The 56,142-nt window shown below is 65.6% G+C and carries 54 protein-coding genes (1 of these 54 only partly in view); 42 read left to right on the forward strand and 12 right to left on the reverse strand.

Annotated elements, in window-relative coordinates; all coding sequences use genetic code 11:
* Positions 1-217: 217 nt before the first annotated feature.
* The 3 genes from AC07O3_RS31525 (at position 218) to AC07O3_RS31535 (ending at position 2,249) form a co-directional block, all read left to right on the forward strand.
* Positions 218-472, forward strand: coding sequence for a hypothetical protein (locus AC07O3_RS31525; protein ID WP_495341211.1), 255 nt, complete (start codon positions 218-220; stop codon positions 470-472).
* Between the two features lie 188 nt (positions 473-660).
* Positions 661-1,662 (forward strand): patatin-like phospholipase family protein, encoded by a 1,002-nt coding sequence (locus tag AC07O3_RS31530; protein ID WP_097200157.1) that lies wholly within the window; start codon positions 661-663, stop codon positions 1,660-1,662.
* 44 nt (positions 1,663-1,706) lie between these two features.
* Entirely contained in the window at positions 1,707-2,249 is a 543-nt protein-coding gene (locus AC07O3_RS31535) for a ricin-type beta-trefoil lectin domain protein (RefSeq protein ID WP_495341212.1), read from the forward strand.
* A gap of 19 nt (positions 2,250-2,268) precedes the next feature.
* Here AC07O3_RS31535 and dkgB read toward each other — a convergent pair whose 3' ends face one another.
* The 3 genes from dkgB to AC07O3_RS31550 form a co-directional block, all read right to left on the reverse strand.
* Positions 2,269-3,087 (reverse strand): 2,5-didehydrogluconate reductase DkgB, encoded by an 819-nt coding sequence (gene dkgB / locus AC07O3_RS31540; protein WP_495341213.1) that lies wholly within the window; start codon positions 3,085-3,087, stop codon positions 2,269-2,271.
* A 39-nt stretch (positions 3,088-3,126) separates the two neighbouring features.
* Positions 3,127-4,329 carry an MFS transporter gene (locus tag AC07O3_RS31545; RefSeq protein ID WP_093173104.1) on the reverse strand — a complete coding sequence of 401 codons (1,203 nt, stop codon included), beginning with the start codon at positions 4,327-4,329 and terminating at the stop codon, positions 3,127-3,129.
* Between the two features lie 249 nt (positions 4,330-4,578).
* Entirely contained in the window at positions 4,579-6,129 is a 1,551-nt protein-coding gene (locus AC07O3_RS31550; RefSeq protein ID WP_495341214.1) for an ATP-dependent nuclease, read from the reverse strand.
* A gap of 488 nt (positions 6,130-6,617) precedes the next feature.
* Between AC07O3_RS31550 and AC07O3_RS31555 the strand changes: the two genes are divergently transcribed.
* The 3 genes from AC07O3_RS31555 (at position 6,618) to AC07O3_RS31565 (ending at position 8,424) form a co-directional block, all read left to right on the forward strand.
* Positions 6,618-6,944 (forward strand): hypothetical protein, encoded by a 327-nt coding sequence (locus tag AC07O3_RS31555; protein ID WP_495341215.1) that lies wholly within the window; start codon positions 6,618-6,620, stop codon positions 6,942-6,944.
* A 102-nt stretch (positions 6,945-7,046) separates the two neighbouring features.
* A complete protein-coding gene (locus tag AC07O3_RS31560; RefSeq protein WP_495341216.1) occupies positions 7,047-7,982 on the forward strand; it encodes an AraC family transcriptional regulator in 936 nt (311 codons plus the stop codon).
* A 151-nt stretch (positions 7,983-8,133) separates the two neighbouring features.
* Positions 8,134-8,424, forward strand: coding sequence for a putative quinol monooxygenase (locus AC07O3_RS31565; RefSeq protein WP_495341217.1), 291 nt, complete (start codon positions 8,134-8,136; stop codon positions 8,422-8,424).
* 301 nt (positions 8,425-8,725) lie between these two features.
* Here AC07O3_RS31565 and AC07O3_RS31570 read toward each other — a convergent pair whose 3' ends face one another.
* From AC07O3_RS31570 to AC07O3_RS31590, 5 genes are read right to left on the reverse strand one after another with little or no spacing between them, the layout of a single operon-like run.
* A complete protein-coding gene (locus AC07O3_RS31570) occupies positions 8,726-9,127 on the reverse strand; it encodes a hypothetical protein (RefSeq protein ID WP_495341218.1) in 402 nt (133 codons plus the stop codon).
* 4 nt (positions 9,128-9,131) lie between these two features.
* Positions 9,132-9,596 carry a hypothetical protein gene (locus AC07O3_RS31575; protein ID WP_495341219.1) on the reverse strand — a complete coding sequence of 155 codons (465 nt, stop codon included), beginning with the start codon at positions 9,594-9,596 and terminating at the stop codon, positions 9,132-9,134.
* Positions 9,593-10,075 carry an OmpA family protein gene (locus AC07O3_RS31580; protein ID WP_093173092.1) on the reverse strand — a complete coding sequence of 161 codons (483 nt, stop codon included), beginning with the start codon at positions 10,073-10,075 and terminating at the stop codon, positions 9,593-9,595. The genes AC07O3_RS31575 and AC07O3_RS31580 overlap by 4 nt, the downstream gene beginning before the upstream one ends.
* Positions 10,072-10,548, reverse strand: a complete 477-nt coding sequence (locus AC07O3_RS31585) for a hypothetical protein (RefSeq protein ID WP_093173090.1) — start codon at positions 10,546-10,548, stop codon at positions 10,072-10,074. The genes AC07O3_RS31580 and AC07O3_RS31585 overlap by 4 nt, the downstream gene beginning before the upstream one ends.
* Complete coding sequence (locus AC07O3_RS31590; protein WP_495341220.1) at positions 10,545-11,564, reverse strand: M35 family metalloendopeptidase; 1,020 nt, start codon at positions 11,562-11,564, stop codon at positions 10,545-10,547. Before AC07O3_RS31590 ends, AC07O3_RS31585 begins: the two co-directional genes overlap by 4 nt.
* A gap of 233 nt (positions 11,565-11,797) precedes the next feature.
* Here AC07O3_RS31590 and AC07O3_RS31595 point away from each other — a divergent pair, with 233 nt between their 5' ends.
* The 4 genes from AC07O3_RS31595 to AC07O3_RS31610 all read left to right on the forward strand — a co-directional run bounded on the left by AC07O3_RS31595 (position 11,798) and on the right by AC07O3_RS31610 (position 15,976).
* Positions 11,798-12,367 carry a DUF3455 domain-containing protein gene (locus AC07O3_RS31595; RefSeq protein ID WP_495341221.1) on the forward strand — a complete coding sequence of 190 codons (570 nt, stop codon included), beginning with the start codon at positions 11,798-11,800 and terminating at the stop codon, positions 12,365-12,367.
* Between the two features lie 100 nt (positions 12,368-12,467).
* The gene (locus AC07O3_RS31600; RefSeq protein WP_495341261.1) at positions 12,468-12,992 is read left to right on the forward strand and encodes a sigma-70 family RNA polymerase sigma factor; all 525 of its coding nucleotides are present in this window, start codon (positions 12,468-12,470) and stop codon (positions 12,990-12,992) included.
* Positions 12,989-13,705 (forward strand): anti-sigma factor, encoded by a 717-nt coding sequence (locus tag AC07O3_RS31605; RefSeq protein WP_495341222.1) that lies wholly within the window; start codon positions 12,989-12,991, stop codon positions 13,703-13,705. Before AC07O3_RS31600 ends, AC07O3_RS31605 begins: the two co-directional genes overlap by 4 nt.
* Before the next feature lie 132 nt (positions 13,706-13,837).
* On the forward strand, positions 13,838-15,976 hold the full coding sequence (locus AC07O3_RS31610; RefSeq protein ID WP_495341223.1) for an alpha/beta hydrolase domain-containing protein: 2,139 nt from the start codon (positions 13,838-13,840) through the stop codon (positions 15,974-15,976).
* Here the strand turns inward: AC07O3_RS31610 and AC07O3_RS31615 are convergent.
* Together AC07O3_RS31615 and AC07O3_RS31620 are read right to left on the reverse strand one after the other, a co-directional pair.
* Positions 15,939-16,877 carry a LysR family transcriptional regulator gene (locus AC07O3_RS31615; protein WP_093078584.1) on the reverse strand — a complete coding sequence of 313 codons (939 nt, stop codon included), beginning with the start codon at positions 16,875-16,877 and terminating at the stop codon, positions 15,939-15,941. The two genes, AC07O3_RS31610 and AC07O3_RS31615, sit on opposite strands and share 38 nt — an antisense overlap.
* Before the next feature lie 27 nt (positions 16,878-16,904).
* Entirely contained in the window at positions 16,905-18,107 is a 1,203-nt protein-coding gene (locus tag AC07O3_RS31620; protein WP_495341224.1) for an MFS transporter, read from the reverse strand.
* A gap of 96 nt (positions 18,108-18,203) precedes the next feature.
* Between AC07O3_RS31620 and AC07O3_RS31625 the strand changes: the two genes are divergently transcribed.
* Entirely contained in the window at positions 18,204-18,833 is a 630-nt protein-coding gene (locus AC07O3_RS31625) for a 2-hydroxychromene-2-carboxylate isomerase (protein ID WP_495341225.1), read from the forward strand.
* Positions 18,834-18,842: 9 nt separating this feature from the next.
* Here the strand turns inward: AC07O3_RS31625 and AC07O3_RS31630 are convergent, their stop codons facing one another.
* A complete protein-coding gene (locus tag AC07O3_RS31630; RefSeq protein WP_093056309.1) occupies positions 18,843-19,760 on the reverse strand; it encodes a LysR family transcriptional regulator in 918 nt (305 codons plus the stop codon).
* Positions 19,761-19,956: 196 nt separating this feature from the next.
* Here AC07O3_RS31630 and AC07O3_RS31635 point away from each other — a divergent pair, with 196 nt between their 5' ends.
* The 12 genes from AC07O3_RS31635 (at position 19,957) to AC07O3_RS31690 (ending at position 31,471) form a co-directional block, all read left to right on the forward strand.
* On the forward strand, positions 19,957-20,610 hold the full coding sequence (locus AC07O3_RS31635; protein WP_093056307.1) for a hydrolase: 654 nt from the start codon (positions 19,957-19,959) through the stop codon (positions 20,608-20,610).
* 26 nt (positions 20,611-20,636) lie between these two features.
* Entirely contained in the window at positions 20,637-20,930 is a 294-nt protein-coding gene (locus AC07O3_RS31640; protein WP_489017366.1) for a DUF1427 family protein, read from the forward strand.
* Between the two features lie 95 nt (positions 20,931-21,025).
* Positions 21,026-22,921 (forward strand): amidohydrolase, encoded by a 1,896-nt coding sequence (locus AC07O3_RS31645; RefSeq protein ID WP_495341262.1) that lies wholly within the window; start codon positions 21,026-21,028, stop codon positions 22,919-22,921.
* Positions 22,922-22,926: 5 nt separating this feature from the next.
* Entirely contained in the window at positions 22,927-23,325 is a 399-nt protein-coding gene (locus tag AC07O3_RS31650) for a DoxX family protein (RefSeq protein WP_495341263.1), read from the forward strand.
* Entirely contained in the window at positions 23,318-24,919 is a 1,602-nt protein-coding gene (locus tag AC07O3_RS31655; RefSeq protein ID WP_495341226.1) for an MFS transporter, read from the forward strand. Before AC07O3_RS31650 ends, AC07O3_RS31655 begins: the two co-directional genes overlap by 8 nt.
* Positions 24,920-24,971: 52 nt before the next feature.
* Positions 24,972-25,793, forward strand: coding sequence for an alpha/beta fold hydrolase (locus AC07O3_RS31660; protein ID WP_093056301.1), 822 nt, complete (start codon positions 24,972-24,974; stop codon positions 25,791-25,793).
* Between the two features lie 72 nt (positions 25,794-25,865).
* Complete coding sequence (gene dapF / locus AC07O3_RS31665; RefSeq protein ID WP_093078595.1) at positions 25,866-26,741, forward strand: diaminopimelate epimerase; 876 nt, start codon at positions 25,866-25,868, stop codon at positions 26,739-26,741.
* The gene (locus tag AC07O3_RS31670; RefSeq protein ID WP_495341227.1) at positions 26,738-27,442 is read left to right on the forward strand and encodes a DUF484 family protein; all 705 of its coding nucleotides are present in this window, start codon (positions 26,738-26,740) and stop codon (positions 27,440-27,442) included. Before dapF ends, AC07O3_RS31670 begins: the two co-directional genes overlap by 4 nt.
* Positions 27,439-28,074, forward strand: coding sequence for a YdcF family protein (locus tag AC07O3_RS31675; RefSeq protein WP_495341228.1), 636 nt, complete (start codon positions 27,439-27,441; stop codon positions 28,072-28,074). The genes AC07O3_RS31670 and AC07O3_RS31675 overlap by 4 nt, the downstream gene beginning before the upstream one ends.
* Positions 28,058-29,074, forward strand: coding sequence for a tyrosine recombinase XerC (locus AC07O3_RS31680; RefSeq protein WP_495341229.1), 1,017 nt, complete (start codon positions 28,058-28,060; stop codon positions 29,072-29,074). Before AC07O3_RS31675 ends, AC07O3_RS31680 begins: the two co-directional genes overlap by 17 nt.
* 10 nt (positions 29,075-29,084) lie before the next feature.
* On the forward strand, positions 29,085-30,299 hold the full coding sequence (locus AC07O3_RS31685) for a class I SAM-dependent rRNA methyltransferase (RefSeq protein ID WP_495341230.1): 1,215 nt from the start codon (positions 29,085-29,087) through the stop codon (positions 30,297-30,299).
* A 119-nt stretch (positions 30,300-30,418) separates the two neighbouring features.
* Complete coding sequence (locus AC07O3_RS31690; protein ID WP_093056291.1) at positions 30,419-31,471, forward strand: CobW family GTP-binding protein; 1,053 nt, start codon at positions 30,419-30,421, stop codon at positions 31,469-31,471.
* 77 nt (positions 31,472-31,548) lie between these two features.
* On the opposite strand, the gene AC07O3_RS31695 is transcribed toward AC07O3_RS31690, so the two are convergent.
* On the reverse strand, positions 31,549-33,066 hold the full coding sequence (locus AC07O3_RS31695; RefSeq protein ID WP_426391497.1) for a YdgA family protein: 1,518 nt from the start codon (positions 33,064-33,066) through the stop codon (positions 31,549-31,551).
* A gap of 383 nt (positions 33,067-33,449) precedes the next feature.
* Between AC07O3_RS31695 and dksA the strand changes: the two genes are divergently transcribed.
* The 19 genes from dksA to ftsZ all read left to right on the forward strand — a co-directional run.
* Entirely contained in the window at positions 33,450-34,424 is a 975-nt protein-coding gene (dksA, locus tag AC07O3_RS31700) for an RNA polymerase-binding protein DksA (RefSeq protein ID WP_256216869.1), read from the forward strand.
* Between the two features lie 49 nt (positions 34,425-34,473).
* Positions 34,474-36,156, forward strand: coding sequence for an STAS domain-containing protein (locus tag AC07O3_RS31705; RefSeq protein ID WP_495341231.1), 1,683 nt, complete (start codon positions 34,474-34,476; stop codon positions 36,154-36,156).
* Positions 36,157-36,212: 56 nt separating this feature from the next.
* Positions 36,213-36,758, forward strand: coding sequence for an ATP-dependent protease subunit HslV (gene hslV / locus AC07O3_RS31710; protein ID WP_042578379.1), 546 nt, complete (start codon positions 36,213-36,215; stop codon positions 36,756-36,758).
* A gap of 2 nt (positions 36,759-36,760) precedes the next feature.
* On the forward strand, positions 36,761-38,083 hold the full coding sequence (hslU, locus tag AC07O3_RS31715) for an ATP-dependent protease ATPase subunit HslU (protein ID WP_097200139.1): 1,323 nt from the start codon (positions 36,761-36,763) through the stop codon (positions 38,081-38,083).
* A gap of 271 nt (positions 38,084-38,354) precedes the next feature.
* Positions 38,355-38,783 carry a division/cell wall cluster transcriptional repressor MraZ gene (gene mraZ, locus AC07O3_RS31720; RefSeq protein WP_081270207.1) on the forward strand — a complete coding sequence of 143 codons (429 nt, stop codon included), beginning with the start codon at positions 38,355-38,357 and terminating at the stop codon, positions 38,781-38,783.
* An 8-nt stretch (positions 38,784-38,791) separates the two neighbouring features.
* The gene (gene rsmH / locus AC07O3_RS31725; RefSeq protein ID WP_495341232.1) at positions 38,792-39,715 is read left to right on the forward strand and encodes a 16S rRNA (cytosine(1402)-N(4))-methyltransferase RsmH; all 924 of its coding nucleotides are present in this window, start codon (positions 38,792-38,794) and stop codon (positions 39,713-39,715) included.
* Between the two features lie 2 nt (positions 39,716-39,717).
* Positions 39,718-40,074 (forward strand): cell division protein FtsL, encoded by a 357-nt coding sequence (ftsL, locus tag AC07O3_RS31730; RefSeq protein WP_440533483.1) that lies wholly within the window; start codon positions 39,718-39,720, stop codon positions 40,072-40,074.
* Positions 40,071-41,825 (forward strand): peptidoglycan D,D-transpeptidase FtsI family protein, encoded by a 1,755-nt coding sequence (locus tag AC07O3_RS31735; protein ID WP_093056277.1) that lies wholly within the window; start codon positions 40,071-40,073, stop codon positions 41,823-41,825. The genes ftsL and AC07O3_RS31735 overlap by 4 nt, the downstream gene beginning before the upstream one ends.
* 2 nt (positions 41,826-41,827) lie before the next feature.
* Entirely contained in the window at positions 41,828-43,387 is a 1,560-nt protein-coding gene (locus AC07O3_RS31740) for a UDP-N-acetylmuramoyl-L-alanyl-D-glutamate--2,6-diaminopimelate ligase (RefSeq protein ID WP_495341233.1), read from the forward strand.
* Positions 43,384-44,820, forward strand: a complete 1,437-nt coding sequence (locus tag AC07O3_RS31745) for a UDP-N-acetylmuramoyl-tripeptide--D-alanyl-D-alanine ligase (protein WP_307616375.1) — start codon at positions 43,384-43,386, stop codon at positions 44,818-44,820. Before AC07O3_RS31740 ends, AC07O3_RS31745 begins: the two co-directional genes overlap by 4 nt.
* Positions 44,821-44,835: 15 nt before the next feature.
* On the forward strand, positions 44,836-46,014 hold the full coding sequence (gene mraY, locus AC07O3_RS31750) for a phospho-N-acetylmuramoyl-pentapeptide-transferase (RefSeq protein ID WP_093056272.1): 1,179 nt from the start codon (positions 44,836-44,838) through the stop codon (positions 46,012-46,014).
* A gap of 7 nt (positions 46,015-46,021) precedes the next feature.
* Positions 46,022-48,121, forward strand: a complete 2,100-nt coding sequence (gene murD / locus AC07O3_RS31755; protein WP_495341234.1) for a UDP-N-acetylmuramoyl-L-alanine--D-glutamate ligase — start codon at positions 46,022-46,024, stop codon at positions 48,119-48,121.
* Positions 48,118-49,416 (forward strand): putative lipid II flippase FtsW, encoded by a 1,299-nt coding sequence (gene ftsW, locus AC07O3_RS31760; RefSeq protein WP_093056268.1) that lies wholly within the window; start codon positions 48,118-48,120, stop codon positions 49,414-49,416. Before murD ends, ftsW begins: the two co-directional genes overlap by 4 nt.
* Positions 49,413-50,474, forward strand: coding sequence for an undecaprenyldiphospho-muramoylpentapeptide beta-N-acetylglucosaminyltransferase (murG, locus tag AC07O3_RS31765; protein WP_495341235.1), 1,062 nt, complete (start codon positions 49,413-49,415; stop codon positions 50,472-50,474). The genes ftsW and murG overlap by 4 nt, the downstream gene beginning before the upstream one ends.
* Positions 50,471-51,949 (forward strand): UDP-N-acetylmuramate--L-alanine ligase, encoded by a 1,479-nt coding sequence (murC, locus tag AC07O3_RS31770; protein ID WP_093056264.1) that lies wholly within the window; start codon positions 50,471-50,473, stop codon positions 51,947-51,949. Before murG ends, murC begins: the two co-directional genes overlap by 4 nt.
* Positions 51,946-52,917, forward strand: a complete 972-nt coding sequence (locus AC07O3_RS31775; RefSeq protein ID WP_495341236.1) for a D-alanine--D-alanine ligase — start codon at positions 51,946-51,948, stop codon at positions 52,915-52,917. Before murC ends, AC07O3_RS31775 begins: the two co-directional genes overlap by 4 nt.
* Positions 52,918-52,919: 2 nt before the next feature.
* A complete protein-coding gene (locus AC07O3_RS31780) occupies positions 52,920-53,708 on the forward strand; it encodes a cell division protein FtsQ/DivIB (RefSeq protein ID WP_093078611.1) in 789 nt (262 codons plus the stop codon).
* A gap of 30 nt (positions 53,709-53,738) precedes the next feature.
* On the forward strand, positions 53,739-54,968 hold the full coding sequence (gene ftsA, locus AC07O3_RS31785) for a cell division protein FtsA (protein ID WP_007832444.1): 1,230 nt from the start codon (positions 53,739-53,741) through the stop codon (positions 54,966-54,968).
* A gap of 170 nt (positions 54,969-55,138) precedes the next feature.
* Positions 55,139-56,142, forward strand: partial view of a cell division protein FtsZ gene (gene ftsZ / locus AC07O3_RS31790; protein WP_093056258.1) — the 5' portion only. 211 nt of this gene lie beyond the right edge of the window; the window shows 1,004 of its 1,215 coding nt (coding positions 1-1,004); the start codon lies at positions 55,139-55,141; the stop codon falls past the right edge of the window.

A 56,142-nucleotide genomic window follows, 5' to 3' on the forward strand; every position in this document is an offset into this window, starting at 1 on the left:
TGGCTCATCGCTCGTGCTCCTTTGCAGGGTTCAGTCCTTCATGCAAGAAACGTGCTCTTGTTCAGACCTTCCCTAGCGTTCTTCAAGAGTTCACCTGCGCTGGCTACTCGAGCGCCGCCAGCGCGCGATTCACGACGATGTTGTTACTCCCCACCGCAAGCCAGCGTGAATAGAGTTGCCTCATGGCGCGATACGAAGCGCGCTATGAGGAGTCGGCATGAGCAGCGTCAGGAACACCGCGACAACGCAACCCTCCGCACTGGTTGCACAGGCGCTCGCCATCTATCGAAGCATCGCCGCGTGCCACGCGCACATCGCAAACAACAGCAGCAGTAACGCCTACGCACTCACCGCAGCGCTGATGCTGCCCTGCTACCAATCCAGCTTACGCGAACTGGCACTTGCGCTGACCCTTGAAGAGGAGCGCGAACTTAGGTACGCGCTCGACGAATTTCGCAACTCAGCTGCATGAAGACGAGTACCTTCGCGCAACTTCTGTCCCACTGTGGTGCGTTCCGAATCGTTGCGCGGCCTTCGGAATTACGCTGATGGATTGAACGGGATTTCACTCGTAGCGACAAACACAACCAGCGCCCAGACTCCGCTTCCCCGGCCGGGAATTTATTTCATGGAAGTCATTTCTCTTGAAAGGAGTTGGCAATGGCGGAAAAGCAGAAATTCACCATCCTCTCGTTTGTCGGCGGCGGCATACGAGGGCTGATGCCGGTATCGGTCCTGAACAAGCTGTACGCGAAGTTCCCTCAGATCATCGACAACACCGACCTCATTGCGGGATGCTCGACGGGCTCGATCATCACCAGTGAGCTATTGGCGGGAAAGACGCCGCAAGACATCATCAATCTCTTCACCTCCCAGAACGGGGAGATCGGGTTCTACCAAAAGATGAACACCGATCCGACGGAGCCCGCGTATTCGATCGATGAGGTCTACGCCTCGCAGCTTGCGCTGCATGGCGACGCGAAGGTCCAGGATATCTACCTGAAGAAAGCGCTCTTCGTGACCTTCAATGTCGGCGGGCTCGAAGTGAAGAACTCCGTGCAGACGGCCATACCGTGGCAGCCGGTCATGTACACGAACATGATCCCCGACCATGGCGACGTGACCATCGCCAAGGCGGCCACGTCGAGCGGCGCGATGCCCGGGCAGCTGGGCTCGCTCGACGGCAACGTCGACGGCTGCTTCTTCAACCACGACCCCACGGTCGCGGCAATCGCCCTGGCGGTGAAGGCGGGCCATGCACTAGAGGACATTACCGCCATCACCTTCGGCACTGGCTACATGCCCGACTGGGTTGCCAGCGATACCCACGGCTGGGGTGCGGACCAGTGGATGAACGGCGATGCGAATCCCTTCAACAATTCGCCGCCGTTCCTCATGAACCAGTTGAAGTCGTCGCCGGTGCTCGACATGAGCCTGAACGGCACTTCGACCGAACTCATGCCGATGCTCGCCAAGATGCTGCTGGGCGATCGCTACATCAACATCAACCCGACGCTGCCCTTCTTCATTCCGGAGAACACGGTCTACCCGCAGGCCCTGCAGCTGCTGCAGGACAAGGGCGCGAACGCGGACACCGCGGACGCCGAAGCCCTGCTGCAGCTGTACTGGGTCGAACACGCGCTCGGCTCGGTGCGGACCTGAGCATCACCTGCAAGCAAACGCATTCCAGGAAAGGAGAAACGACAATGTCGATCACCGCAACAGGTGCTGCAGCGCCAGCACCCGCTATCCCCGTGGAGAACTTGGACCTCGGGCCCTACAACATCCAGTACCTGCCAGGCGACCACTACGTGCTGGACGTGAGCGGCAACAACCCCGCCAAGGGCGCAGGGGTCATCGGGTACACGCTCAAGCTGCCGCAGGTCGGCAACCAGCAATGGTTGTTCGTTCCCGCACCCCAGGCACCGGGCTGGTGGTACCTGCAGACAAAGATGGGCACCGGGTTCGTCTTGACGTTGCAGCCCGACTCCCCGGTCATGCCCACGCCCGTCGTGATGATGCCCGTCGGCCTGTCCGATGCCGACAGGCAACTCTGGAGCCTGCTGTCCACCGAGGAGCCCGGCTACTGGTACATCCAGTGCAAGTCCGGGGCGAGCAATTCGAATGCGCCGCTGGTCATCGGGCTCGCCGACAACAAGGTGGAAGCCAGCGCCGTGGCCGGCCCCATCAGCTTCACCGGGTTCCGGGCGCAGGCCTGGGGGTTCAAGCCCGTGGGCAGCGCGGGTTGAGAGGAAGAGCGTTGGGAGCTCAGTCCCAGGCCGGCGACAGACCGGCCGGGTCTGTCAGGCGCTCATTGCGGTCGAGCACCGCAATCTGCGCCATTTCTTCATCCGTCAGCCTCAACTGCAGAGCCTTCAGGTTGCCTTCAAGGTTCGCACGCTTGGTGGACGACGGAATCACCGCATAGCCCAGCTGCATCGCCCACGCCAGCACCACCTGCGCCGTGGTCGCGCCGTGCGCCTTGGCAATCGCTTCGACAACCGGGTCGCCCAGCACCTTGCCGTAAGCCAGCGTCATGTAAGAAGTGATGTGAATGCCCTGGCTCTTCGCGAACTCGGCCACCTTGCGGTTCTGCAGGTAGGGGTGCAGCTCGATCTGGTTGGTTGCGATCTGCTCCGCGCCCACGGCCGCAATGGCTTCCTTCATCAGCGCGATGTTGAGGTTAGACACGCCAATGCGCTTCGTGAGCCCCTGCGCCTTGGCCTCGGCCAGCGCGCCCATGAACTCGGCCACCGGCACCGCGTTGCCGGGCGAGGGCCAGTGGATGAGCGTGAGGTCGACATGGTCGGTGCGCAGCTTGGCGAGACTGTCCTTCAGGCTGGGCACCAGCTTGTCTTTGGCGTAGTTGTCGGTCCAGATCTTGGTGGTGATGAACAGGCTGCTGCGAGCCACGCCGCTTTCGGCAATGGCCTGGCCCACCTCGGCTTCGTTGCCGTAGATCTGCGCCGTGTCGATGGTGCGGTAGCCCACGTCGAGGCCGTTCTTCACCGAGTCGATGACCACCTGGCCCTTCAGGCGGAAGGTGCCGAGGCCGAAGGCGGGAATGGTGTTGTTGCTCGTGTTCATGATGTGTGTTGTCCTTGTGTGTTGAAAAAAAGAGCGGGTTCAGTGACCGACCGGCACCGGCCCCGAAGCGCGAACCGGAATGCCGGCACGCCGATCAAGCGAGCCGCTCCACTGCGTGAGCGCCAGCGACACCAGCACGACCAGTGCGCCAATCCACGGCGTGTGCATCAGCCCAAGGTGCGTCACGATCAGCCCACCGGCCCAGGCCGCGCCGGCAATGCCCAGGTTGAAAGCCGCGATGTTCAGGCCCGAGGCCACGTCTACCGCTTGCGGCGTGAAGCGTTCGGCCTGCTTCACCACGTACACCTGCAGCCCCGGCACGTTGCCGAAAGCCACCGCGCCCCACATCAGCACCGCCAGCAGGGCCAGCCACTTGTGCGGCGCCGCGAAGTTGAACACCAGCAGCACTGCAGCCAGCAGCGCGAAGATGATCTTCAGCGCCGGAATCGGGCCCATGCGGTCGGCCAGCTTGCCGCCCCAGATGTTGCCCACCGCCACCGAGATGCCGTACACCAGCATCACCCAGCCCACCGCGCCGGCGCTGAAGCCAGACACGTCGGTGAGGATCGGCGCGAGAAACGTGAACGGAATGAACGAGCCGCCATAGCCGATGGCCGTCTTCGCATACACCAGCAACAGGCGCGGTTCGGCCAGCACCTTGGCCTGCTGCGCCAGCGAGGCCGGCGGCGTGTGGCGGATGTTGCTAGGCACAAAAATCCAGCTGCCGATGAACGCGATAACGCCCAGCGCCGACACGGCCAGGAAAGTTTCGCGCCAGCCGAAGTGCTGCCCGATGAACGTGCCCAGCGGCACGCCCGTGACCAGCGCCACCGTGAGGCCCGTGAACATGATCGCGATGGCGCTCGCCGCCTTTTCCTTCGGCACCAGGCCGGTGGCAATCGTCGAGCCGATGGAGAAGAACACCCCGTGCGCCAGCCCCGTGAGCACGCGGGCGGCAATCAGCGATTCATAGCTCGGCGCCTTCCACGCCAGCAAGTTGCCGACCGTGAACAGCGCCATCAGCCCGAGCAGCAGCGCCTTGCGCGGCAGCTTGCCCGTGAGGGCGGTGAGCACCGGCGCGCCGATGGCGACGCCCAGTGCGTAGAGGCTGACCAGCAGGCCGGCGGAGGGAAGGCCGATGCCGAGGTCGGCGGCCACAGTGGGAATGAGGCCAACGATGACGAACTCGGTCGTCCCGATGGCGAAGGCGCTGAGGGTCAGCGCGAGCAAGGCGATTGGCATGAGAGCACTCCTTCTTGGATGTAGAGGAGTGTCTTGCGGTTACCTTTGCGGATAAATGGGGGTTGGGGCAGAAGATAGTTGCCTACAAAGCAAGCATCATCTAGTTGCGTGGCCAGCAAATGTAGTCAAAGCCGTCATTGAGCAGTATTGCTGCACTCATTTAAGTGGGTGAATTTAAGTGTGCTTTAAGCTGAGTGGGGACAAGAATTTTGGTTTTTATTTTGATGTCAGATTAACTTTGAATTTTCTCTATGCGGCGAGTATGGTTGCAATTTTGTTTTGAATTTCACCTAACTCCTCCGAAATGATGGTTGTTGAAAAATGCTGTAGGCAGAGTTCTTGGTCAAGTCCTAAATGTTTGGATAGCTCATAAAACTCATTATGTTTGCCAGCCTGCATTGCATACTCAATTGCTGCGGCAAGTTCTTCAGGCTCGCTTCCAAAAACAGCGGCTAGATGCGGAAGTACTTCATTTGCCTTTTGCAGTAACCACAGTTCCGGCCAAGTGTCCCCCGGAAGATGACATATGTGTTGATTGAACCATTCAGGGAAATCTGTTTTTGGATTTTCCGCCATATTTTTGGCATGAGCCAAATTGTCCGCTGTTTTTGAGCGCTGATCGCCATCAAAAACCGCTAAAACAGGCTTCTTTTCATTTCGTACATAAGCTGCCGCCAATTGTCGCGCTAGTGCTGTCGCTGAACCAATTACGGTGAAGGTTGCTCGGACACGGAGAGATGAAGGTAATTTGGACATGAGTATCGATTTTGCCACCTCATCTTCCAAATAAATTTCCAGTTCTGTGCCGCTTGGGCCTCCCATTTTGTTAAATGCAAAATCAGAAGAAATCCCTTGCATCACTTTTGTTTTTCCGCCCACATTTTCTACAAAAAAACGAGCGTCTGGAGGTAGGCAGTCAAATATCTCTCTTGAGTGAGTCGTGCAAATGATCTGAGTATGCGTTTCCATGCATACATCTTTTAGCTTTTCTATGAATTTTTTCTGCGCATCGGAGTGAAGTCCTAGCTCAATTTCATCCATCACAAGCAGTGCTCCATCTCCGGTTGAATAGATGGTTGAAAAAATCTCGAAGAGTGCATTTTCACCTGCCCCCATATTAAAGCCAGAATATGTATGATCTTTTGTTTTTACGATTGGGAGTGTGTATTTTGAATATTCAAGATACCTGAAGTCTATATAGTTTTTCCCCAAAATGTATCCGACGGCCTCTCGGACTTTATCCTCCCAACCTTTGGGCTTCGCATCCTTAAAAACTTTTGAATAAGATCGGGACTGGCTTCTTTCGCTGTGAGGAACGATGCGTTCAATCCCTAAAAAGACTACAGTCCTTCTGGCGCGAGTATCGTAGTCATTCCATTTCCCACCTTTTTTCTTTTTCCGAATTTGATTGCCCAGTCCAACTCCTTCTGGAAGACGAGTCGTTTTCCTCCATTTATTGGAGGCTATTGCGTATCTGATTTCGATATCTTTGTGAGACACCTCTTCGGAGTTCTGAATGAAAAAATCAGAAAACGTGTAGTAGGCATTTCTTCTTTTGGGGAGCTTGAAGCCAGTGTCGTAATTGTGGAACGCGCAACACGCCAATGCAAGGATGGTGGATTTTCCCGCGCCATTACGGCCCGCGATTGCGGTAATAGGGTATTCGAAGGTGATGCTCAGAGCATTTAGTCCTCGAAATTCGCCTTTGGCTAGGGTAATTTGTTTTAAAGCTTCTCGGGTCATGTCCGCAGCAAACCATGTCCGAAGCTTTTTATCTTTTGCGCTCTCGCGGTATTTCATGATTCCCTTGGCCGCTTTGAAGTTAGAACGAAGGCCTTGATGTGATCATTTTTTACAAGATGACACAAGAGTGAAGTCCATTGGGTAGCGGGCCCTTTGTGATTTGCTTGCCCCGATGGCTTCAGAGCGGGCTGAGCGCCGCGCGGCAAGGTCATTGGTTTCCTTAGCCGAAAGCACAGGGGGTGTTGGGGCCAAGGTATGGTCCCGAGTGGCTATCAGCGAGCCTTCATCGATATACTGTCCCGTCACGCAAAAAAGCGTGATCGGGTTTGGAAGCCCGTAGAAACTCTGCGACGAAAGCCGCAGTCACCGCACATGGTCTGCGGCTTTTTCGTTCGCGCGCCAGTTTTTGGCGGCTCGAACGGGAGGGCGCGAGCCCTGCCGGTTTCTCGCAAGGGTTTCCCGGTCTTCCAACCTGTTCGAGCTGCCGCCCCCGTTTGGAAGCGGATGCGGCGGTTGTAGCAAACCGAAATTCTTGGAGGCCTCTCATGGCTGGCACTGCTTCTGCACCGGCGCGATCTCGCGTTCACTCTGTTTCCCCCGATCCCGCATTCCCCAACCTCGACGATCTCGCCCTCCAAGCCTGCGACGACGCCGACACCCTCAACGACGTGATGCGCGCCTACAGCGCACTAAAGAAGCTCGTCGACACCAGTGCCCTGAACGACAGCGAGGTGCTCACCCCCAGCCGCACCGAACTGAGCGCCTTGCTGGGCGTGCTCAACGACGCGCTGCTGGTCCGCATCGATACCGTCAACGGCGCCACCAGCGCAGTGCGCGAAGCGCTGCGACAGAAAATCGGCAGCGCCCAATAGCGCCAACCGCGCACCCCGGCAACGGGCACGCGCCGGTCGACCGGCAACGCTGCGCATCGCGCTTGTTTTCTTCTTTCTCTTCTTCTCCCCACAACAAAACCGATGCCAGCTTCGCCCGTCGCCGACAACAAGCCCGAGGCCATTCCCACCGCCGCCTGGGCCCGTCTGCGCGACATGGTCGCGGCGCGAACCCCTGCGGACGGCCGCACCGATGCGCTGTATCCGGGGCTGCGCTGCTACCGGTTCTCGCGCCCGGTGCGTTACGAGAAAACCCAGCGCCTCACGCCGGGCGTGGTGGTGGTCTTGCAGGGCCGCAAGACCGCGCACCTCGGCGACCGTCGTTCGCTCGACTACGGCGCCACGCAGTGCCTGGTGCTCGGGGCCGAGGTCGCGTGCCTCGGCACGGTCGTCGGGGCGAGCGCCGAGCATCCGTACCTCGCTATTCATCTCGACCTGCCGCCCGACATGCTGGTCAAGTCTTTTGTCGCGCTGGCAGAAAGCGGCACCTTGGCCGAGCCCGCCCGCGTGACCGAGAACTTCACGGCTGCGGTGGGGCCGGAGGTGGTCGAGGCCTTTGCCCGCCTGCTGCTGGCGGCCGACGACCCGGTGGATCGCCGCACGCTTGCGCCGCTGGCGGTTGAAGAAATCGTGCTGCGGCTGCTGCGCTCGGAGGCCGCGGCCGCCATCCGCAGCGCGGGCGCCGTTACCAAGGCCGGTGCACGCATACAGACGGCCATCGCCTTCATGCGCCGCCATCTGGGCCGGCCACTGTCGGTGGCCGAGATTGCCAGCCACGTGCACATGAGTCCTTCGCACTTCGCGCACAGTTTTCGCGAAGTGGCCGGGGTTACGCCGATGCGCTGCATTCGCGACCTGCGCCTGGAAGAGGCGCGCATGCTGATGCTGGGCGCGGGGCTGCGGCCCGGCGATGCGGCCGCGAAGGTGGGGTTCGAGAGCGCGGCGCATTTCAATCGCGCGTTTCGCAGGCGCTTCGAGGCAACGCCTGCCGAGTACGTGCGGCGCGTTCAGTCAGGCTGACTGACCGACTGACTGACTCACCGACGTGGGGGCGGCTGCGTCTTTCGCAGCCATGGTCAATTTCTTCGCAGCTTTGCGCCTTGGCGCGGGGGAGGGCGCTGGCTAACCTGCCGTCTGCCTTTTTCTTAAAGCAAACGACAAAGAAATTCTCATGAACCCGATCAACGTCATCATCACTTTCGAAGCCAAGCCCGAGCGCGCATCCGCGTTCGCCGAACTCATGCAGCAGGTCAAGCAGTCGCTGCCATCGGCGGATGGGTGCCGTGGCGTGCAGTTGTTCGGGCACGGCGACAACGACTGCGTGTTCACGCTGGTCGAGTCGTGGGAGTCACGGAGCAAGCATCAGGCGCATATCGCGGGGGTGGTGTCGTCTGGTGCTTGGGACATGATGGCGGCTGAGCTGGCTGGGGCGCCTGTCAGTAGCTATTGCAACGAGCTTTGATGCGGCACGCTGGGGCGGGAGCGATCGATCAGGCAGTCGGTGCGCCTGCCTCCCTCAGCAGCCATTGTTGGTGGCGCAGTTGATACGGGGGAAGGGGTGAGAGCGCGTTTCAAACAGCTCATGGGGCTTTGTCGGGGCGCGCTCACGCCGACGGCGTGCTCTGCTCCGCGAATGTCCCCCGTCCTTCGGACTCCTCCTTTATTTCGCTGCGCAGAGCACACCATCGACGTGATCGTTCAGCTCAGCCGTTGAACCTCCCGCACAACGACTGCGCCCATGTGCGAATGGCACCTCGGTAGCTTCAGTCCCTCAACATCAGGATAGAGATGGAGCGCAGCGAAATCGTTGCTCTCTCCGAATGGGCTCTTTGGAGAGCGGTATGCCCGGGAGTACGTCTCCACGGGAAGGTCGGTGCGCAGCAACACACGCAGCGCGTTACCGTGTTGGCCGCACGCAGTTCAGCCAACGCCTTTGCCTCTCTGGGAACGGCGCCAGAAGCGCCGGTTTCTACCCCCGCGCCCGTGTACTTGGGAAAGGCTGCATAGGAACGGTTCAGCCACTCCGAGAGCTTGACGATCTGCGATCGATCCAGTTCCGCCGCGCCGCTTTCAAAGCTGATCTGAGTCGCCACGATGTAGCTGCATGCCGTTGCTTGCCCCGCAGCGAGGGTCGTGGCCAAAGCCCAGATGATTCGTCGGTGCATCGGCTTACTGCTGCCTGGGCGGCGCGGCAGGTCCTTCAGACCATTTGCAGCATGAGACTGTTTTGGCACACGCGGGTTGAACGGTTGCGTTCAGAACATCCAGACGCTCCGGGTGCCCTATCGCCTGGCTTTCGAATTCATCGATATGCCCCTGCACTTCGACGGAGGCCGTGGTGCTCAAGGTTCTCAACAGATCGGCGATCTCGGCAAGCCGGAGGTTCGCCTTCTTCAGCGAAGCGGCATCGCCCTTGATGGCGCCGGCATAGATGTCGGCGCGGTAGATGCCGCCGGTCGCCCTTTTTGGGTTCTGCTGCTCGACAAACCAGTTCGTCAGCGAGACGACCTGCGGCGATTCGAGATGCGTGCTTGCGGGGGCGAACTGAACGTCGTGTTCGAGGCTGCCAAAGGAACAGGCGATGGCCCATGCGGGAGTGAGGGCCCAGGTGAGGGCAAGGAGTCGGCCTTTCATTGCGTCGGCGCCTTCGGCTTGTAGAGCGGGTCCCCTAGCTGGCAAGAACATTCATGTGGGCAAGCCGGTAAAAAACCGAGGTCCACTCTGACGCCTTGGCTCTTCTCCCGCTGCTTCAAATATGCGGAAACGGGCGCTTCGACGTAGCTTCGTTCCGGGAGCTCAATCTTCGCTGGAGCGATCTGCAGATTTTCCTGAAGCACGCGAGCAATGTTGCGTGCACGATCCATCCCCAGACGATTGGGGGCCTGCTCGCCGGGCTCCGTGGAAGCGCTGACATAGAAAGCTTGATGGTTCGGATACCGTTGGCGAAGATCGATCATCCAGTTCGCCAGCCTGGAAACTTGCGATGCGGGAACTGCCGAAGAGTCACGTTCGAAATACACCCCCCTGACCTTGATCGGGCTGCAGGCCAGCGCAGTCGGCAGCCCGGTGATCAGAATCAGTGAAAGCAGGCCGTTGAATCTGAGCTTCGTCATTGCGAAGCCTGTGGTTTGTAAAGAGGGTCGCCCTTTTGACATGGACACTCGTGCGGGCAGGCCGGAAGAAACTCAATATCGACGCGTTTCACCAAGTCACTTCCCTTGGGAGCTGGCGCGGCGGCGATATACCCTTTGGTGGGGAGCTTGATTCGTTGCACATCGAACTGCAAATCCTCCGTGAGGACCTTTGCAACATTTCTGGTGCGCTCCAATCCCAGGTTGCTTGCATCGTTCTCGCCAAACGCTGCCTGCGTGGTCATGAAGATGGCTTCCCGGTTTGGATACCTCACGCGAAGCATGGAGGTCCAGTTTGCAAGCTTGAGAACCTCTTTGGCCGGAACTTCTGCAGAGTTCCAGTCGAACACGATACCAATACTCTTGATCGGGCTGCATGCCAACACTGCCGGTGTGAACAGCACGGCAAGAGATGCCGTGAAGTGCCGGAGAAAAGAGCGCCGGTTGTTCTTCATTTCGATGCATCCTTGTCAACGTTGAGAACATAGGCGGCAATGCTGTCCGCATTGACCCGAAGTGCGGCCAGATTCTCCGTGCTGACATGATCCCTTGAGTTTGTCGTACCGTACCAAGTGTCGTTCGAGCTGAAGGTATCGTCGAAGTGCGTCACTTCGTGGATCAGAGTCAAAAGCCTGGAGTCACCGTCTAAGACCTTGTTTGTTCCGAAGATGACCCTGTTGTCATACTGGAACTCGCAGAACGGCAATGCAATCGCAATGGTATGGGTTGCGGTATCCGGCTTGCATACCGCCGCGACAGTACCCACTCCGTCGTTCAGAACACAGGTCGCCAGCTTGCCGCCTGCCGTGAACCGAACAAAATTCTTCGCTTTCAGGCCCTGAAGTACGCGAACGCATTCAGTCAAGCCTTTGCGCAAGTGTTCACGCGTGCTCTGATCGGCAATGCCAAACCATGTCAACACGCGAGCCTGAGCCTCTTCATCCCAACGCTCCAATTCGGGTAGACGCTGTTTTGTGATGTAGTCGACTGCCATATCTCGCAATTTCATCATCAAGGTAGCGAAGGCCTTGTTGGTCATTTTTGGGCAGATGTTTTCTGTTTGTTCGGCCTCGGGTGGATGTGTGACGTTGTCGTCCACCGTCTTCTTGAAGGCAGCCATCTCGGGACTGGAGGCTATGGCCGTTATCGAAGTCAACGGGGACAAGCCAGTTGCATGCGCGGCGTCATCGTCATAAACCGCCGATTGCTGCAGCATCGACAGCAGCGGTTGCGGCACCGGGCAGTGGCATACCACCACATCCCCCTCCAACGCTACCTCCGATATGAACTGCGGGCGCCGTGGCCCTCCCGCCTTAGCAATGATGCCGACGCTGTTGCACCCCTCGCAGTAGGCCCTGCCGCCGATCAATGCGGCGCGGCGGCCGAACATATCGAGCATCGGGCCGTCGTAGGGCAGCACCCGCCCACCAGGAGCCGGCGGATCGCCGACCACAAGAACCTTTCGATCCATTCAATACACCCAGAGTTGATGACCCAAGAGGTGTACGTGGCCGAGCGAGTAAGCACTGTTGTCTATCGTTAAACGCCCGTTCGTATTTCACGGTGCGACGCACATTCGATTCAGGGCTCGTTGATCGCAAGAAAAATCTTTTGCCCTCCCCTGCATCCAAACCCACCCCTGGCGTGTAGACCCTTCAGCAGCGAGGAGCTGCTGCTGCCCATCTACAACCCAGGAGTATTTCCATGCACACCTCCCGTCCCACCCGCTCGCTCGCCGTTCTCGGCGCCGTCTCCGCCGCTGCCGCCGTACTCACCGCATGCGGTTCGATGTCTTCGGGCCCCGCCTTCAACCAGTCCAGCCTGCCGCCAACCATCCAGGTGCCGGCCGGCAACAAGGTCGCCATGGAAACCATCGGCAAGGGCGACATCACGTATGAATGCCGCGACAAGGCCAACACCCCCGGCCAGACCGAATGGGTGTTCGTCGGCCCCGACGCCAAGCTGTGGGACCGCGGCGGCAAGCAGGTCGGCAAGTACTACGGCCCGCCGGCCACCTGGGAGTCGAACGACGGCTCCAAGCTCACGGCCACTCAGCTGGCTGTCGCACCCTCGGGGCCGACCAGCCTGCCGTTCCAGCTCGTGAAGGCCAATCCGGCCGTGGGCTCGGGCGCGATGACTGGCGTGACCTACATCCAGCGCGTGGCGCTGCAGGGCGGCGTGGCTCCGGCTGCCGTGCCGTGCACGCCGGCCACCAAGGGCCAGAAGCAGGTCGTGCAGTACCAGGCCGACTACATCTTCTGGAAGGCGTCCTGATCGGCGGGTGATTCAGCGGTGGAGCCCTCGGCTCCACTACCATCGGCCGGTGCAAAACCCGCCGCCCACCGCCGCGCCCTTCGACTACGACGCCGCCCTCATGGCTTGCGCACGCGGCGATCGCCAGGCTTTGCAGCAGCTGTACGAGCGCGAGAGCCGCTACCTGATGGGCGTGGCGCTGCGCATCGTGCGCCAGCGCCAGCAGGCTGAAGACGTGCTGCACGATGCCTTCATCAGCATCTGGCAGCGCGCGGAGAGTTTCAATCCGGCGCGCGGCGAAGGTCGTGGGTGGGTCTACAGCGTGGTGCGCAATGCGGCGCTGAACATGGTGCGCAGCGGCGCACGCCAGGTGGACGTGAGCGAAGACGCCGCCGAAGCCATCGACGACCAGGCCGCGCTGGCGGCATATGCCTCGGCTGGCGATCCATTCGAATTGCGCGCCGATCTGGGCAGGCTCGACAACTGCCTGCAAGGGCTGGAGCCGGCGCGGCGCGATTGCATCCTCTATGCGTATGTCGAAGGCTGCTCGCATGGCGAGATCGCCGAGCGGCTGCAAACGCCGTTGGGCACGGTGAAGGCCTGGATCCAGCGCGGCATGCGCGCGCTGCGGGAGTGCATGGCATGAGCGGCAGCAACAACCCGGCCGATGACGACATCGACGCACTGGCGGGCGAGTACGTGCTGGGCACGCTGTCGGCTGGCGCGCGTGCGGCGGTCGAAGCGCGCATTCGTAGCGAGCCGGCCTTGCGCGAAGCCGTGCAGGGTTGGGAGGCGCGGCTGTTGCCACTGACCGCGCTTGCGCCGCCAGCGGACCCGTCGCCCGCGCTATGGGCGCGCATCGAGCAGAGCCTTGGCAACGTTGCAGAGCCGAAGCCTGCGCGTCCGTCGGCGTTCTCAAGCTGGTGGAACAACCTTCAGCTCTGGCGTGGCCTGGCCGCTGGCGGGTTCGCTGCCGCTGCACTGATGGTTGCGGTACTCGTCACTCGCCCGTTGCCTCAGCCGCAGTACATGGTGGTGCTGGTCGCCCCGCAGGACAAGTCGCCGGGCTGGGTGATCCAGACCACCTCGTCGCGCCAGCTGAGCCTGGTGCCGCTGGGCACGTTCGAGGTGCCGCCGCAGAAAGCGCTTCAGTTCTGGACCAAGGCCGATCAGTGGCGCGGACCGGTGTCGCTGGGGCTGGTCAAGCAGGGGCAGACGCTGCGCATTCCCATCGACAAGCTGCCGCCGCTGGAGCCGAACCAGCTGTTCGAGCTCACGCTGGAGCCCGAGAACGGCTCGCCCATCGACCGGCCGACGGGGCCGATCCAGTTCATCGGGCGTGCGGTCAAGGTGATGTAGCAGCGCTCGCTGCGCCTGTCCTTAACCATCGGTTAAGACCGGCTAAACAAGACGCGAATTGTCGGCGTGCCTCCGAATCGTGAGGATGCAAGGCGCCGACACGTTCGGAGCAGCATAAAAACAGGAGACAGCATGCACCCCAGAAACCTGAGCGGGCGCCGGTTACGCCTGCATTGGCTCACGGCGGCCGCGGCGGCCGTGGCGGCGATCGTGGCTGCCGCACCGGCCGAGGCTCGTGTCACCCGCATCGTGATCGACGATGTCTCGGCGCTCACGGGGCAGTCGATTCCGTACGAGCAGATCCGCGGTCGCGCCTTCGGCGAGCTCGACCCGAACGATCCGCACAACAGCATCGTTACCGACATCAAGCTGGGGGCGGACGCCGATGGCAAGGTGCGCTACGAAACCTCGTTCAATCTGGTGAAGCCGGTCGACATGAACCGCGCCAGCGGCTTTCTCTGGCATGACGTACCCAATCGCGGCGGCGCCGGAACCATCGTCGTCGAAGAGCGCGAACTGGGCGACATTGGCCTGCGCAGCGGCTGGCAGGCGGACAACGCCGGCAACACAGGCGTTCCTGTCAACCGCGCCTCGGGCACCAATCATTGGGTGGCGGCGCCCATCGCGAAGGTGGGTGGCGTGGCCGTCTCAGGCAATGTGCTCGCGCGAATCGTCAATCAGAGCGGCCCGGACTCCAAGCCGCTGATGGTGCAGACGAACCCTGTGCCATATCTCCCGGCCACGCTGGACACGACCAAGGCGACGCTGAAGACGCACACGAAGGAGACTGTCGACGGCGTTGTTACCGAGGGGCCTGACATCGCCCCGGACGACTGGGCATTCGCGAAATGCGACGCCGGCAACCCGTTTCCCGGTACGCCGATCGACAACAACCCCGCCAACGCACCTGGCAACCTGCCGGTGCATATCTGCTTGCGCAACGGCTTCGATCCCAAGCTGCTGTACCAGGTGGTGTATCCGGCACAGAACGCCTACGTCCTGGGCGTGGGGATGGCGGCATTCCGCGACGTTGGCACCTTCTTCCGCTACGAAGCCGCCGACGACTCCGGCACGCGCAATCCGGTTGCAGGCTTCGTCAAGGGCACGGCCGTGCGGGGTGTGTCGCAGTCCGGAAACATGGTGCGGCAGTTCATCTTCATGGGCCTGAACCAGGACGAACGCAACCGCATGGTCTATGACGGAGCCTGGCCGATCATCGCGGGCCGCCGGGTGGCCGCGAACTCGCGCTGGGCCCAGCCGGACGGGGTGCTGGAGCTTTACCAGCAGGGCAGCGAAGGCCCGCAGTGGTGGGCGGACTGGCCAGACCCGGTGCGCAAGCAGCCCACCGGCAGCATCTTCTCGCGTTGCGACAAGAACAGCACCTGCCCGAAGGTGATCGAGCATTTCGGGTCGGCCGAGGTGTACGCGCTGAAGCTGACGCCGGAATGGATCGGCACGGCCGGCGACGCGGACATTCCGTTGCCCCGCAACGTTCGCCGCTACTACGTGCCGAGCAGCAGCCATGGCGGCGGATCTGGTGGCTTCGCGCACATGCCGCCGGAGACTGCCACCAGCCCCATCTGCCCCGGCAACAGCTTTGGCCGCGGCACGCTGGCGGCGAACCCGGTGCCGCACACGGAGATCACCAACGTGCTGCGCATGGCCATGCGCGACTGGGTGTTGAAGGGCACACCGCCGCCGCAGAGCCGATGGCCCACGCTGGCGGGCAAGACGCTGGTTGACGCGAACAGGGCCGCAATGGGCTTTCCGGGCGCCGTGCCCGGCGTTCCGGACTCGATCTTCCAGCGGGAGAACTTTGCGTTTCCGGTGTTCGACTACGACTGGGGCCCGCAATTCGATCACGCGGAAGCTTCTGGCGTGCCTACCAACGTGCCGCCGGTCATCAGGAAGGTCATTCCGATGAAGGTGCCGAAGGCCGATGCCGACGGCAACGAGATCGGGGGTGTGCCCACCGTGCTCGTGATGGCGCCGCTGGGCACCTACCTGGGCTTCAACATCACCGCCGGGGGTTTCCATCAGGGGCAGGTGTGCAACTACGTGGGCGGTTATGTGCCGTTCGCGCGAACGCGTGCCGAGCGCATCGCCCGCGGCGACCCGCGCCTGTCGCTCGAGGAGCGCTACGGCAGCCACGAGGGCTACGAGGCTGCGGTTCGCGCCGCAGCCGGCAAGGCGTTTGCCGAGGGCTTTCTTCTGCCTGCCGATCGTGACCGGCTCATCCGGCAGGCGTCCGAGAGCGCTGTGCTTCGCTGAACGCGGCCGTGCCTTCGATCATCTCCACGAGGGCGGCTGCCGGTACGGACAGTTCCGAGCGGCTGCGCATGGCCAGCAGCAGCACGCGCTCCATCTCGATGCCTTCGAGGCCAACCTGCACGAGGCCGAGGGCCTGGGCATAGAGGGCGGCGGCCGCGCGCGGCAGGATCGCCAGACCCAGCCCCGATGCGACCATGCGGCACATCGAATCGAAGCTGCGTACCTGCACCCGGATGCGGGGCGTGCGCTGTACCGCGTCGGCCGCCGCCATTACCTTGCGCGTGAGCGACGCGCTTCGTGCCAGCGTGACGAGGTCGTGGTCGAACACGTCCTCGATGGAGGCGTTCTGCCGGCCCTCCAGTGCATGGCCTGCCGGCACGAGCAGGACCAGCTGGTCGATATTGCAGACGATGGTCTCCAGGCCTTCACGCGGAACGTTGTCGCCGATGACGGCAAGCTCCGCCGTGCCTTTAAGCACGGCGCGGATACCGTCCTCGCTCAATGCGTCTTCCATGTCGATCACGACATGGGGATAGCGGCGGGCATACGCTGCCAGCACGCTCGGCAGGAAGCCTCCGAAGGCTGAAGGATTGGCGCACAACCGCAGGTGGCCAGTGGCACCCGATTGAAGATCGTCGACGGCCTGCACGAGTTGCTCCAGCCGCGCGATTACCTCGATGGCGTGCCGGTGCAGGGTCTGTCCCTCCGGCGTGGCGGTCACGCCGCGCTGCCCCCGCTGAAGCAGGGCGACGCCGCAATGTCGTTCGAGGTCGGTGATGCGCTTGCTCACCGCCGGGAGCGAAACGCCGAATCGATCCGCGCCCGCCGTCAGGCTCCCTGCATCGACGACTGCGACGAAAAGGCGCAGGGAGATGAGATCGAAACGGTTCAGGTTGAGCATGGCGGTTGGATTTGACCACCGTTGCCATCAAGGCTCTGCAGCAGCAGCGGCGTTCCTGCTGGCCACAACGGCGGCAACGATGCCGATGGCCCCCACCAGCAGGCACACCGAAAAGATCACCCCACGCGTCTGCGTCGCATCGGCAAACGCACCGACGATCAACCCCGCAAGCGGCTGCGTCAGGTTGTTCAGCAGCACGATCACTCCGGTGGTCTTGCCGTAGTCCTTCGCAGGAATGATCCGCTGCCGGTGGATGCGGATGTAGATGCTGAACATCTTGTCGAACCCGATCACCAGCAGGAAGCCGGCCGCATAGCCCCAGTGATTGGTGCTTGCGGCCGTGAGCAGGCCGCCGGCCAGTATCAGCAGGTAGGCGGTGATGCCCATGTGCTTCAGCGCGATCGATCCCCGGATGATCGCCAGCAGGATCACGATGGTGGCCACGGCCCCCAGTGTCTGCAGCCCGGCGTAGTAGGTGGCGGAGCGCTGGTGCAGCCCCGTGACCATCGCGGCGGAAGAGGCCAGCGTGGTGCCGAGCATCAGGTTCACGCCTGCTGTCAGCATGGTCAGTCGCAGCAGGCCCGGCAGGCGCAGCACATGGTCGAGTGCGGTGGCGATGAGTTTCAGCAGATGCTGCCCCGGCTCGCCCTGCGGCTCGTGCAGCTCGACGGGGTTGCCGCGCCGCCACCAGGCAGTGGCTACGTCGGCCAGCAGGAACAGCGCCGCCGCAGCGCACACTGCCGCCTGCCACGGCCACACGGCAATCAGCGCAGCCGCCAGCAGGGGGCCCAGCACCATGCCGGTCTGGTCGGCGGTCTGCGCATAGGCCAGCACCTTGTCGAAGCCCAGGCCGCGGGTTCCACTGGCGATCTGCGGGAGCATCACCTCGCGGGCCATCATTCCCTGCGTGGTGAGCACGCCGCACACGGCCGAGAGCCCCACGAGCCACCAGATGCCGCCCATGGCTTCGTTGGCCAGCACGCCGAGCACGCAGGCCAGTGCGCGAAAGATCTGGCTGCCGCGCAGCAGCTTCAGCGGCGACACCCGGTCGCACAGCGCGCCGCAAACGGGAAACGAGAGAAAGCGCGGCAGCGTCTCGGCCGCGAAGGCGTAGCCCGACCAAGCCACGTCCTGCGTCACCTGGAACACCACGAGCGGCACCAGGAACAACAGGAGCTGGTCGGCCAGCCTGGAGACGAACAGCGATAAGAGGAAGGCCGGGAACTTCATCGTGCCGTCATCGTGGCGGCTTGGCCTGCGCAAACCCCAAGGGGAGAAGGGTGGGGAGCGCGGTGGCGTCGGGCATGCGCTGAAGATAATCGAAACATGATCGCGCTCGACTGCTACTACAGCCTCTCTTCTCCCTGGGCCTACCTCGGCGGCCCGCAACTGCAAGACATCGTGCGCCGCCACCACGTGCGGCTCACGCTCAAACCCTACGACTTCCAGGCCGTGGTGCCGCAGACAGGCGGCATTCCGCTGAAGACCCGCCCCGAGCCGCGCCGCACCTACCACGCGCTGGAGCTCGCCCGCTGGAGCGACTACCTCGGCATGCCGCTGAACCTGGCGCCCGCGCACTACCCCAAGGGCGCGCCGAGCGACCCCAACTGGAACAAGTACCCGGGCTGGATGGTGATCGCCGCGCAGCTGCAGGGGCTCGACGCGCAGCCGCTGTCGCATGCGTTGCTGCGCGCGCTGTGGGCCGAGGAGCGCGACACCTCGCAGGCCGAGGTGCGCATCGCGGTGGCCGACGAGACCGGCTACGACGGCGCCTCGCTGCAGGCACTGGAGCAGGCGGCCGAGACGCTGGCGGCGTACCGGGTCTACAGCGCTGAGGCGGTGGAGGCGGGCGTGTTCGGGGCGCCGACTTTCATCCTGAACGGCGAGCGGTTCTGGGGGCAGGACCGGCTGGCGTTCCTCGATCGGGCGCTGGACAAGCTGCGCGCGGCGGGCTGACGCTCCCGCTCACTGCCATCCGGCCGAGCGCGGCAGCAGCGCCGGCACCAGCGTGCGGTTCATCCGCTCGCGCCACCAGCGCAGCGCCTGTCCTTGCGCGCCGGTCTTCCAGGCCAGCCAGAAGGCCTCGGGTGGGCGCGGTTCCTCGGTGGGCAACTCGACCAGCGTGCCGCGCTTCAGCTCGCCCACGATGCAGGCGCGCGGCAAAAAGCCGTGGCCCAGGCCGGCCACCTGGCAGGCGATCTTCGCGGGCATCGATGGCACGGTGATGCGCGGCTGGCCGGCCAGCAGGCCGACGGTGCGCTCCGACAGCGTGCGCGCGCTGTCGCCCACCACGATGGCGTTGCACTCCAGCAGGTCGCCGCGCTGCAGCGGCCGGCCGAGCCGCGTGAGCGGGTGCGAAGGCGCGACGCAGAAGGCGAAGTCGAGGCTGCCTACGGTCACCGCCTGGTAGCCGCCGCCGGCGGGGCCTTCGCCCGCGGCGATGACGATGTCGGCGCGGCCCTCGCGCAGCGCCTCCCAGCTGCCGGTGAGCGCCTCGCAGCCGATGCGCAGCCGCGTGCCGCAGCGCAGGTCTTCGAAGGCACGGATGTCGTCGATGAGCGCCTGCGTGGGAATCAGCGAGTCGTGCACGAGGCGCAGCTCCGACTCGTAGCCGGTGGCTATCAGCCGCATGCGCGATTCGAGATCGCTCGCGGCGCTGAGTAGCCAGCGGCCCTCCTTGAGCATTTCTTCGCCGGCGGCGGTGAGGGTCACGCGCGGGCCGTTGCGCTCGAACAGCAGCATGCCCAGTTGCTCCTCCAGCTTGCCGACGGCGTACGAGATGGTGGAGGGCACCTTGTTCAGGCGAGTGGCGGCGGCGGCGAAGGAGCCGTGGCGGGCGATGGCGTCGACGACCTCGATGGCTTCCAGGCTGAGTTTGAGCACGCTGCGGTTCCTTGAAGAAGAAAAAAGGGTGAGAAAGGGATGAAAAAGAATGATCGAAAACTTCGATCATTGCCTGTGAAAAGTTTCGTCGATGACAGTTGATGTGGACCCGATGATTCAGCCCATGCCAAGGAGATTCCCTCCGAAAGCAATTGTGAATTCAATCGAATATCCACTCAACCGCAAGGAGCTTCACATGTCCATCAAGGCCACCCCCACCGCCGGCGCCAAGCTGCTCACCCCCACCGACCACACGCTGGTCATGATCGATTTCCAGTCGCAGATGGCCTTTGCCACGCACTCGATCGACGCCGTGAACCTGCGCAACAACGCCGCGCTGGTGGCGCAGGCGGCGGCCGGCTTCGGCGTGTCGACCATTCTCACGACGGTGGCCGAGAAGAGCTTCTCGGGCCCGATGTTCAGCGAGATCACCGACGCCTTCCCCGGCCAGAAGATGCTCGACCGCACCTCGATGAACACCTGGGAAGACGCCGCCGTGATCGAGCGCGTGAACCAGATCGGCAAGCCGCGCATCGTGCTGGCGGGCCTGTGGACCAGCGTGTGCATCGTCGGGCCGGCACTGTCGGCGCTCGACCAGGGCTTCGAGGTGTACGTGATTGCCGACGCCTGCGGCGACGTGTCGGCCGAGGCGCACAACCGCGCGATGGAACGTATGGTGCAGGCCGGCGCGCAGCCGATGACCTCGCTGCAATACCTGCTCGAGCTGCAGCGCGACTGGGCCCGTGGCGACACCTACGAGCTGACCACCGGCATCGCGAAAAAGGTTGGCGGCGCCTACGGCCTTGGCGTGACTTACGCCAAGACCATGTTCGGCGCACACGAAGGTTGATCGACAACGCCGAGGCGAACGAAATCATGAAGCCCTATGTCCTGTCGCTCGCGCTCGGCCTGCTGGTCGGCGTGATCTACGCACTGTTCCAGGTGCGCTCGCCGGCGCCGCCGGTCATCGCCCTGGTGGGGCTTCTCGGGATCCTGCTCGGCGAGCAGATCCCGCCGCTCATCAAGAGCGTGATCAAGCCTGATGCGGCGGCCACCTCGTGGCTGCACCACCAGGTCAAGCCGCACGTGTTCGGCGAACTGCCGAAGTGTGCGCAGCCGACGGCGGTGAACACCGCCGAAGCCCAGTCTTCCGGCAGGCGCGACGCATGAAGCCGTCCGCAGACCCCAGCCGCCGGCGCCTCCTCGGAGCGCTCGGCGCCACCCTCGCAGCTCCCGGCCTTGCCGTCGCCTCCTTCTCCGACAACATGACCACCAACACCGAAACCCCAGACCTGATCCTGCACAACGGCCGTTTCACCACGCTGGACCGCGCCAACCCCGTGGCCGACGCCGTGGCCATCAGGGACGGCCGCTTCACCCGCGTCGGCCGCGCCGAAGACGTGCTGCCGCTGGCCGGCAGCGCCACCCGCGTGATCGACCTGCACGGCAAGCGCGTGCTGCCGGGGCTGATCGACAACCACCTGCACATCATTCGCGGCGGCCTGAACTTCAACATGGAGCTGCGCTGGGACGGCGTGCGCAGCCTGGCCGATGCCATGGGCATGCTCAAGCGGCAGGTTGCGAACACGCCGGCACCGCAATGGGTGCGCGTGGTGGGCGGCTTTACCGAACACCAGTTCGTGGAAAAGCGCCTGCCGACCATCGAGGAGCTGAACGCCGTTGCGCCCGACACGCCGGTCTTCATCCTGCACCTGTACGACCGCGCATTGCTCAACGGCGCTGCGCTGCGCGCGGTGGGCTACACCAAGGACACGCCCGCGCCGCCCGGCGGCGAGATCGTGCGCGACAGCGCCGGCAATCCCACGGGCCTGCTGCTGGCCAAGCCCAATGCGGCCATCCTCTATGCCACGCTGGCCAAGGGGCCGAAGCTGCCCTTCGACTACCAGCTCAATTCCACGCGCCACTTCATGCGCGAGCTCAACCGGCTGGGCGTGACCGGTGCCATCGACGCGGGCGGCGGCAACCAGAACTACCCCGACGACTACGCCGTGATCCAGAAGCTGGCCGACGACGGGCAGCTGACGATCCGCCTGGCCTACAACCTGTTCACGCAGAAGCCCAAGCAGGAGAAGCAGGACTTCCTGAACTGGACCGCGACATCCAGATACAAGCAGGGCGACGACTACTTCCGCCACAACGGCGCCGGCGAAATGCTCGTGTTTTCCGCGGCCGACTTCGAGGACTTCCGCCAGCCGCGCCCCGACATGGCGCCCGAGATGGAAGGCGAGCTGGAGGAAGTGATCCGCGTGCTGGTGCAGAACCGCTGGCCCTGGCGCATGCACGCCACCTACGACGAGACCATCAGCCGCTCGCTCGACGTGTTCGAGCGCGTCAACCAGGACACGCCGCTGGCCGGCCTGAACTGGTTCTTCGACCACGCCGAGACCATCTCCGACCAGTCGATCGACCGCATCGCGGCGCTGGGCGGCGGCATCGCGGTGCAGCACCGCATGGCCTACCAGGGCGAGTATTTCGTCGAGCGCTACGGTCCGGGCGCGGCCGAGGCCACGCCGCCGGTGAAGCGCATGCTCGAAAAGGGCGTGAAGGTGTCGGCCGGCACCGACGCGACGCGAGTGGCCTCGTACAACCCGTGGGTGTCGCTGTCGTGGCTGGTCACGGGCAAGACGGTGGGCGGCATGCAGATCACGCCGCAGCGCAACCTGATCGACCGCGAACAGGCGCTGCGCATGTGGACCGAGAACGTCACATGGTTTTCGAACGAGGAAGGCAAGAAGGGCCGCATCCAGGCCGGCCAGCTCGCCGACCTCGTGGTGCCCGACCGCGACTTCTTCGCCTGCGCCGAATCGGAGATTGCCGACACCACCGCGCTGCTCACGATGGTGGGCGGCAAGGTGGTCTACGGCGCCGGCGCCTTCGCCGCGCACGACGAAGGCGCGCCGCCGCCGGCCATGCCCGACTGGTCGCCCGCGCGCACCTTCGGCGGCTATGCCGGCTGGGCCGACACCGCCGAAGGCGCGCCGATGCAGAAGGTTCTGCGCAACGCGGCCGCGGCCTGCGCTTGCGCCAACAACTGCAACGTGCACGGCCACCAGCACGCCACGGCCTGGAGCAGCAAGCTGCCCATTGCCGACCTGAAGAGCTTCTGGGGCGCGCTCGGCTGCGCCTGCTGGGCGGTGTGATGACGATGCGCCGGACCACTTCGCCCGCGCTTCGCTGGATCGCCTTGCTGCTGCTGTGCGCCGCCTATCTTCAGGGCGGGCTGAACAAGGCGATGGATTTCAACTCGGCCCTCGCGGAGATGAACCACTTCGGCCTGTCGCCCGCCGGCCCGCTGGCCGTGGCGGTCATCGTGCTGGAGCTCGGGGCCTCGGCGCTGATCCTCGCCGGTCGCCTGCGCTGGCTCGGTGCGGTGGCGCTTGCGGGCTTCACGCTGATGGCGACTTTCGTGGCGCTGCGCTTCTGGCAGATGCCGATCGGGCAGGAGCGCTTCATGGCGGCAAACTCCTTCTTCGAACATCTCGGGCTGGTCGGCGGCTTTCTGCTCGTCGCCTGGCATGACCTGAAGGAGCGCGCCCATGTCTGAACCTTCGCACAGTGCGGTCGCACCGGCACCGCAACCAGGCGCCTTCGCGCCGCTGCGCCAGCCGGTGTTCGCGGTGCTCTGGGCTGCCACCGTGCTCGGCAACATCGGCAGCTTCATGCGCGACGTGGCCAGCTCGTGGCTGGTGACGGACCTGTCCGCCAACCCGACGGCGGTGGCGCTCATCCAGACGGCGGCTACGCTGCCGATCTTCCTGCTTGCGATTCCTGCGGGGGTGCTGTCGGACATCCTCGACCGGCGGCGCTTCCTGATCTTCGTGCAGGTGGTGCTCGCGGCCGTGAGCGGTGCGCTGCTGGTGCTTTCGCACACAGGCGCGCTGACGGTCGAATACCTGATCGCGCTGACTTTCGTGGGTGGCATCGGCGCGGCGCTGATGGGGCCGACCTGGCAATCGATCGTGCCGGAGCTGGTGCCGCGCAGCGATCTGAAGAGCGCGGTGGCGCTGAACTCGCTGGGCATCAACATCGCACGCTCCATCGGCCCGGCTGCGGGCGGGCTGATTCTTGCGAGCTTCGGCGCGGCCGCCACCTATGGCGTCGACGTGCTGAGCTACGTGTTCGTGATCGCGGCGCTGCTGTGGTGGAAGCGCCCCGCGCCGGTGGACAGCGGGTTGTCGGAAAACTTCTTCGGCGCCTTCCGCGCCGGCCTGCGCTACACGCGCGCCAGCAAGGAGCTGCACGTGGTGCTGTTGCGCGCGACGGTGTTCTTCCTGTTCGCCAGTTCGGTATGGGCGCTGCTGCCGCTGGTGGCGCGGCAGATGCTCGGCGGCAGCGCGGGCTTCTATGGCGTGCTGCTCGGCGCCGTGGGCGCGGGCGCCATTGGCGGCGCGCTGGTGCTGCCGCGCCTGCGCGCCCGGCTCGACGCGGACGGCATGCTGCTGCTGGCCGCGTTGCTCACCGCGGCCGTGATGGGCAGCCTGGTCTTCGCGCCGCCGAAGTGGCTGGCGGTGCTGCTGCTGTTGCTGCTGGGCCTGGGCTGGATCGTTGCGCTGACCACGCTCAACGGCGTGGCCCAGTCGATCCTGCCGAACTGGGTGCGAGGGCGAGGGCTGGCCGTGTACCTCACGGTGTTCAACGGCGCGATGGCTGCGGGCAGCCTGGGCTGGGGCCTGGTGGCGCAGCAGATCGGCGTGCCGGCCACGCTGGTGGCGGGGGCTGTGGGGCTCGTGATGGCCGGGCTGGTCTTCCATCGCGTGCGGCTGCCGGCCGGCGAGGCTGACCTGCAGGCATCGAACCACTGGCCCGAGCCGCTGCTCGCCGAACCGGTGGCGAACGACCGGGGGCCGGTGATGATCCAGGTCGAGTACCGCATCCGCAAGGAAGACCGCCCTGCGTTTCTCGATGCGATGAAGCGCCTGTCTCTGGAACGCCGCCGCGACGGCGCCTATGCCTGGGGCGTGCACGAGCACACGGCCGACCCCGAGCGGGTGATGGAGTGGTTCCTCGTCGAATCGTGGGCGGAGCATCTGCGCCAGCACCATCGCGTGTCGAAGGCCGATGCCGACCTGCAGGGCGAGGCGCTGCGCTTTCACATCGGGCCGGGCAAGCCCGAGGTGCATCACTTTCTTGCGATCTGATTTTTCCTTCCCTTCCTTCCTTCTTTCTTTTTTTTCACTCCACTGGAAAACCATGACCACACTCACACTGCGCGACGGCACCGAGCTCTATTACAAGGACTGGGGCTCGGGCCAGCCCATTCTCTTCAGCCACGGCTGGCCGCTCAGCGCCGACATGTGGGACGCCCAGATGCTGTTCTTCGCGGAGCGTGGCTACCGCACCATCGCGTTCGACCGCCGCGGTTTCGGCCGCTCGAGCCAGCCCTGGACCGGCTACGACTACGACACCTTCGCCGACGACATCGCCGAGCTGATCGAAAAACTCGACCTGAAGGACGTGATCCTCGCGGGCTTCTCGATGGGCGGCGGCGACGTGACGCGCTACATCGCGCGCAAGGGCAGCGCTCGCGTGGCCAAGCTCGCGCTCATCAGCGCCGTGACTCCGTTGTTCATGAAGACGGCCGACCACCCCGTGGGCCCCGACGCCTCGCTGTTCGCCGGCATCCGCGCCGGCCTGGCCGCCGACCGCCCGCAGTTCCTCGACGACTTCAGCACGCTCTTCTACGGCACCAATCGCCCCGGCGCCAAGGTGTCGCAAGGCGTCTTCAAGCAGACGCTGCAGATCGCGCTGCAGGCCTCGATCAAGGCCACCATCGACTGCGTGACCGCGTTCTCGGAAACCGACTTCCGCCCCGACATGGCGAAGATCGACGTGCCCACGCTCGTGATCCACGGCGACGACGACCAGGTCGTGCCCTTCGAGGCCACCGGCAAGCTTGCGGCCGGGATGATCAAGGGCAGCCAGCTCAAGGTCTACGCAGGTGCGCCGCACGCCACCTGCACCACCCACAAGGACCAGGTGAACGCCGATCTGCTGGCGTTCATCCAGGCCTGATCGTTCCGTCTTCATGGCCACGGGCTTGGGCCCGTGGTCGCCAAGGGTAGTGCCGGTGGCGATAATCCCGGGATGCGAATCCGCTTTACCAAGATGCAGGGAGCCGGCAACGATTTCGTCGTGCTGGACGAAACACGCGGCACGCTGGGCCTCAGTGCCGCGCAATACCGCTTTCTGGCCGACCGCCACTTCGGCGTCGGCGCCGACCAGATCCTGACCGTGCGGCCTTCGCCCGCGGCAGGCGTCGACTTTCAATACGTCATCCACAACTCCGACGGCGGCGAGGTGGAGCAGTGCGGCAACGGCGCGCGCTGCTTCATGCGCTTCGTCAACGAACACCACCTGACCGACAAGACGCAAGTGCGCGTGCAGACGCTGTCCGGCGTGATCGAGCCGCGCATGGGCGCCGATGGCCGCGTGACGGTCGACATGGGCGCCCCCGTCTTCGAAACCGAGCGCGTGCCTTTCGACATCGCCGGGCTCGACCCGCAGCCCGAAGGCGCCTGGCACAAGTGGCACCTTGCCCTTGGCACGCGCGCGGGCACCGCTATCGTTTCGGTAGCGGTTCTGTCGATGGGCAACCCCCACGCCGTGCAGGTGGTCGACAACGTAGACACCGCCCCGGTGGCCGAGCAGGGCCCGCAGATCGAGCACCATCCGCGCTTTCCGCAGCGGGTGAATGCGGGCTTCATGCAGGTGGTCGACCGCTCGCACATCAGGCTGCGGGTGTTCGAGCGCGGCGCCGGCGAAACGCTGGCCTGCGGCACGGGTGCCTGCGCGGCGGTGGTGGCGGGCATTCGCCTTGGCCTGCTGGAGCGCCGGGTCGACGTGCAGACGCACGGCGGCATTCTCACGATCGAGTGGCAGGGAGAAGGGCAGCCGGTGCTGATGACCGGGCCGGCCACCACAGTCTTCGAAGGCGACATCGAGGTGCCGGAGCTGCCATGACGACCAACTTCACGAACAACAACGACGCCAACGCCATGAACCCGATCACCGAAGACGACATCGCCAACTACCTGGCGAACACGCCCGACTTCTTCGAGCGCCATGCCCAGCTGCTGGCGCAGGTGCAGCTCACCAGCCCGCACGGCAACCGTGCCGTGAGCCTGCAGGAGCGCCAGGCCGAGATGCTGCGCGAAAAGATCAAGGCGCTGGAGCACCGCCTGATGGACATGGTGCGCCACGGCACCGAGAACGTCGTCATTGCCGACCGCCTGCAGCGCTGGACCAAGGGCCTCTTGACCACGCGCGACCCGCGCAGCCTGCCGTACCGCATCGCGGTCGACCTGCAGTCGCTGTTCCTGGTGCCGCAGACCGCCATCAAGGTGTGGGACTGCGGCAGCGAATACCTGAACGAAGCCTATGCCCAGTGGGTGAGCGACGACGTGAAGGCGCTGGCCACCTCGCTGACCTCGCCGTACTGCGGGCTCAATTCGGGCTTCGAGGCGGCCAACTGGCTGCCCGAGCCGCAGGCCGCGATGTCGATCGCGCTGATTCCGCTGCGCCCCGATACCGAGTCGCCGGCCTTCGGCATGCTGGTGCTGGCGTCGCCCGATGCGCAGCGCTTCAACGCCGAGATGGGCACCGACTTTCTCGAGCGCATCGCCGAGCTGGCCTCGGGCGGACTTTCGCGGCTTCGTCCTTGAAGCGCCCGCGCTGGTTGCGGCGGCCCTGGCAGGTCGTGCTGGCCGGCGGGGTGCTGGCCGTGGCGGTGGTGTATGCGGCCATCGGAGCCTTCCTCTGGTGGCATGCCGAAGAGCTGCTGGCGCATCCGCCGCAGCGCCCGGCCGATGCGGCGCTGGTGCTCGGTAGCCGCGCGTACCTCGACGGCAAGCCGCATCCGTGCCTCACGGGGCGGGTCGACGTGGCCCTGGCAATGGCGAAAGCCGGCCTGGTCAGGCAGTTGGCTTTTTCGGGTGGCGTGGATTCCGAGGACAGCCGCATCGAGGCCATCACGATGGGGGAACACGCGGTGGCCTCGGGCTTTGCGGGGCCGATCGTGCTGGAGCCTGCATCGACCTCCACGCGGCTGAATCTGTCGCTGTCGCGTCCGCTGCTGCTGGCAGCCGGCGTGCGCAGCGTGGTCATCGTGTCGGAGCCCTTCCATCTGTGGCGCATCGAGCGGCTCGTGAAGAAGAGCGGCTTCGACCAGAGCTTCGACGTGCAGTACGCGGCGGCGCCCACGTCGTGCTGGCGGGCGCTGGGCCCGTTCTCGAAAGGCGCATTGCGCGAGCCGGCAGCCATCATCAACAATGCCGGCCATGGCTATCTCTTCTGAGCCGGTCGCATCCACTCCCCCGGACTGGATCGAAAAATACCTGGAGCATGTGCGCGTCGAGCGCCGGCTCGCGGCGCGCACGGTCGAGCTCTATGCCTTTCACCTGCAGGCCCTGCGTGACCGCGCCGCCGAGGCAAAGCTGCCGCTGGACCGCGTGCAGACCGCCCACATCCGCCGCTGGATGGCGCAATTGCACAGCGCCGGGCGCGAGCCGCGTGGCATTGCGCTGGTGCTGTCGTGCTGGCGCAGCTTCTACCGCTGGCTGGGCAATGAAGGGCTGATCGGCTTCAACCCCGTGCAGGACGTGCATGCACCCAAGGCCGGCCGGCCGCTGCCCAAGGCACTGGGCGTGGACGACGCGGTGCGCCTCGCCGAGCTGTACGACCCCGAGGCTGACCCATGGACCGAAGCGCGTGATGGCGCGATCGTCGAAGTGCTCTACGGCTGCGGGCTGCGCGTGAGCGAGCTCACGGGGCTCGATGCGCAGGCGAGCAACACGGCGCGAGGCTGGGTCGATCTGGATGCGATGGAGGCCAGCGTGCTCGGCAAGGGCAGCAAGCGCCGCATCGTGCCGATGGGCAGCAAGGCGGCCGAGGCGGTGCGCGACTGGCTAGCGGTGCGCGGCGATTGCGCCGGGCTGACCACCGCCCGGCTGCGCGACCCGCAAGCGGCGGCCGCGCTTTTCATCAGCGCCAAGGGCATGCGGATGTCGTCGCAGGCGGTGTGGAAGCTGCTGCGCGAGCGCAGCCTCAAGGCCGGCCTCGCGGCGCCGGTGCATCCGCACATGCTGCGCCATTCCTTCGCGAGCCACGTGCTGCAATCGAGCAGCGACCTGCGCGCGGTGCAGGAGCTGCTGGGGCACGCGAACATTGCGACAACGCAGGTCTATACGCGGCTGGATTTCCAGCACCTGGCCAAGGTCTATGACGCGGCACATCCGCGCGCGAAGGCGCGCCCCGAGTCCTCACGTGCGAAGGCCAAGCCAGAGAACGACAAGTAAGCAAAGAACAATGAAAACACTTCGCCTCAAACCCGGCAAAGAGCGCTCGATGCAGCGCCGCCACCCATGGGTCTTCGAATCGGCCATCGCGCGCGGTGGCGCCGACTCCGGCGAGACCGTGCGCGTCGAGTCGCACGACGGCGCCTTCCTCGCATGGGCGGCCTTCAGCCCCGTTTCAAAGATCCGCGCGCGGGCCTGGAGCTTCGTCGAAACGCAGCGCATCGACGCTGCTTTCTTCGCCTCGGTGTGTGCGCGCGCCGTGGCCGCCCGCGGCCTGTTCGACCTGCAGAGCGACGGCGTGCGGCTGGTGCACGGCGAGGCCGACGGCCTGCCTGGGCTGATCGTCGACCGCTACGGCGACACGCTGGTGGCGCAGTTCCTCTCGGCCGGCGTCGAGCGCTGGAAAGATGTTCTGGCCGACGCGCTGCTCAAGGCCACGGGCCTGGGCAAGCTCTACGAACGCTCCGACGCCAGCGGCCGCGAGCGCGAAGGCCTGAAGCCCGTCACGGGCTGGCTGCGCGGCGATGGCCCCACCGAAATCACCATTCGCGAGCACGGCTGGAAGCTCTCGCTCGACATCGCGACCGGCCACAAGACCGGCTTCTATCTCGACCAGCGCGACAGCCGCCAGCGCTTTGCCGAGCTGGCGCAGCACCGGCGCTTCCGGCGCGTGCTGAACTGCTTTTGCTACACGGGCGGCTTCACCGTTGCGGCGCTGGCGGGGCTCAAGGCCGCGGGCGCGCTCGAAGGCGTGGAGCTGGTGTCGGTCGATTCGTCGCTGCCCGCGCTGGAGCGGGCGCGTGGCCACCTCGCGCTCAATGGTTTCGAGGGGCAGGGCATAAAGACCGAGTTTCTCGATGCCAACGTCAACACCGTGCTACGCGAGTTCATCGACCAGGGCCGCACCTTCGACGCCATCGTGCTCGATCCGCCCAAGTTCGCGCCCACGGTGGCGCACGCCGAGCGCGCCGCGCGGGCCTACAAGGACATCAACCGCCTGGCGCTGAAGCTGCTGGAGCCGGGCGGCGTGCTGCTGACCTTCTCGTGCTCGGGCGGCATCAGTGCCGACCTGTTCCACAAGATCGTGGCCTCGGCGGGGCTCGATGCGGGCGTGGACGGCTACATCGCCGAGCGCCTGGGCGCCGCGCCCGACCATCCGATGACCATCGAGTTTCCCGAGGGCGAGTACCTGAAGGGCCTGGTAGTGGTCAGAAAGCCCGCCTGACGCCGTCTTGACCCTGCCGCCAACGCAACTCAGTGGCATTGGCTAAACTGCCGGGCCACGCCTTTTCGTCCCATTTCCCGCCCCCATCTCCTGTTTTCCGCTTCCGGAGCACTATCCCCATGGCCCTCATTCCCGCGACCATCCTCACCGGCTTTCTCGGCTCCGGCAAGACCACGCTGCTCAAACGCATCCTGACCGAGGCCCACGGCCAGAAGATCGCTGTCATCGAGAACGAGTTCGGCGAAGAGAACATCGACAGCGACATCCTCGTGACCGAATCGAAGGAGCAGATCGTGCAGATGAGCAACGGCTGCGTCTGCTGCACCATCCGCGAAGACCTGCGCGAAGCGCTGCAAATGCTGGCCGCCAAGAAGCGCCAGGGCCTGCTCGATTTCGACCGCGTGGTGATCGAGACCACGGGCCTGGCCGACCCCGGCCCCGTGGCCCAGACCTTCTTCATGGACGACGAGATCGCCGAGAGCTACCTGCTCGACTCGATCCTCACGCTGGTCGACGCCAAGCACGCGCCTCAGCAGCTCAACGACCGCCAGGAAGCGCGCCGCCAGGTGGGCTTTGCCGACCAGATCTTCATCAGCAAGAGCGAGCTGGTGTCGGCCGAAGAGACCGATGCGCTCATTCATCGCCTGAAGCACATGAACCCACGCGCGCCGCAGCAGAAGGCGCATTTCGGCGACGTGCCGCTGAAGGACATCTTCGATCTGCGCGGCTTCAACCTGAACGCCAAGCTCGACATCGACCCCGACTTCCTGAAGGAAGACGACCATGACCATCACGACCATGACCACGCGCATGGCGAGGCGTGCGACCACCCCTCGCACAAGCACGAGGGCCACGGCCACCATCACCACACGGACGATGACGTCAAGAGCTTCGTCTACAAGGCCGACCGCGCCTTCGACCCGGCCAAGCTGGAAGACTTCCTGGGCGCGATCGTCAACATCTACGGCCCGCGCATGCTGCGCTACAAGGGCGTGCTGAACATGAAGGGCACCGAGCGCAAGGTGATCTTCCAGGGCGTGCACCAGCTGATGGGCAGCGACCTGGGCCCCGAGTGGGGCAAGGACGAGGCGCGCCAGAGCCGCATGGTGTTCATCGGCATCGAGCTGCCGCGCGAAATTCTCGAGCAGGGGCTGGAGCAGTGCCTGGTCTGAGCTGAAGGCTTGCTGAAATAGAAAACGGCGCTGGCCCCAAAAGGCCAGCGCCGTTTTTCATTCGGGCCGGGGCCGGCTTACTTGCCGGTTGCGCCCATCCCGCCCAGCGGCTTGCCGTTGACCTTCAGGCTGCCTTCGCTGTACTCGACCTGGGCGGTGACGTCGTCGCCGTCACGCTTCACGAACCCGCTCTGCTCGCCTTGCTCGACCAGGCCGGCCACCATTTCGGGCGGAGGCGTCTGGCCGCTCTCTGCACCGGTTTCGGCCAGCTTCTCGATCCACTTCATGGGCAGTCGCGCGTGGGCCTTGAGCACGCCGCGCTTCATGAGCAGCGCGGTGCCGGGCATCTGCAGGTCTTCGTCGGTCACGCCGGCCATGCTGACCGTGTAGCCGATTTCGGCACGCTTGCCGTCGATTTCGACCAGCATCTTGTCGAGGCCGGCTTCGGGGCCGTACTTCGCCATGGCCTTGAGGTCGGGGGCGAGCTGCTCGGCCAGCGCCTGCATGGCTGCCTGCGATGCCTTGCTGCCGCCCTTGCCGCAGCCGCTGGCGGCGCTGGACTGCATCCAGGCGTCGGCCAGCTTCTTGTAGCCGGCGGCATGGATGCGGCGCGCGCCGCTGGTCAGTTCGAACTTGTCGATCTTCGTCTCGCCGATCTTGCCGGTGCCCCTGAACGTGCCGCTCGACGCATAGAGGCCGTCCTTGGTGCTGGCTTCGCCGACCAGTTCGATGTTCTGGAGCACGACTGCCGGCAGCGCCTTTGGTGGTTCTGCCGGTGCGGCGCCGTCCTCGGCAGCCTTCTTCTTGACGGCGAACTCGAGGGTGTCGAGCCGGCCTTCGGTCTTGCCGGTGGCCAGGAACCAGCCGGCGCTCATGTCCATGTCGGCCTTGGCGGCGAGCTTGCCCATCTTCATGGTCACGCCGCTGCGCGCTTCGCTGAAGTCCAGGCCGGGCACGGTCAGGTCGTAGCGCGCCTGGGTGCGCGCGGCGTTGACTTCCAGGCGGGCCTGAATGCCTTGCCAGTCGAGGCGGCCCTTGCCTTCTTCGACCAGCTTGGCGGGGGCGACGGTGAGGTCGGTCGTGAAGGCGCCACTGAAGCCGACCTTGGTGCGCGCGCTCAGGGGCTTGGCGTCGCCGAACAGCTTTTTCGCCGCGGCCTGCGTCTTCTCGTCGAGCACCAGTTCGCTGTCGATGGTGGCCGCTGCCAGCGTGCCGCCGGCCAGCGGGCCGTGATGGATGGTGTCGCGGATGGTCAGGCGCAGCTGCTTGGGCGGTTTGATGCCGCCTGCGTCTTCCTCTTCGTCTGCCTCGGCTTCCTCGCCCTCGGCGGGCTTGTCGGCGGCGGCGGGTGCTGCTGCTGCCGGGGCGGCGGCATCGGCTGCGCAGCCGATTTCCAGCGTCACGGTGCTGACGGCACCGAAGAAGCCGCGTTCATATTTGCGCTCGGTCACGCGCACCAGCGCGGTCTGCTTCGGCAGCTCGTCGAAGGCGATGTCGTAGCGCGACTTGATTTGCGTGCCGGCCCACCAGGTGCTGCCGCCGTAGGCGACGGCGATAGCCGCGGCCAGGACTCCCAAAACTACTTTCTTGTTCAAGACTTGCTTTCTTTTTGCGAATGAACGGATAGGCCCCCTGCGCCATATGGACAAAGGCCCGGGGCCGCGCTGCTCCCACAGACAGCGCCGCGCGATGCTAACGGAGTTGGCCGGCACGCCGAGACATCGCCCGCGCCTGCGAGTTCTCTATACAATCGCGCGCCTGTTCCGGCAGCCATGTCCAGTTCTCGTGGACAAGATGTGACTTCCGGCACGGGGCGCCGCACGTTCCTGGTGGGCTTTCGGGGGTATAACCCCGGGGTTCGCCACTGGCGAGCACCCCGACAACGGGGAGCCTGCGTGGTCTGAAAGCCGCAAGTGGCTCCCATGGGAGGAGACACCCAGTGAAAGCGCGTTCCAGTTCGACCAAGGAGCCAGTCACCGTGAAGAAACCCGCCGCCAAGGCCACGCCAGCACCCAAGCCCGCCACAAAGAAGGCGCCGGCTGCGAAGCAGGCTGTACCTGCGGCCAAAAAGGTTTCCGCCACCGCACATGGCCCCGCAGCGAAGGAGAAAAGCGCGCCGTCCAAAAAGCCCGCAGCACCACCGGCCAAGGCCGCGACCGCTGCGACCAAGAAGTCCGCCAAGCCTGCAACTGCCGCCACCAAGACCGCAGGCGCGGGCTCATCGTCATCCAAACCCGTCGGCCGCCCTGCTGCCGTTCCTTCTGCCCCCTCGATCCCCATGAAAAAAACGGCTGCCGCCTCCACTTCCGCCCCGGCGACACCCTCGATGCCCGTTCAAACCCCCACGCCCGCACCCGCCGCGCGTGGTGGCCGCGTGTCCCGGCTGTCGCAACTTACCGTGCCCTCGATGCCGCAATCTGTCGCATCGACTGCCGCCAAGTCCAGCTTCTCGCAGGCGCCTTCCACCGCGCTGGTGCCGCCGCCGCCCCTGGCCGTGAAGAAAGACCCGAAGCTGGCCAACAACTGGAAGACCAAGACTCCTTCCGAGCTGAGCGACGCTGAAGTCATCGCCATGCCCGACGACGAGTACATGAACGAAAAGCAGATGGCGTTCTTCCGCCTGAAGCTCGAAGAACTCAAGCGCGGCATTCTCGAGAACGCCGGCGAGACCACCGAGCATCTGCGTGAAGACACGGTGGTCGTGCCCGATCCGGCCGACCGCGCCACCATCGAGGAAGAACATGCCCTCGAACTGCGCACCCGCGATCGCGAGCGCAAGCTGCTCAAGAAGATCGAGCAGTCGATCCAGCGCATCGACGCCGGCGACTACGGCTACTGCGACGAAACCGGCGAACCCATCGGTGTCGGCCGTCTGCTGGCCCGCCCGACTGCCACGCTGTCGCTCGAAGCGCAACAGCGCCGCGAACTCAAGCAAAAGATGTTCGGGGATTGAAACAGGGTCAAGGTAGATAGAACCCAGCGACTTCGATAGCCTTCGCCGAATGCCTAAGGAAGAATCGGGCCGCCTTTTTTCCAAGGTGGCCAAATTTGTCCGCAATCCCCTGAAGGATTGGTCGGAGCTGGATGCCCCTGCCTCCGCCTCGACCTCGGACTCTTCGCTGCCCGCCCAGCAGACCTACAGCCGCGAGATGCTGAAGGAGATGATCGAGCGGCGCCAGCGCAACGATTTCGTGCGCCGGCGCGAGTTCGACATGCTGCGCAAGCTGCGCCAGCGCGAGGCCGCCGCCCACGCCTTCGAGGCGACGGTCACGCCGTCTTCCTTCAACATCAACAGCACCTCCGAGAAATCGGAAGGCCGCGCGCTCACGCTCAAGAAGATCGACGAGATCGAGCAGCAGATGTCGCAGCAGTGGTGGAAGGGGCGGGGCCCGAATGGCGAAACGCTGGTCAACCCACCGCCTGACGCCGGCGCCGAGACGCTGCCGCCGGTGCATACCGACGATCTGCTGTCCGAGCCCGCCGTGTTGCCCATCATCCCGCCAGCGGCTGCAGCCGAGGCTGGTGACGATGCCCCGGCGGTGGCCGCCAGCGTGCCGTTGCTGTCGTCGCGCCTTGCGCACGACGGCGCGCTGGAAGAGGCGGTGATCCGCTTCGCGCACAGCGACGACACCGGCGCCGAAGCCATCCTGCTGCAGGCCCTGGCCTCCACCGAAGGCACGACGCCCGTCGAGGGCGGGCACGACGCCGCGGCCGAACGCGACGACAACCGCTGGCGCGCCCTGTTCGATCTGTACCGCGCAACCGGTGACGCCGCCAAGTTCGCAGCCGCCCGCATGCGCTATGCGCAGCGCATGCGGCGCATGGGCCCCGACTGGGTTTCGCTCGATGAGCTGGCCCGCAGCGTCAAGGCCGTCACTGCCAGCGAAGAGGCGGCTGGGGCCGCTGCCGAAGGCAGCAGCGCCCATGCCGACTGGACCTGTCCCACGCGCCTGGCGCGCGAAGGCCTGATGGAGCTCACCCGTGCGCTGTCGAAGGCAGGCTCGGTATGGACGCTGGATTGGCGCGGGCTGCACGCCGTCGAGCCTGAGGCTGCTGCGCCGCTGCGCGTGCTGTTCACCCACTGGGCCGATTCGCCGGTGCAGCTGCGCTTCATGGGCTCGGCGCAGCTGCTGGCCGTGCTGTCCGAAGCCGCACCCAACAACGAGCGTGGCACCGACGACATCTGGTGGCAGCTGCACCTTGCGGCGCTTCGCCTGATGCACCTGCCCGACGACTTCGAGCTGGTGGCGCTCAACTACTGCATCACCTACGAGGTGTCGCCGCCTTCCTGGCAAGACCCGAAGGGCGAATGCACCACGCTGGCCGCGCCGCCGGCGAGCCGGCCCAGCTCGGTGTGGTCGCTGCTGTCGGTCGGTGGCGATTCGGAGAGCTTTCCGTCCACCGACAGCGGTTTTGCCGCGCTGGCGGGCGATCTGCGGGGCGAGTCGCTGTCGAGCTGGCAACGGCTGGACAACGACCTGCGCCACACCACGGCACCGGTCATTTCGTGTGCCGCGCTGCTGCGTATGGACCTGGCCGCCGTGGGCACGCTGCTGAGCTGGGTGCGCGCACGCGATGCCAATGGCGAGCGCGTGCAGTTCGTCGATGCGCACCGGTTGATTGCTGCGCTGTTCAACCTGGTAGGCATTGCCGATCATTCGACAGTGACGGTTAGGAAAAACTAAAACCTGCGCCGCCCTATGGCGGTTGCATTGCCGCGGCGCACCCCCAGATGGCTGCGATGGAACAGTTTCACGGCACCACCATCGTGAGCGTGCGCCGCAAGACCCCCCAAGGCGACCAGGTCGCCATTGGCGGGGACGGGCAGGTCACTCTCGGCAATATCGTCATCAAGGGCACGGCGCGCAAAGTGCGCCGCCTCTATCACGGCAAGGTGCTCGCCGGCTTTGCCGGCGCCACGGCCGACGCCTTCACGCTCTTCGAGCGCTTTGAGGCCAAGCTCGAAAAGCACCAGGGGCACCTGACCCGCGCGGCAGTCGAACTCACCAAGGACTGGCGCACCGACCGTGTGTTGCGCAAGCTCGAGGCCATGCTCGCCGTGGCCGACGCCACCACCTCGCTCATCATCACCGGCAATGGCGACGTGCTGGAGCCCGAAGACGGCGTGATCGCCATCGGTTCGGGCGGGGCGTATGCCCAGTCGGCGGCCAAGGCGCTGATCGACAACACCGACCTCTCGGCCGAGCAGATCGTGCGCAAATCGCTGGCGATCGCCGGAGAAATCTGCATTTACACGAACATGAACCACACGGTGGAAGCGCTCTGACCATGTCCATGACCCCCCAGGAAATCGTCTCCGAGCTCGACAACCACATCGTCGGCCAGCCGGCCGCCAAGCGCGCCGTGGCCATCGCCCTGCGCAACCGCTGGCGCCGCCAGCAGGTCGAAGACAAGCTGCGCCACGAGATCACCCCGAAGAACATCCTCATGATCGGCCCCACGGGCGTGGGCAAGACCGAGATCGCCCGCCGCCTCGCGCGCCTGGCCGATGCGCCCTTCATCAAGGTCGAGGCCACCAAGTTCACCGAGGTCGGCTACGTGGGCAAGGACGTCGATTCGATCATTCGCGACCTCGCCGAAATCGCCGTCAAGCAGACCCGCGAATCGGAAAGCGCCAAGGTGCGCGCGCGTGCCGAAGACGCCGCCGAAGACCGCATCCTCGACGTGCTGCTGCCTCCCGCACGTGGTGCCGATGGCGCTGTGGCCGACACGGGCAACGCCACCCGCCAGGCCTTCCGCAAGAAACTGCGCGAGCACCAGCTGGACGACAAGGAAATCGAACTCGACCTCGCCGAGACGCGCACCCCGCTGGAAATCATGGGCCCGGCCGGCATGGAGGAAATGACCGAGCAGTTGCGCGGCATGTTCGGCCAGATCGGCGGCGGCAAGCGCAAGACGCGCAAACTCAAGATCGCCGAGGCGCTGCGCCTGCTGATCGACGAGGAAGCGGCCAAGCTGGTGAACGAGGACGAGATCCGCACGCAGGCGATCACCAATGCCGAGCAGAACGGCATCGTCTTCATCGACGAGATCGACAAGGTCGCCACGCGCAGCGAAGCGCAGGGCTCCGACGTGTCGCGCCAGGGCGTGCAGCGCGACCTGCTGCCGCTGGTGGAGGGCACGGCCGTCACCACCAAATACGGCGTGGTGCGCACCGATCACATGCTGTTCATCGCGAGCGGCGCCTTCCACCTGAGCAAGCCGAGCGACCTGATCCCCGAGCTACAGGGGCGCTTTCCGATCCGCGTGGAGCTGCAGTCGCTCTCGGTGGCGGACTTCGAAAGCATCCTCACGCAGACCCGCGCGTCGCTGGTGAAGCAGTACCAGGCGCTGCTCGCCACCGAGGGCGTGACGCTCGAATTCACGCCCGAAGGCGTGAACCGGCTGGCCACCATCGCCTTCGAGGTGAACGAGCGCACCGAGAACATCGGCGCACGCCGTTTGTCGACCGTGATGGAACGCCTGCTGGATGAGGTAAGCTTCGACGCGACCCGCCTCGAAGGGCAATCGATCCGCATCGATGCCGCTTATGTCGACCAGCGCCTTGCGGCACTAAGTCACGACGAAGACCTTTCGCGCTTCATTCTCTGAAGCCGCTTCTCCTTCCCCCTGTAACGGGGGAATCCTTCACGCATCACATTCATTGCGTGAGCTAAGTACTTCATTTTCAACGAAATTCGCCGATTCCATGGTTTTGGAATCGGCGCTAAGTCGTTGATTCCATTACAAAAAATAGCCCAAACGGCCAGTTGCTTCCGAAGTGTTTCCTGCTACAGTGCAAAAAAGTGCAGTTAAGTGGGAAAAAGTGCGGGTAGTGCCCCTTTCGGGTGCCGCAGCACTCCCAACACAGGGGTTCGTGGTCGTGTTTCAAGGCGCTTCATCGCTCAGTCTGGATGCCAAGGGGCGGCTCTCCGTGCCGACCCGGCATCGTGACGTCCTGAGCGCGACGGCAGGCGGCCAGCTCACGATCACCAAGCATCCGCACGGATGCCTGATGGTGTTTCCCCGTCCCGAATGGGAAAAATTCCGCGAGCGCATCGCCGCACTGCCGATGTCGGCGCAGTGGTGGAAGCGCGTCTTCCTGGGCAACGCGATGGACGTCGAGATGGACGGCACCGGCCGCATCCTGGTGTCGCCCGAACTGCGCGCGGCCACCGGCATCACGCGAGAGACGCTGCTGCTGGGCATGGGCAACCACTTCGAACTCTGGGACAAGGCCACATACGAGGCCAAGGAGGCCGAGGCCACCCAGGGCGAGATGCCGGATGTGTTTCAGGACTTTGCGTTCTGAGGACCCAAGTGAACACCCCATGGACCCATACGACCGTCTTGCTGAACGAAGCGGTGGAAGCCCTTCTTTCCGGCAGCACGGCGGCAACCGGCACCTACGTGGACGCCACCTTCGGGCGGGGAGGGCATGCGCGTGCAATCCTCTCCAGGCTGGCGCCGGAAGGCAGGCTGATCGCATTCGACAAGGATGCGGAAGCAGTGGCCGAAGCAGCGCGCATCTCCGATGCGCGTTTTTCTATCCGCCACCAGGGATTCCGCTCGCTGGGCGAATTGCCCGACGCGAGCGTCGACGGCCTGCTGATGGACCTGGGCGTGAGCTCGCCGCAGATCGACAACCCGGTGCGCGGTTTCAGTTTTCGTTTCGACGGCCCGCTCGACATGCGCATGGACACCACGCGCGGCGAGAGCGTGGCCGAATGGCTGGCAACGGCCGAACTTCAGCAGATTGCAGAGGTGATCCGTGACTATGGCGAAGAACGGTTTGCTGTTCAGATTGCAAAGGCGATTGTTGCTCGCCGACAAGAACGGGGCCCAATTTCAACCACCACCGAACTGGCCGAGCTCGTGGCTGGCACGGTCAAAACCCGCGAGCAGGGCCAGAACCCTGCAACGCGCACATTTCAGGCTTTTCGGATTTTCATCAACGCCGAGCTTGAAGAGCTGCAACAGGCGCTAGAAGCGAGTCTGTCCGTGCTCAAACCCCAAGGGCGGCTCGCGGTGATCAGCTTCCACTCGCTGGAAGACCGCATCGTGAAGCAGTTCATCGCCAAGCACTCGAAGGAGGTCTACGACCGCCGCGCGCCGTTTGCCGCCCCGAAGGTCATGAAGCTGCGCGCGCTGGAGCGCATCAAGCCGTCCGACGCCGAGGTGGGCGGCAACCCGCGCTCGCGCAGCGCCATTCTTCGCGTCGCAGAACGCACCGAGGCCAGCTGATCATGGCCCGCCTCAACATCCTGCTGCTGCTGGCCGTCATTGCGACGGCTTTGTACCTCGTGCACACGCAGTACATGTCACGTCAGCTCTATACCGAGCTCGACCGCGTGCAGCAGGAAGCCCGTCGCCTGGAGACCGACCGCGATCGCCTGCAGGTCGAGAAGCGCGCACAGGCCACGCCGCTGCGCGTCGAGAAGCTCGCCAAGGAGCAGCTGCAGATGCGCACCACCTCGCCGGCGATCACGCAGTACGTGCGCCCTGACGGCACGGTGATCCCCGCGGTCGCGCCGGTGGCGCCTGCGCCGACCGCGCCCAAGCCGGCGGCCAAGCCAGTCACCGCAGCGAGGGCCGCGCGATGAACCGGGGCAACCGCAGCGTGCGCTACACCACCAGCCCCTTGCTCGCGAGCAAGACGCCGGTGTGGCGCAGCAAGTTCATCGTCGCGGGCATTGCGCTCGGCTTCGTCATGCTGGCGGGCCGAGCGGCCTACGTGCAGGTGCTCAACAACAGCTTCTTCCAGCGGCAGGGCGAAGTGCGCTTTGCGCGCACGCTCGAGCTGCCGGCCAACCGCGGCCGCATCCTCGACCGCAACGGGCTCATCCTGGCCTCCAGCGTGGTGGCGCCCAGCATCTGGGCCATTCCGGAAGACATCGAGCGCGACGACCCCGAAGTGCGCGCCAAGCTCAAGCAGGTCGCCAAGCTGCTGGAGATGTCGCAGAAGGACTTCGACAAGAAGCTCGAAGACGAGGACAAGACCTTCGTCTGGATCAAGCGCCAGGTCGACGAGCCCATCGCCAAGCAGATTGCGGCCATGAACCTCAAGGGCATCTACCAGCGCAAGGAATACAAGCGCCAGTACCCCGAGGGCGAGGCTGCCGCGCACGTGGTGGGCTTTACCAACGTGGAAGACAACGGCCAGGAAGGCATCGAGCTCGCATTCAACAAGGAGCTGGCGGGCAAGGCCGGGTCGCGCCGGGTCATCAAGGACCGCCTGGGCCGCGTGGTCGAGGGCGTTGGCGAAACCGTGCCGCCGCTCGACGGCAAGGACATCCAGCTCAGCGTCGACAGCAAGGTGCAGTTCTTCGCCTACCAGAAGCTGCGCGATGCCGTGACCGCGCGCAAGGCCAAGGCCGGCAGCGTGGTGGTGCTCGACTCCGTCACCGGCGAAGTGCTAGCGCTGGCCAACTACCCGAGCTACGTGCCCGACAAGCGCCAGAACCTCACCGGCGAGCAATTGCGCAACCGCGCGCTCACCGACACCTTCGAGCCCGGTTCGACCATGAAGCCGATCACGGTGGGCATGGCACTCGAAGCCGGCCGCGTGAAGCCCTCGACCCTGATCGAAACCGGCCCCGGCCGATTCCAGATCGGCGGCTTCACCATCAGCGACACGCACAACTACGGCACGCTGACGGTCGAAGGCGTGATCCAGAAGTCGAGCAACGTCGGCGCGCTCAAGATCGCCCAGAAGATGACCCCGCACGAGATGTGGGACACCTACACCGCGCTCGGCTACGGCCAGAAGCCGCAGATCCAGTTCCCCGGCGCCGTGACGGGCCGGCTGCGCCCGTGGAAGACCTGGAAGCCGGTCGAGCAGGCCACCATGGCCTACGGCTACGGCCTGTCGGCGTCGCTGTTCCAGATGGCGCATTCGTACACCTCGTTCGCGCACGACGGCTCGATCATTCCGGTCACCATCCTGAAGAATTCCGAGCCGCCGGTCGGCGTGCGCGTGTTCTCGCCGTCGAACGCGCTGGCGGTGCGCAAGATGCTGCAGATGGCCGCCGGCCCCGGCGGCACCGGCACGCGCGCGCAGACGGTCGGCTACTCGGTCGGCGGCAAGTCGGGCACGGCCCACAAGCAGGTCGGCAAGGGTTACGCGAGTAACAAATATCGCGCCTGGTTCACCGGCATGGCGCCTATCGACAAGCCGCGCATCATCGTCGCCGTGATGATCGACGAGCCCAGCGACGGCCAGTATTTCGGCGGCGTCGCCGCGGCGCCCGTGTTCAGCGAAGTCGTGCAGCAGACGCTGCGCATGATGAACGTACCGCCCGATCTGGCGGTCAAACCGCTTGTGATGACGCAGGGCGTCGACGAGAGTTTCTGAACATGCTGACCTTCACTTCACCCCAACTCGCCGCGGCCTGGCTCAAGGAGCGCGTGCCGCAGGCCGCGCTGCACGCCGACAGCCGTGCCGTGGGCGCGGGCGACGTCTTCATCGCCTGGCCCGGCGCCGCCACCGACGGGCGCAAGCACGTGGCGGCCGCGCTGGCGCAGGGCGCGGCGGTCTGCCTGGTGGAGAACGAGGGCGTCGAGGCCTTCGGCTTCGAAGGCGACGACCGCATCGTGAGCTATCCCGGCCTGAAGGCCGCCACCGGCCCGATCGCCTCGGCCTTCTACGACAACCCCTCGGCCCTGCTCGACGTGCTGGCCGTGACCGGCACCAACGGCAAGACCTCCACCGCCTGGTGGCTGGCCGAATCGCTCTCCACGCTGCGCGCGGCGGGCGGCGTGCGCGCGATGCGGCCAGACGGCACCATGCAGCGCGATGCGCCGTCGCCCTGCGCGGTGATGGGCACGCTCGGCATCGGCGTGCCGCCCGAGCTGACCTACACCGGCCTCACCACGCCCGACCCGGTGATGATGCAGCGCGAGCTGCGCTCGCTGGTCACGCGCGGCTTCGGTGCCTGCGCCATCGAGGCCTCCTCCATCGGCATCGCCGAGCGCCGCCTCGACGGCGCGCAGATCGCCGTGGCCGTGTTCACCAACTTCACGCAGGACCACCTCGACTACCACGGCAGCATGGACGCCTACTGGCAGGCCAAGGCCGAGCTGTTCCGCTGGCCCGGCCTGCGCGCGGCGGTGATCAACATCGACGACACGCACGGCGCCAGCCTGTGCGCGAACCTGATCGACGCCGGCATAGGCGCGCTCGACGTGTGGACCGTCTCTGCCGGCGGCAAGCCGGCCCGCCTCGTGGCGCGCGACATCGGCTACGACGCGCAGGGCCTGCAGTTCTCGGTGGCCGAGCACGGCACCGCCGCGGTGGAGCGCCTGTCTACCGGCCTGATCGGCCAGTACAACGTGGCCAACCTGCTGGGCGTGCTCGGCACGCTGCGCGCGCTGGGCCTCACGCTCGCCCAGGCCGTGGCAGCCTGCGCCAACCTCACCAGCGTGCCGGGCCGCATGGACCGCGCAGGCACCGGCGAAGGCGCACCGCTCGCCGTGGTCGACTATGCCCACACGCCTGATGCGCTCGACAAGGCCTTGATCGGCCTGCGCCCGCTGGCAAAGCAACGTGGCGGCGCGCTCTGGTGCCTGTTCGGCTGCGGCGGCGACCGCGACCCGATCAAGCGCCCGATGATGGCCGCCGTCGCCGAGCGCCAGGCCGACCGCGTTGTCGTCACCAGCGACAACCCGCGCAGCGAAAAGCCCGACGCGATCATCAGCCAGGTGCTGCGCGGCTTCTCGCGCCCCGAGGCCGCCCAGGTGCAGCCCGATCGCGCCGCCGCCATCGCCGACGCCATCGCGCAGGCCGCCCCGCAAGACGTGGTGCTGATCGCCGGCAAGGGCCACGAGGCCTGGCAGGAAATCGCCGGCCAGCGCATCGAATTTTCAGACAAGACCCATGCGCTGCAGGCGCTGGCAAAGAGGGGGGCCGCGGCATGACCGACACGACGCCTCTCAACATCACGCTGGCCCAGGTGCAGCAATGGATTCCGGGATCGCGCCTGGTGGGTGACGCTTCGACCGTCATCGCCCGCGTGCACACCGACACGCGCACGCTCGCGCAGGGCGACCTGTTCGTCGCGCTCAAGGGCGAGCGCTTCGATGCCAACGACTTCCTGGCGGACGCCAAGAAGCGCGGCGCCGTGGCCGCCATTGCGCACCACGGCCTCGAGGCCGCCGGCCTCAGCGGCCTCGAAGTGCCCGACTCGCTGGTCGCGCTCGGCGCGCTCGGCGCGGGCTGGCGCGCGCAGTTCGAACTGCCGCTGATCGCCGTGACCGGCAGCAACGGCAAGACCACGGTCACGCAGATGATCGCGGCCGTGCTGTTCGCCTTCCGCGCCGAACGCGCGCTGGCCACCGCCGGCAACTTCAACAACGAGATCGGCGTGCCGCTCACGCTGCTGCGCCTGCGTGCGCAGCACCAGCGCGCGGTGCTCGAACTGGGCATGAACCATCCGGGCGAGATCGCGCGACTGGCCGCCATCTCGCGCCCGACCATCGCACTCGTCAACAACGCCCAGCGCGAGCACCAGGAGTTCATGGCCACCGTCGAGGCGGTGGCCGTCGAGAACGCCGCCGTGTTCGCGGTGCTGCCCGAAGGCGGCACCGCCGTGTTCCCCTATGGCGACGCCTTCACTTCTCTGTGGACCGACATGGCGCACGCCGGTGGCTCGCGCCGCTGCATGACCTTCGGCGAATCGGAAGATGCCGACATCTCGCTCGACAGCGCCGAATGGAAGCAGGGTGCCTGGGCCGTGCGCATCCGCACGCCGATCGGCGCCTTCGATGCGCGCCTGCACATCGCGGGCCGGCACAACGTCGTCAATGCGCTGGCCGCCACGGCCTGTGCGCTCGCGGCCGGCGTGTCGGTCGAGACCATTGCGGCGGGCCTGTCAGCTTTCGAGCCGGTCAAGGGCCGTTCGCGCGCCAACGAGATCGTGCTGGCCGGTGGCCATGCGCTCACGCTGGTCGACGACAGCTACAACGCCAACCCCGATTCCGTGATTGCCGCCATCGACGTGCTCGCCGCCCTGCCGGGCCCGCGCCTGCTGGTGCTCGGCGACATGGGCGAGGTGGGCGACCGCTCGCCCGAGTTCCACGCCGAAGTCGGCGAGCGGGCGCGCCAGCGCGGTATCGAGTCCGTCTACACGCTGGGCGCCGCGACGGCGCACACCACCGCTGCCTTCGGCGGTGCCGACGGACGCCATTTCGAAGAGTTCGACGCGCTCGGCGCGGCCGTGCTCGCGCGCCTGCCGCAACTCGGCAGCGTGCTCGTGAAGGGATCGCGCTTCATGAAGATGGAGCGCGTGGTGCAGGTCGTCGAGGCGCAAGCACAACCACAACAACAAAAGGAGGCCGGTCATGACGCATGAGCCGCGCGAAACCACATGCTGATGACCCTGGCCCAATGGCTGCAGACGCTCTCGCCCGAGTTCGGGTTCTTGCGCGTTTTTCAATACCTCACCTTCCGCGCGCTGATGGCTGCGCTGACCGCGCTCGTGGTCGGCCTGGTGGCCGGCCCGTACGTGATCCGCCGCCTGGCCGCGCTCAAGATCGGCCAGCCGATTCGCGGCTACGGCATGGAAACGCACCTGACCAAGAGCGGCACGCCCACCATGGGCGGTGTGCTGGTGCTGTTCGCCATCGCCTTCGCCACGCTGCTGTGGTTCGATATTTCGAACCGGTTCGTGTGGATCGTGCTGTGGGTCACGATGGGCTTCGGCGCCATCGGCTGGGTCGATGACTGGCGCAAGGTGGTGCGCAAGGACCCGGAAGGCATGCGCTCGCGCGAGAAGTATTTCTGGCAGTCGGTGGTCGGCCTGATTGCGGCCTTCTACCTGCTCTTCAGCATCTCGGAGAGCTCCAACTGGCGCGTGGTGCAGCTGTTCTTCGCGTGGGTGCAGTCAGGCTTCGACCTCGACTTTCCGCCCAAGATCAACCTGCTGGTGCCGTTCTTCAAGGAGGTGAGCTACCCGCTGGGCGGCATCGGCTTCGTGATCCTCACGTACCTCGTGATCGTGGGCGCGAGCAATGCGGTGAACCTGACCGACGGCCTCGATGGCCTGGCGATCATGCCGGTGGTGATGGTGGGCTCGGCGCTGGGCGTGTTCGCCTATGTCACGGGCAGCGCGGTGTATTCCAAGTACCTGCTGTTCCCCAACATCCCGGGCTCGGGCGAGTTGCTGGTGTTCTGCTCGGCAATGGCCGGCGCGGGGCTCGCGTTTCTCTGGTTCAACACGCACCCGGCACAGGTCTTCATGGGCGACGTGGGCGCGCTGGCGCTGGGCGGCGCGCTGGGCACCATCGCGGTCATCGTGCGTCAGGAGATCGTGTTCTTCATCATGGGCGGCATCTTCGTGGTCGAGGCGATCTCGGTGATGGCGCAGGTCATGTACTTCAAGTACACGAAGAAGCGCTACGGCGAAGGCCGCCGCGTGCTCAAGATGGCGCCGCTGCACCATCACTTCGAGAAGAGCGGCTGGCGCGAAACGCAGGTCGTGGTGCGCTTCTGGATCATCACGATGCTGCTGTGCCTCGTGGGTCTTTCGACGTTGAAGCTGCGGTAACGGAACCATGCGGCATCTGAAAGACCTCCCCGTTCTCATCCTCGGCCTCGGTGCGTCCGGGCTGGCGATGACGCGCTGGTGCGCGCGCCACGGCGCCGTCGTGACCGTGGCCGACACGCGCGAGGCGCCGGCATTGCTCGCGACGCTGCAGGCGGAGCTGCCCGGGGTGACGTTCGTCGGCGGGCCGTTCTCGGCCGCGCTGGTCGAAGGCACGCCGATCCGCGCGGTGTATCGCTCGCCGGGGCTGTCGCCCGCGACCATTGCGCCGGTGGTGGAAGCGGCGCGTGCTGTCGGCCTGCCGGTCGGTGGCGAGCTGGATCTGTTCGCGCGTGCGTTGCTGGACCTGCGGACGGTGGAACTGCCGGTGGTCGAGGCTGAGCCGGAATCCGAGGCGGAAGCACCCATCGAGCCGGCAGCCGAAGCGCCCGTGGAAACCGCCGAGCCGGAGGCGCAGGCGCAACTGCCGCTGGACGAGCCCGCGCCCGTCGAGCAGGCAGAAGCCGTGGCCGAGCCGGAGCAACAGCCCGAGCCTGTCGAAATCGAAGCACCCGAAGTCGCCGCAGAAGCCGCGTCCGAGCCGACCGTGCCCGCGCAGGCTGAAGCGATGCCGCGCGATCCGTCGATGAGCGTCGCCGTGCCGCTGCCGCCCGAGGCCGCAGAAGTCGTCGAGCCGGCGGCCGAGCCCGCGCCGGAGGTGCCCGCCGTTGTCCCCGAGTCCTCCGAGGCTTCGGCTCCTGCACTCGCCACCGCTTCCCGCCTGCCCGTCACCGGCAAGCCCTACGTCCCGACCGCCGCCAGGGAAGCCGCGGAGTTCGTCGCCAAGATCGCCGAAATCTCCGCCACCAACCCGGCCTCGGCCGCCGTCGAAGAAGAATCGCCGCAGCTCGAGCTGGCGCCCATCGTCGAGCCCGAAGCCCCCAAGGGCTATGCGCCCGCGGTGCTCGCCATTACCGGCACCAACGGCAAGACCACCGTCACCTCGCTCACCGGCCAGCTGGTCGAGCGTGCGGGCAAGACCGTGGCCGTGGCCGGCAACATCGGCCCGACGCTGCTCGACACGCTCTCGGCGCACATGGATGCCGACACGCTGCCCGACGTGTGGGTGCTGGAGCTGTCCAGCTTCCAGCTCGACGGCGTGCAGGGCTTCGAGCCCACGGCCGCCACCGTGCTCAACCTCACGCAGGACCACCTCGACTGGCATGGCGACATGCCGGCCTACGCGGCGGCCAAGGCGCGCATCTTCGGCGCGCATGGGCTGATGATCCTCAACCGCGACGATACCGGCGTGATGGCGATGTTGCCCGCGCCCGTCCGGGTCAAGCTGCAGCGCCCGCAGATCCGCACGCACGTCACCTTCGGCGCGGCCATGCCGCTGCGCCCGGGTGACTACGGCATCGAGCGCGTCAACGGCATGGCCTGGCTGGTGCGCGCGCTGGAAGCCGACGAAACGCAGAAGCGCAAGCGCGGTGCCGTGGTGGAAGAAGAAATCTTCCTGCAGCGCCTGATGCCCGCCGACGCGCTGCGCATCCGCGGCCGCCACAACGCCATGAACGCACTGGCCGCACTCGCGCTGGCCAGCGCCGCCGACTGCCCGCTGGGCCCCATGCTCTACGGCCTGCGCGAATACCACGGCGAGCCACATCGTGTGGAGCCCATCGCCATCGTGGACGAGGTCGAGTACTTCGACGACAGCAAGGGCACCAACGTCGGCGCCACCGTGGCCGCGTTGATCGGCCTGGGCGAAGAGCGCCGCGTGGTCGTCATCCTCGGCGGCGATGGCAAGGGACAAGACTTCGAGCCGCTGGCCGAACCCGTGCGCCAGTACGCGCGCGCCGTGGTGCTCATCGGCCGCGACGCACCGCTCATCGAAGCCGCGCTGGCATCGACCGGCGTTTCGCTGCTGCATGCCGCTTCGATGGACGAGGCCGTGAAGCTCGCGTCCGCACGCGCCAACCCCGGCGACGCCGTGCTGCTGTCACCGGCTTGTGCGAGCTTCGACATGTTCAAGGACTACGCGCACCGCGCCGAGGTGTTCCGCGAGGCCGTGCAGGCCTACGAGGACAGCCCGCGCGGCATGGGCGGTTCGACGACGGAGGACACGGTTTGAACTCTGCCGCCTCAGGCGCCACGCCCAACGCATCCACCAGCCGCTTCGGCGGCTGGTTCAGGCGCGCCCGCAGCGGGATCGACTCGCTGCCCGTGCACCTGCCCGTGCGGCTGGGCGGCGCCGGCATCGCGCAGACAAAAGCCACGCCGATGCGCGTGCTGGGTTTCGACCAGGCGCTGGTCTGGGTCACGGTCGCGCTGCTGACCTGGGGCCTGATCATGGTGTATTCGGCCTCCATCGCGCTGCCCGACAACCCGCGCTTTGCACGCGCGGGCTACAGCGCCTCGTACTTCCTCACGCGGCACGCGGCCTCGGTGATCTTCGCGTTCATCGCCGCGCTGCTGGCCTTCCAGATCCCGATGAAGACCTGGGAGCGCGCCGCGCCCTGGCTCTTCGTGGCTTCGCTGCTGCTACTGGTGGCCGTGCTCATTCCGCACATCGGCATCAACGTGAACGGCGCGCGCCGCTGGCTGCCGATGGGCTTCATGCGCTTCCAGCCCTCGGAGCTGGCCAAGCTCGCGATGGTGCTCTACGCCGCCAGCTACATGGTGCGCAAGATGGAGATCAAGGAGCGCTTCTTCCGCGCCGTGCTGCCGATGGGCATCGCGGTGGTGGTGGTCGGCATGCTGGTGATGGCCGAACCCGACATGGGCGCGTTCATGGTGATCGCCGTGATCGCCATGGGCATCCTGTTCCTGGGCGGCGTGAACGCGCGCATGTTCTTCGTGATTGCCGCGCTGGTGGTGGTGGCCTTCGGCACCATCGTCGCGAGCAGCCCGTGGCGCCGCGAGCGCATCTTTGCGTACCTCGACCCGTGGAGCGAAGAGCACGCGCTGGGCAAGGGCTACCAGTTGTCGCACTCGCTGATCGCCATCGGTCGCGGCGAGATCTTCGGCGTGGGTCTGGGCGGCAGCGTCGAGAAGCTGCACTGGCTGCCCGAGGCGCACACCGACTTCCTGCTGGCCGTGATCGGCGAAGAGTTCGGCCTGGTCGGCGTGCTGCTGATCATCGGCCTGTTCCTCTGGCTCACGCGCCGCATCATGCACATCGGCCGCCAGGCGATTGCGCTGGACCGCGTGTTCTCGGGCCTCGTGGCACAGGGCGTGGGCGTGTGGCTCGGCTTCCAGACCTTCATCAACATGGGCGTGAACCTTGGCGCGCTGCCGACCAAGGGCCTGACCTTGCCGCTGATGAGCTTCGGCGGTTCGGCCATCCTGATGAACCTCGTGGCGCTTGCCATCGTGCTGCGTATCGACTACGAGAACCGCGTGCTGATGCGGGGAGGTCGCGTATGACGCGCACCGCACTCGTCATGGCAGGCGGCACTGGCGGCCACATCTTCCCGGGTCTCGCAGTGGCCGAAGCCCTGCGCGAACGCGGCTGGCAGGTGCACTGGCTGGGCGCGCCCGGCAGCATGGAAGAAAAACTCGTGCCGCCGCGCGGCTTCGCCTTCGAGCCCGTGCAGTTCGGCGGCGTGCGCGGCAAAGGCCCGCTCACGCTGTTCCTGCTGCCGCTGAAGCTGCTGCGCGCCTTCTGGCAGAGCCTGCGCGTGGTGCGCCGCGTGAAGCCCGACGTGCTGGTGGGCCTTGGCGGCTACATCACTTTTCCGGGCGGAATGATGGGCGTGTTGCTCAACAAGCCGCTGGTGCTGCACGAGCAGAACTCGGTCGCCGGCCTCGCCAACAAGGTGCTGGCGGGCGTGGCCGACCGCGTGTTCACAGCCTTCCCCGATGTGCTGAAGAAGGCGCAGTGGGTGGGCAACCCATTGCGCGCGGCCTTCACTTCGCAGCCCGATCCGGCCACGCGTTTCGCGGGCCGTACCGGTCCGCTGAAATTGCTGGTGGTGGGCGGCAGCCTCGGCGCACGCGGCCTCAACACTGTTGTGCCGCAGGCGCTGGCGCGCATCGAGCCGGCCACGCGTCCGCAGGTGCTGCACCAGAGCGGCTCCAAGCAGATCGATGAGCTGCGCGCCAACTACACGGCGGCCGGCGTCGAAGGCGAACTCACGCCCTTCATCGAAGACACCGCGCAGGCGTACGCCGACGCCGACATCATCGTCGCGCGCGCCGGCGCCAGCACCGTCACAGAAATCGCGGCCGTCGGCGCAGCAGCGCTGTTCGTGCCTTTCCCCTCGGCGGTCGACGACCACCAGACCACCAACGCGCGCTTCCTCGTGGACGCGGGCGGCGGATGGCTCGTGCAGCAGGCCGACCTCACTCCTGAATTGCTGGCTGACTTGCTACAGAAAACCGAGCGCACCGCGCTGATCGAAAAGGCCGTCAAGGCCAAGACCATGCAGAAGACTGAAGCCGTCGAGGCGGTCGTCCGCGCTTGCGAGGAGCTTGCCAAATGAAGCACGCTATTCGTCACATCCATTTCGTGGGCATCGGTGGTTCCGGCATGAGCGGCATCGCCGAAGTGCTGCTGAACCTGGGCTACAAGATCACGGGCTCTGACCTGTCCGATAGCGTCACGCTGCGCCGGCTCGCGGGCCTGGGCATCGGCACCTTCGTGGGCCACGCCGCCGCGCACATCGACGGCGCGGACGCGGTCGTCACCTCCACCGCCGTGCAGTCGGACAACCCCGAAGTGCTGGCCGCGCGCGAGAAGCGCATTCCGGTGGTGCCGCGCGCGTTGATGCTGGCCGAGCTGATGCGCCTGAAGCAGGGCATTGCAATTGCCGGCACGCACGGCAAGACCACCACCACCAGCCTGGTGGCGAGCGTGCTCGACGCCGCCGGGCTCGACCCGACCTTCGTGATCGGCGGGCGCCTCAACAGCGCGGGTGCCAACGCGCAGCTCGGCAGCGGCGACTACATCGTGGTCGAGGCCGACGAGTCGGACGCCTCGTTCCTGAACCTGCTGCCCGTGATGGCGGTGGTCACGAACATCGACGCCGACCACATGGAGACCTACGGGCACGATTTCGCGAAGCTCAAGAAAGCCTTCGTCGACTTCCTGCACCGCATGCCGTTCTACGGCGTGGCCATTCTCTGCACCGACGATCCGGCGGTGCGCGAGATCGTGGCCGACGTGACCTGCCCGGTCACCAGCTACGGCTTTGGCGAGGACGCGCAGGTGCGCGCCATCGACGTGCGCGCCGTCGGCGGCCAGATGCACTTCACCGCGCAGCGCCGCAACGGCGTGACGTTGCCCGACCTGCCCATCGTGCTGAACCTGCCGGGCGAGCACAACGTGCGCAATGCGCTGTCGGTGATCGCGGTGGCCGTGGAACTCGGCATTCCCGACGAAGCCGTGCAGCGCGGCCTCGCAGGTTTCAAGGGCGTGGGCCGACGTTTCCAGAGCTATGGCGACGTGGCTGTGCAAGGCGGCCATAACGAAGGTGGGGCCGGCACCTTCACCGTGATCGACGACTACGGCCATCACCCTGTCGAGATGGCGGCCACCATCGCCGCCGCACGCGGCGCGTTCCCGGGCCGCCGGCTGGTGCTGGCCTTCCAGCCGCACCGCTATACCCGTACGCGCGACTGCTTCGAAGACTTCGTGAAAGTCATCGGCACGGCCGACTCCGTGTTGCTCGGCGAGGTCTACGCCGCGGGCGAGGCGCCCATCGTGGCGGCCGATGGCCGCACGCTGGCGCGCGCGCTGCGCGTGGCCGGCAAGGTCGAGCCGGTGTTCGTCGACGACATCGCCGCCATGCCGCAAGCCATTCTCGACAACGCCCGCGCGGGCGACGTGGTGCTTTCCATGGGCGCCGGCTCCATTGGCGCGGTACCGGGCAAGGTCGTCGAACTCGGCGCAGCGGCGGTCACCGCCGTAGCACCCTCAACATCGCAGCGCGATTCGCGCAAAGGGAGGGCCTCATGAGCCTTCAGGACCCCAAACTTTTCGGCAAGGTTGCCGTGCTGTTCGGCGGTAGTTCCGCCGAACGCGAAATCTCGTTGATGTCGGGCACCGGCGTGCTCGAAGCCCTGCGCTCGCGCGGTGTCGATGCGCACGCCTTCGACCCCTCGCAGCGCGATCTGGCCGACCTGAAGCGCGAAGGCTTCGTGCGCTGCTTCGTCGCGCTGCACGGCCGCCACGGCGAAGACGGCACGGTGCAGGGTGCGCTCGAACTGCTCGGCATTCCCTACACCGGCTCGGGCGTGATGGCTTCCAGCGTGGCCATGGACAAGGTCATGACCAAGCGCATCTGGCAGGCTGACGGCCTGCCGACGCCCAAGTACGTGCGCCTGGCCTTCGACCAGCAAAGCCGCGAGCAGATCATGGCCGTGCCCGACGTGCTCGGCCTGCCGCTGATCGTGAAGCCGCCGCGCGAGGGCTCCTCCATCGGCGTGACCAAGGTCGAGGGCTACTCGCAGATGGAGGACGCGATCACGCTCTCGGCCAAGTACGACGCCGACGTGCTCTGCGAGGAATTCATCGAAGGCGAGGAAGTGACCTGCGCCGTGCTCGGCCACGGGCTCGACGCGCGCGCGCTGCCGGTGGTGCGCATCTCCGCACCCGAAGGCGCTTACGACTACCAGAACAAGTACTTCACCGACGACGTGAAGTACCAGTGCCCGAGCGGCCTGCCCGAAGCGGAAGAGCACGAGATCCAGCGCATCACGCTGGCCGCCTATCGCACGCTCGGCTGCCGCGGCTGGGGCCGCGCCGACGTGATGATCCGCGCCAGCGACCGCAAGCCCTTCCTGCTGGAGATGAACACCTCGCCCGGCATGACCAGCCATTCGCTGGTGCCGATGTCGGCCCGCGCCGCGGGCATCGCGTACGAAGACCTGTGCCTGCGGGTGCTGGCCTCGGCTGCGCTCGACGCAACGGGAGGCTCGCTATAGCCATGGCCGACAGCATCCCCGCTCCCTTCGACGTCAAGCTCATGAACATCGTCGCGAACATTGCCTTCGCGATGGTGGCGCTCATGCTGCTGGCGGCGGGTGCGTGGTGGGTGCTGCGGCAGCCTTTCTTCCCCATCGGCGGCATCAAGGTGGACGGCGAGGTCACGCACAACAACGCAGTCACGCTGCGCGCCAATGTGGCGCCGCAGCTCACGGGCAACTTCTTCACCATCGACCTGGGGCGCGCACGCGCCGCCTTCGAGTCGGTGCCGTGGGTGCGCAGCGCGGTGGTGCGGCGCGAGTTCCCGAACAAGCTGCGCGTGACGCTGACCGAGCAGGTGCCGGTTGCCAACTGGGGCGACGACGCGGGCTCGAAGCTGATCAACGGCTTCGGCGACGTGTTCGAGGCCAACGTGGCGGAGGTGGACGACAACCTGCCGCGCCTGGACGGCCCGATCGAACAGGCCGGCCAGGTGCTGGGGATGTACCGCGTGCTGCAGCCACAGTTCCAGCCTTACGACATGAGCATCGACGAGCTCACGCTGTCGAGCCGGGGAAGCTGGAAGGTGGTGCTCGACAGCGGTGCCGAAATAGAGCTCGGCCGCGGCCAGAGCGAGGAGGTGACGGCCCGCCTGCAGCGGTTCCTGAAGACCGTGACCCAGGTCGCGGGCCAGTACCGCCGCACGATGGCCGACGTCGAGGGCGCCGACCTGCGACACAACGACGCGTATGCATTGCGGCTGCGCGGCGTCACCACGGTCTCGCCAGAGGCCCCAAGAAAAATCAAGTAGCGCTCATCGAGAAATCGAGGACATATCTCAATGCCTAAAGAATACAAAGACCTGGTCGTAGGACTCGACATCGGCACCGCCAAGGTGATGGTGGTCGTGGCCGAAGTGCTGCCCGGAGGCGAGCTCAAGCTGGCCGGCCTCGGCATTGCGCCGAGCAACGGCTTGAAGCGCGGCGTGGTGGTGAACATCGACGCCACCGTGCAGAGCATCCAGCAGGCCCTGAAAGAGGCCGAGCTGATGGCCGACTGCAAGATCAGCCGCGTCTACACCGGCATCACCGGCAGCCACATCCGCGGCATCAATTCGAGCGGCATGGTGGCGGTGAAGGACAAGGAAGTGACGCCCGCCGACGTGGCCCGCGTGGTGGAGACGGCGCGCGCCATCAACATCTCCAGCGACCAGCGCCTGCTGCTGGTGGAGCCGCAGGAGTTCGTGATCGACGGCCAGGACGTGAAGGAGCCGATCGGCATGAGCGGCATGCGGCTCGAGGCCAAGGTGCACATCGTGACCGGTGCGCAGAGCGCGGCCGAGAACATCATCAAGTGCGTGCGCCGCTGCGGCCTCGAAGTCGACCAGCTGATGCTGAACCCGCTGGCCTCGAGCCAGGCGGTGCTGACCGAGGACGAGCGCGAACTCGGCGTGGTGCTCGTTGACATCGGCGCGGGCACGACCGACGTGGCGATCTTCACCAACGGCGCGATCCGCCACACGGCCGTGATCCCGATCGCGGGCGACCTCATCACGAGCGACATCGCCATGGCGCTGCGCACGCCGACGAAGGACGCGGAAGACATCAAGGTCGAGAACGGCTATGCCAAGCAACTGCTGGCCGACCCCGACACGCAGGTCGAAGTGCCGGGCCTCGGCGACCGCGGCCCGCGCATGCTGAGCAAGCAGGCGCTGGCCGGCGTGATCGAGCCGCGCATCGAAGAGATCTTCTCGCTGGTGCAGCAGGTGGTGCGCGAGTCGGGCTACGAAGAGGTGCTGTCGTCGGGCGTGGTGCTCACGGGCGGCAGCGCGGTGATGCCCGGCATGGTCGAGCTCGGCGAAGACATCTTCCTGAAGCCCGTGCGCCGCGGCATCCCGAAGTATTCGAGCGCGCTGTCAGATATGGTCGCGCAGCCTCGCGCAGCGACGGTGATGGGCCTGCTCGAAGAAGCACGGTTCGCGCGCATGCGTGGCTTCAAGGTCGCGCAGAAGAATGGGTCGGTAAAGACTGCATTCGGACGTTTCAAAGACTTCATCGTGGGGAATTTCTAGCCATGATCAAGTCTCCACTCTGGCTCGCGCGTGGCAGCCCTCCATTGCATTTCAACGAGCGATGGCGACGAACAGGTCCACCATCGTGACGGACGCATCGTTGATCTCGTCACGGCACAAGAATTATTCATAGACACACAACGGCAACTGCAAGATTCAAGGAGTTAAAAATGACCATCGAAATGATCGAAGTCGAAGAGTTCAATCAGGGCACGCAGATCAAGGTGATCGGTGTTGGCGGTGGCGGCGGCAATGCGGTCGCCCACATGATGGAGCGCGGTGTGCAGGGCGTTCAGTTCGTCTGCGCGAACACCGACGCACAGGCACTGCAGCGCAGCAGCGCGCACAAGATCATCCAGCTCGGCACCAGCGGCCTGGGTGCGGGCAGCAAGCCCGACAAGGGCCGTGAAGCGGCCGAGCTCGCGGTGGACGACATCCGCGCGGCCATCGACGGCGCGCACATGCTGTTCATCACGGCCGGCATGGGCGGCGGCACCGGCACCGGCGCTGCTCCGGTCATCGCGCGCGTCGCGAAGGAAATGGGCATCCTCACCGTGGGCGTGGTGACCAAGCCCTTCGACTGGGAAGGCGGTCGCCGCATGACCAACGCCGACGCCGGCCTGGCCGAGCTCGAAGCCAACGTCGATTCACTGATCGTGGTGCTCAACGAGAAGCTGCTCGACGTGCTGGGCGAAGACGTCACGCAGGACGAAGCCTTTGCGCAAGCCAACGACGTGCTGAAGAACGCCGTGGGCGGCATCTCGGAAATCATCAACGAGTACGGCGGCGTGAACGTCGACTTCGAAGACGTGCGCACCGTGATGGGCGAACCCGGCAAGGCCATGATGGGCACCGCTGCCGCAGCTGGCCCGGACCGCGCGCGCATCGCAGCCGAGCAGGCCGTGGCCTGCCCGCTGCTCGAAGGCATCGACCTCTCGGGCGCCAAGGGCGTGCTGGTGCTGGTGACGGCGTCGAAGGGCTCGCTGAAGCTGAACGAATCGAAGCTCGCGATGAACACCATCCGTGCCTACGCTTCGCCGGACGCGCACGTGATCTACGGCGCTGCATACGACGACAGCCTCGGCGACGAGATGCGCGTGACGGTGGTGGCCACCGGCCTGTCGCGTGCCGATGCCCGCCGCCAGGCACCTACGCTGGAAGTGATCCGCACCGG

The sequence above is a fragment of the Variovorax sp. GW821-FHT09D05 genome (assembly GCF_059416325.1).

What these genes read in the sequence shown, in the direction of transcription:
- AC07O3_RS31525 (WP_495341211.1), top strand. Translation starts at nt 218, where the DNA reads ATGAGCAGCGTCAGGAACACCGCGACAACGCAACCCTCCGCACTGGTT.
- AC07O3_RS31530 (WP_097200157.1), top strand. Translation starts at nt 661, where the DNA reads ATGGCGGAAAAGCAGAAATTCACCATCCTCTCGTTTGTCGGCGGCGGC.
- AC07O3_RS31535 (WP_495341212.1), top strand. Translation starts at nt 1,707, where the DNA reads ATGTCGATCACCGCAACAGGTGCTGCAGCGCCAGCACCCGCTATCCCC.
- dkgB (WP_495341213.1), bottom strand. Translation starts at nt 3,087, where the DNA reads ATGAACACGAGCAACAACACCATTCCCGCCTTCGGCCTCGGCACCTTC.
- AC07O3_RS31545 (WP_093173104.1), bottom strand. Translation starts at nt 4,329, where the DNA reads ATGCCAATCGCCTTGCTCGCGCTGACCCTCAGCGCCTTCGCCATCGGG.
- AC07O3_RS31550 (WP_495341214.1), bottom strand. Translation starts at nt 6,129, where the DNA reads ATGAAATACCGCGAGAGCGCAAAAGATAAAAAGCTTCGGACATGGTTT.
- AC07O3_RS31555 (WP_495341215.1), top strand. Translation starts at nt 6,618, where the DNA reads ATGGCTGGCACTGCTTCTGCACCGGCGCGATCTCGCGTTCACTCTGTT.
- AC07O3_RS31560 (WP_495341216.1), top strand. Translation starts at nt 7,047, where the DNA reads ATGCCAGCTTCGCCCGTCGCCGACAACAAGCCCGAGGCCATTCCCACC.
- AC07O3_RS31565 (WP_495341217.1), top strand. Translation starts at nt 8,134, where the DNA reads ATGAACCCGATCAACGTCATCATCACTTTCGAAGCCAAGCCCGAGCGC.
- AC07O3_RS31570 (WP_495341218.1), bottom strand. Translation starts at nt 9,127, where the DNA reads ATGCACCGACGAATCATCTGGGCTTTGGCCACGACCCTCGCTGCGGGG.
- AC07O3_RS31575 (WP_495341219.1), bottom strand. Translation starts at nt 9,596, where the DNA reads ATGAAAGGCCGACTCCTTGCCCTCACCTGGGCCCTCACTCCCGCATGG.
- AC07O3_RS31580 (WP_093173092.1), bottom strand. Translation starts at nt 10,075, where the DNA reads ATGACGAAGCTCAGATTCAACGGCCTGCTTTCACTGATTCTGATCACC.
- AC07O3_RS31585 (WP_093173090.1), bottom strand. Translation starts at nt 10,548, where the DNA reads ATGAAGAACAACCGGCGCTCTTTTCTCCGGCACTTCACGGCATCTCTT.
- AC07O3_RS31590 (WP_495341220.1), bottom strand. Translation starts at nt 11,564, where the DNA reads ATGGATCGAAAGGTTCTTGTGGTCGGCGATCCGCCGGCTCCTGGTGGG.
- AC07O3_RS31595 (WP_495341221.1), top strand. Translation starts at nt 11,798, where the DNA reads ATGCACACCTCCCGTCCCACCCGCTCGCTCGCCGTTCTCGGCGCCGTC.
- AC07O3_RS31600 (WP_495341261.1), top strand. Translation starts at nt 12,468, where the DNA reads ATGGCTTGCGCACGCGGCGATCGCCAGGCTTTGCAGCAGCTGTACGAG.
- AC07O3_RS31605 (WP_495341222.1), top strand. Translation starts at nt 12,989, where the DNA reads ATGAGCGGCAGCAACAACCCGGCCGATGACGACATCGACGCACTGGCG.
- AC07O3_RS31610 (WP_495341223.1), top strand. Translation starts at nt 13,838, where the DNA reads ATGCACCCCAGAAACCTGAGCGGGCGCCGGTTACGCCTGCATTGGCTC.
- AC07O3_RS31615 (WP_093078584.1), bottom strand. Translation starts at nt 16,877, where the DNA reads ATGCTCAACCTGAACCGTTTCGATCTCATCTCCCTGCGCCTTTTCGTC.
- AC07O3_RS31620 (WP_495341224.1), bottom strand. Translation starts at nt 18,107, where the DNA reads ATGAAGTTCCCGGCCTTCCTCTTATCGCTGTTCGTCTCCAGGCTGGCC.
- AC07O3_RS31625 (WP_495341225.1), top strand. Translation starts at nt 18,204, where the DNA reads ATGATCGCGCTCGACTGCTACTACAGCCTCTCTTCTCCCTGGGCCTAC.
- AC07O3_RS31635 (WP_093056307.1), top strand. Translation starts at nt 19,957, where the DNA reads ATGTCCATCAAGGCCACCCCCACCGCCGGCGCCAAGCTGCTCACCCCC.
- AC07O3_RS31640 (WP_489017366.1), top strand. Translation starts at nt 20,637, where the DNA reads ATGAAGCCCTATGTCCTGTCGCTCGCGCTCGGCCTGCTGGTCGGCGTG.
- AC07O3_RS31645 (WP_495341262.1), top strand. Translation starts at nt 21,026, where the DNA reads ATGACCACCAACACCGAAACCCCAGACCTGATCCTGCACAACGGCCGT.
- AC07O3_RS31650 (WP_495341263.1), top strand. Translation starts at nt 22,927, where the DNA reads ATGCGCCGGACCACTTCGCCCGCGCTTCGCTGGATCGCCTTGCTGCTG.
- AC07O3_RS31655 (WP_495341226.1), top strand. Translation starts at nt 23,318, where the DNA reads ATGTCTGAACCTTCGCACAGTGCGGTCGCACCGGCACCGCAACCAGGC.
- AC07O3_RS31660 (WP_093056301.1), top strand. Translation starts at nt 24,972, where the DNA reads ATGACCACACTCACACTGCGCGACGGCACCGAGCTCTATTACAAGGAC.
- dapF (WP_093078595.1), top strand. Translation starts at nt 25,866, where the DNA reads ATGCGAATCCGCTTTACCAAGATGCAGGGAGCCGGCAACGATTTCGTC.
- AC07O3_RS31670 (WP_495341227.1), top strand. Translation starts at nt 26,738, where the DNA reads ATGACGACCAACTTCACGAACAACAACGACGCCAACGCCATGAACCCG.
- AC07O3_RS31680 (WP_495341229.1), top strand. Translation starts at nt 28,058, where the DNA reads ATGGCTATCTCTTCTGAGCCGGTCGCATCCACTCCCCCGGACTGGATC.
- AC07O3_RS31685 (WP_495341230.1), top strand. Translation starts at nt 29,085, where the DNA reads ATGAAAACACTTCGCCTCAAACCCGGCAAAGAGCGCTCGATGCAGCGC.
- AC07O3_RS31690 (WP_093056291.1), top strand. Translation starts at nt 30,419, where the DNA reads ATGGCCCTCATTCCCGCGACCATCCTCACCGGCTTTCTCGGCTCCGGC.
- AC07O3_RS31705 (WP_495341231.1), top strand. Translation starts at nt 34,474, where the DNA reads ATGCCTAAGGAAGAATCGGGCCGCCTTTTTTCCAAGGTGGCCAAATTT.
- hslV (WP_042578379.1), top strand. Translation starts at nt 36,213, where the DNA reads ATGGAACAGTTTCACGGCACCACCATCGTGAGCGTGCGCCGCAAGACC.
- hslU (WP_097200139.1), top strand. Translation starts at nt 36,761, where the DNA reads ATGTCCATGACCCCCCAGGAAATCGTCTCCGAGCTCGACAACCACATC.
- ftsL (WP_440533483.1), top strand. Translation starts at nt 39,718, where the DNA reads ATGGCCCGCCTCAACATCCTGCTGCTGCTGGCCGTCATTGCGACGGCT.
- AC07O3_RS31735 (WP_093056277.1), top strand. Translation starts at nt 40,071, where the DNA reads ATGAACCGGGGCAACCGCAGCGTGCGCTACACCACCAGCCCCTTGCTC.
- AC07O3_RS31740 (WP_495341233.1), top strand. Translation starts at nt 41,828, where the DNA reads ATGCTGACCTTCACTTCACCCCAACTCGCCGCGGCCTGGCTCAAGGAG.
- AC07O3_RS31745 (WP_307616375.1), top strand. Translation starts at nt 43,384, where the DNA reads ATGACCGACACGACGCCTCTCAACATCACGCTGGCCCAGGTGCAGCAA.
- mraY (WP_093056272.1), top strand. Translation starts at nt 44,836, where the DNA reads ATGCTGATGACCCTGGCCCAATGGCTGCAGACGCTCTCGCCCGAGTTC.
- murD (WP_495341234.1), top strand. Translation starts at nt 46,022, where the DNA reads ATGCGGCATCTGAAAGACCTCCCCGTTCTCATCCTCGGCCTCGGTGCG.
- murG (WP_495341235.1), top strand. Translation starts at nt 49,413, where the DNA reads ATGACGCGCACCGCACTCGTCATGGCAGGCGGCACTGGCGGCCACATC.
- murC (WP_093056264.1), top strand. Translation starts at nt 50,471, where the DNA reads ATGAAGCACGCTATTCGTCACATCCATTTCGTGGGCATCGGTGGTTCC.
- AC07O3_RS31775 (WP_495341236.1), top strand. Translation starts at nt 51,946, where the DNA reads ATGAGCCTTCAGGACCCCAAACTTTTCGGCAAGGTTGCCGTGCTGTTC.
- AC07O3_RS31780 (WP_093078611.1), top strand. Translation starts at nt 52,920, where the DNA reads ATGGCCGACAGCATCCCCGCTCCCTTCGACGTCAAGCTCATGAACATC.
- ftsA (WP_007832444.1), top strand. Translation starts at nt 53,739, where the DNA reads ATGCCTAAAGAATACAAAGACCTGGTCGTAGGACTCGACATCGGCACC.